The organism is Neotabrizicola shimadae, assembly GCF_019623905.1.
Taxonomy (GTDB): Bacteria; Pseudomonadota; Alphaproteobacteria; order Rhodobacterales; family Rhodobacteraceae; genus Neotabrizicola; species Neotabrizicola shimadae.
In genome coordinates this window covers 2,071,934-2,125,859 of sequence record NZ_CP069370.1, presented here as the reverse complement: position 1 = coordinate 2,125,859, position 53,926 = coordinate 2,071,934, and the positions used below count along the sequence as shown (strand labels likewise).

Annotated in this window: 60 protein-coding genes (1 of these 60 only partly in view); 44 read left to right on the top strand and 16 right to left on the bottom strand. The window is 68.4% G+C overall.

The window, feature by feature from the left end; all coding sequences use genetic code 11:
* Positions 1-247: 247 nt before the first annotated feature.
* From JO391_RS10265 to JO391_RS10250, 4 genes are all read left to right on the top strand, one after another.
* On the top strand, positions 248-1,387 hold the full coding sequence (locus JO391_RS10265; protein WP_220660403.1) for an aminodeoxychorismate synthase component I: 1,140 nt from the start codon (positions 248-250) through the stop codon (positions 1,385-1,387).
* Positions 1,345-1,968, top strand: a complete 624-nt coding sequence (locus JO391_RS10260) for an aminotransferase class IV (protein WP_375155658.1) — start codon at positions 1,345-1,347, stop codon at positions 1,966-1,968. The genes JO391_RS10265 and JO391_RS10260 overlap by 43 nt, the downstream gene beginning before the upstream one ends.
* A 158-nt stretch (positions 1,969-2,126) precedes the next feature.
* Positions 2,127-3,908 carry an aspartate--tRNA ligase gene (gene aspS, locus JO391_RS10255; RefSeq protein ID WP_220660401.1) on the top strand — a complete coding sequence of 594 codons (1,782 nt, stop codon included), beginning with the start codon at positions 2,127-2,129 and terminating at the stop codon, positions 3,906-3,908.
* Entirely contained in the window at positions 3,908-4,678 is a 771-nt protein-coding gene (locus JO391_RS10250; RefSeq protein ID WP_220660400.1) for a BglII/BstYI family type II restriction endonuclease, read from the top strand. Before aspS ends, JO391_RS10250 begins: the two co-directional genes overlap by 1 nt.
* Here the strand turns inward: JO391_RS10250 and JO391_RS10245 are convergent, their stop codons facing one another.
* Positions 4,679-5,311: an MT-A70 family methyltransferase gene (locus JO391_RS10245; RefSeq protein ID WP_220664522.1), complete on the bottom strand. Its 633-nt coding sequence runs from the start codon at positions 5,309-5,311 to the stop codon at positions 4,679-4,681. It abuts the gene before it with no gap.
* A gap of 69 nt (positions 5,312-5,380) precedes the next feature.
* On the opposite strand from JO391_RS10245, the gene JO391_RS10240 reads away from it, so the two are divergent.
* The 4 genes from JO391_RS10240 to JO391_RS10225 all read left to right on the top strand — a co-directional run bounded on the left by JO391_RS10240 (position 5,381) and on the right by JO391_RS10225 (position 9,324).
* A complete protein-coding gene (locus JO391_RS10240; protein WP_220660399.1) occupies positions 5,381-5,875 on the top strand; it encodes a DUF1993 family protein in 495 nt (164 codons plus the stop codon).
* 98 nt (positions 5,876-5,973) lie between these two features.
* Positions 5,974-7,335: a DUF1800 domain-containing protein gene (locus JO391_RS10235; RefSeq protein WP_220660398.1), complete on the top strand. Its 1,362-nt coding sequence runs from the start codon at positions 5,974-5,976 to the stop codon at positions 7,333-7,335.
* Between the two features lie 10 nt (positions 7,336-7,345).
* Complete coding sequence (locus JO391_RS10230; RefSeq protein WP_310795033.1) at positions 7,346-8,545, top strand: DUF1501 domain-containing protein; 1,200 nt, start codon at positions 7,346-7,348, stop codon at positions 8,543-8,545.
* A 53-nt stretch (positions 8,546-8,598) separates the two neighbouring features.
* Entirely contained in the window at positions 8,599-9,324 is a 726-nt protein-coding gene (locus JO391_RS10225; RefSeq protein ID WP_220660397.1) for a GNAT family N-acetyltransferase, read from the top strand.
* Here the strand turns inward: JO391_RS10225 and JO391_RS10220 are convergent.
* On the bottom strand, positions 9,298-10,050 hold the full coding sequence (locus JO391_RS10220) for a response regulator (RefSeq protein WP_259444664.1): 753 nt from the start codon (positions 10,048-10,050) through the stop codon (positions 9,298-9,300). The genes JO391_RS10225 and JO391_RS10220 overlap by 27 nt on opposite strands.
* A gap of 94 nt (positions 10,051-10,144) precedes the next feature.
* Here JO391_RS10220 and mce point away from each other — a divergent pair, with 94 nt between their 5' ends.
* Entirely contained in the window at positions 10,145-10,549 is a 405-nt protein-coding gene (gene mce / locus JO391_RS10215) for a methylmalonyl-CoA epimerase (protein ID WP_220660396.1), read from the top strand.
* Positions 10,546-10,836, top strand: coding sequence for a DUF1467 family protein (locus tag JO391_RS10210; RefSeq protein WP_220660395.1), 291 nt, complete (start codon positions 10,546-10,548; stop codon positions 10,834-10,836). Before mce ends, JO391_RS10210 begins: the two co-directional genes overlap by 4 nt.
* Here the strand turns inward: JO391_RS10210 and JO391_RS10205 are convergent.
* The 4 genes from JO391_RS10205 to hemN all read right to left on the bottom strand — a co-directional run bounded on the left by JO391_RS10205 (position 10,802) and on the right by hemN (position 14,768).
* The gene (locus JO391_RS10205; RefSeq protein ID WP_220660394.1) at positions 10,802-11,530 is read right to left on the bottom strand and encodes an EI24 domain-containing protein; all 729 of its coding nucleotides are present in this window, start codon (positions 11,528-11,530) and stop codon (positions 10,802-10,804) included. The two genes, JO391_RS10210 and JO391_RS10205, sit on opposite strands and share 35 nt — an antisense overlap.
* Complete coding sequence (locus JO391_RS10200; RefSeq protein WP_220660393.1) at positions 11,527-12,102, bottom strand: nitroreductase family protein; 576 nt, start codon at positions 12,100-12,102, stop codon at positions 11,527-11,529. Before JO391_RS10200 ends, JO391_RS10205 begins: the two co-directional genes overlap by 4 nt.
* A 125-nt stretch (positions 12,103-12,227) precedes the next feature.
* Positions 12,228-13,352, bottom strand: coding sequence for a histone deacetylase-like amidohydrolase (locus JO391_RS10195; RefSeq protein WP_220660392.1), 1,125 nt, complete (start codon positions 13,350-13,352; stop codon positions 12,228-12,230).
* A gap of 60 nt (positions 13,353-13,412) precedes the next feature.
* Positions 13,413-14,768 (bottom strand): oxygen-independent coproporphyrinogen III oxidase, encoded by a 1,356-nt coding sequence (gene hemN, locus JO391_RS10190; protein WP_220660391.1) that lies wholly within the window; start codon positions 14,766-14,768, stop codon positions 13,413-13,415.
* A gap of 89 nt (positions 14,769-14,857) precedes the next feature.
* Here hemN and fnrL point away from each other — a divergent pair, with 89 nt between their 5' ends.
* Positions 14,858-15,604, top strand: coding sequence for a transcriptional regulator FnrL (gene fnrL, locus JO391_RS10185; RefSeq protein ID WP_220660390.1), 747 nt, complete (start codon positions 14,858-14,860; stop codon positions 15,602-15,604).
* A gap of 561 nt (positions 15,605-16,165) precedes the next feature.
* On the opposite strand, the gene JO391_RS10180 is transcribed toward fnrL, so the two are convergent.
* A complete protein-coding gene (locus JO391_RS10180; RefSeq protein ID WP_220660389.1) occupies positions 16,166-17,014 on the bottom strand; it encodes a universal stress protein in 849 nt (282 codons plus the stop codon).
* A gap of 206 nt (positions 17,015-17,220) precedes the next feature.
* Between JO391_RS10180 and ccoN the strand changes: the two genes are divergently transcribed.
* Genes ccoN through ccoP form a run of 4 tightly spaced genes read left to right on the top strand, consistent with a single transcriptional unit; the run spans position 17,221 to position 20,681 of the window.
* Positions 17,221-18,819: a cytochrome-c oxidase, cbb3-type subunit I gene (ccoN, locus tag JO391_RS10175; protein WP_220660388.1), complete on the top strand. Its 1,599-nt coding sequence runs from the start codon at positions 17,221-17,223 to the stop codon at positions 18,817-18,819.
* 8 nt (positions 18,820-18,827) lie between these two features.
* Complete coding sequence (gene ccoO / locus JO391_RS10170) at positions 18,828-19,556, top strand: cytochrome-c oxidase, cbb3-type subunit II (protein ID WP_220660387.1); 729 nt, start codon at positions 18,828-18,830, stop codon at positions 19,554-19,556.
* Positions 19,557-19,566: 10 nt separating this feature from the next.
* On the top strand, positions 19,567-19,785 hold the full coding sequence (locus JO391_RS10165) for a cbb3-type cytochrome c oxidase subunit 3 (protein ID WP_220660386.1): 219 nt from the start codon (positions 19,567-19,569) through the stop codon (positions 19,783-19,785).
* A gap of 2 nt (positions 19,786-19,787) precedes the next feature.
* The gene (gene ccoP / locus JO391_RS10160; protein WP_220660385.1) at positions 19,788-20,681 is read left to right on the top strand and encodes a cytochrome-c oxidase, cbb3-type subunit III; all 894 of its coding nucleotides are present in this window, start codon (positions 19,788-19,790) and stop codon (positions 20,679-20,681) included.
* A gap of 50 nt (positions 20,682-20,731) precedes the next feature.
* On the opposite strand, the gene JO391_RS10155 is transcribed toward ccoP, so the two are convergent.
* Positions 20,732-21,673 carry a diacylglycerol/lipid kinase family protein gene (locus JO391_RS10155; RefSeq protein WP_220660384.1) on the bottom strand — a complete coding sequence of 314 codons (942 nt, stop codon included), beginning with the start codon at positions 21,671-21,673 and terminating at the stop codon, positions 20,732-20,734.
* A gap of 407 nt (positions 21,674-22,080) precedes the next feature.
* Between JO391_RS10155 and ccoG the strand changes: the two genes are divergently transcribed.
* The 6 genes from ccoG (at position 22,081) to JO391_RS10125 (ending at position 29,467) form a co-directional block, all read left to right on the top strand.
* Positions 22,081-23,514 (top strand): cytochrome c oxidase accessory protein CcoG, encoded by a 1,434-nt coding sequence (ccoG, locus tag JO391_RS10150; protein ID WP_220660383.1) that lies wholly within the window; start codon positions 22,081-22,083, stop codon positions 23,512-23,514.
* 1 nt (position 23,515) lies between these two features.
* Positions 23,516-23,974, top strand: coding sequence for a FixH family protein (locus JO391_RS10145; protein ID WP_220660382.1), 459 nt, complete (start codon positions 23,516-23,518; stop codon positions 23,972-23,974).
* Between the two features lie 2 nt (positions 23,975-23,976).
* Entirely contained in the window at positions 23,977-26,187 is a 2,211-nt protein-coding gene (locus JO391_RS10140) for a heavy metal translocating P-type ATPase (protein ID WP_220660381.1), read from the top strand.
* A 7-nt stretch (positions 26,188-26,194) separates the two neighbouring features.
* A complete protein-coding gene (gene ccoS / locus JO391_RS10135; RefSeq protein WP_220660380.1) occupies positions 26,195-26,353 on the top strand; it encodes a cbb3-type cytochrome oxidase assembly protein CcoS in 159 nt (52 codons plus the stop codon).
* A 63-nt stretch (positions 26,354-26,416) separates the two neighbouring features.
* On the top strand, positions 26,417-28,369 hold the full coding sequence (locus JO391_RS10130) for a caspase family protein (RefSeq protein ID WP_220660379.1): 1,953 nt from the start codon (positions 26,417-26,419) through the stop codon (positions 28,367-28,369).
* An 18-nt stretch (positions 28,370-28,387) separates the two neighbouring features.
* Positions 28,388-29,467 (top strand): serine protease, encoded by a 1,080-nt coding sequence (locus JO391_RS10125; protein WP_220660378.1) that lies wholly within the window; start codon positions 28,388-28,390, stop codon positions 29,465-29,467.
* Between the two features lie 60 nt (positions 29,468-29,527).
* On the opposite strand, the gene JO391_RS10120 is transcribed toward JO391_RS10125, so the two are convergent.
* The 4 genes from JO391_RS10120 to JO391_RS10105 all read right to left on the bottom strand — a co-directional run bounded on the left by JO391_RS10120 (position 29,528) and on the right by JO391_RS10105 (position 33,830).
* Positions 29,528-30,454: a DUF2950 domain-containing protein gene (locus JO391_RS10120; RefSeq protein ID WP_220660377.1), complete on the bottom strand. Its 927-nt coding sequence runs from the start codon at positions 30,452-30,454 to the stop codon at positions 29,528-29,530.
* A 1-nt stretch (position 30,455) separates the two neighbouring features.
* Complete coding sequence (locus JO391_RS21715) at positions 30,456-31,934, bottom strand: DUF3300 domain-containing protein (RefSeq protein ID WP_220660376.1); 1,479 nt, start codon at positions 31,932-31,934, stop codon at positions 30,456-30,458.
* A 136-nt stretch (positions 31,935-32,070) separates the two neighbouring features.
* The gene (locus JO391_RS10110; RefSeq protein ID WP_220664519.1) at positions 32,071-32,922 is read right to left on the bottom strand and encodes a DMT family transporter; all 852 of its coding nucleotides are present in this window, start codon (positions 32,920-32,922) and stop codon (positions 32,071-32,073) included.
* Positions 32,923-32,951: 29 nt separating this feature from the next.
* Positions 32,952-33,830, bottom strand: a complete 879-nt coding sequence (locus JO391_RS10105) for a LysR family transcriptional regulator (RefSeq protein ID WP_220664518.1) — start codon at positions 33,828-33,830, stop codon at positions 32,952-32,954.
* Positions 33,831-33,962: 132 nt separating this feature from the next.
* Between JO391_RS10105 and JO391_RS10100 the strand changes: the two genes are divergently transcribed.
* From JO391_RS10100 to JO391_RS10005, 20 genes are all read left to right on the top strand, one after another.
* Positions 33,963-35,612 (top strand): alpha/beta hydrolase, encoded by a 1,650-nt coding sequence (locus JO391_RS10100; RefSeq protein WP_220660375.1) that lies wholly within the window; start codon positions 33,963-33,965, stop codon positions 35,610-35,612.
* Positions 35,613-35,866: 254 nt separating this feature from the next.
* A complete protein-coding gene (ffh, locus tag JO391_RS10095; RefSeq protein ID WP_220660374.1) occupies positions 35,867-37,372 on the top strand; it encodes a signal recognition particle protein in 1,506 nt (501 codons plus the stop codon).
* Positions 37,369-37,896, top strand: a complete 528-nt coding sequence (locus tag JO391_RS10090; protein ID WP_220660373.1) for a GNAT family N-acetyltransferase — start codon at positions 37,369-37,371, stop codon at positions 37,894-37,896. The genes ffh and JO391_RS10090 overlap by 4 nt, the downstream gene beginning before the upstream one ends.
* Positions 37,893-38,429: a GNAT family N-acetyltransferase gene (locus JO391_RS10085; protein WP_220660372.1), complete on the top strand. Its 537-nt coding sequence runs from the start codon at positions 37,893-37,895 to the stop codon at positions 38,427-38,429. Before JO391_RS10090 ends, JO391_RS10085 begins: the two co-directional genes overlap by 4 nt.
* Complete coding sequence (locus JO391_RS10080; protein ID WP_220660371.1) at positions 38,426-38,929, top strand: GNAT family N-acetyltransferase; 504 nt, start codon at positions 38,426-38,428, stop codon at positions 38,927-38,929. The genes JO391_RS10085 and JO391_RS10080 overlap by 4 nt, the downstream gene beginning before the upstream one ends.
* Positions 38,926-39,438, top strand: coding sequence for a GNAT family N-acetyltransferase (locus JO391_RS10075; RefSeq protein ID WP_220660370.1), 513 nt, complete (start codon positions 38,926-38,928; stop codon positions 39,436-39,438). The genes JO391_RS10080 and JO391_RS10075 overlap by 4 nt, the downstream gene beginning before the upstream one ends.
* Positions 39,435-39,971: a GNAT family N-acetyltransferase gene (locus tag JO391_RS10070; RefSeq protein ID WP_220660369.1), complete on the top strand. Its 537-nt coding sequence runs from the start codon at positions 39,435-39,437 to the stop codon at positions 39,969-39,971. Before JO391_RS10075 ends, JO391_RS10070 begins: the two co-directional genes overlap by 4 nt.
* Positions 39,968-40,495 carry a GNAT family N-acetyltransferase gene (locus tag JO391_RS10065; RefSeq protein WP_220660368.1) on the top strand — a complete coding sequence of 176 codons (528 nt, stop codon included), beginning with the start codon at positions 39,968-39,970 and terminating at the stop codon, positions 40,493-40,495. Before JO391_RS10070 ends, JO391_RS10065 begins: the two co-directional genes overlap by 4 nt.
* Positions 40,492-41,070: a GNAT family N-acetyltransferase gene (locus JO391_RS10060; protein ID WP_220660367.1), complete on the top strand. Its 579-nt coding sequence runs from the start codon at positions 40,492-40,494 to the stop codon at positions 41,068-41,070. The genes JO391_RS10065 and JO391_RS10060 overlap by 4 nt, the downstream gene beginning before the upstream one ends.
* Positions 41,067-41,363 (top strand): chorismate mutase, encoded by a 297-nt coding sequence (locus tag JO391_RS10055; protein ID WP_220660366.1) that lies wholly within the window; start codon positions 41,067-41,069, stop codon positions 41,361-41,363. The genes JO391_RS10060 and JO391_RS10055 overlap by 4 nt, the downstream gene beginning before the upstream one ends.
* Before the next feature lie 42 nt (positions 41,364-41,405).
* The gene (rpsP, locus tag JO391_RS10050; protein WP_220660365.1) at positions 41,406-41,747 is read left to right on the top strand and encodes a 30S ribosomal protein S16; all 342 of its coding nucleotides are present in this window, start codon (positions 41,406-41,408) and stop codon (positions 41,745-41,747) included.
* Positions 41,748-41,861: 114 nt separating this feature from the next.
* Positions 41,862-42,365, top strand: coding sequence for a ribosome maturation factor RimM (rimM, locus tag JO391_RS10045; RefSeq protein WP_220660364.1), 504 nt, complete (start codon positions 41,862-41,864; stop codon positions 42,363-42,365).
* A 44-nt stretch (positions 42,366-42,409) separates the two neighbouring features.
* Positions 42,410-43,366, top strand: coding sequence for a hypothetical protein (locus JO391_RS10040; RefSeq protein ID WP_220660363.1), 957 nt, complete (start codon positions 42,410-42,412; stop codon positions 43,364-43,366).
* On the top strand, positions 43,363-44,178 hold the full coding sequence (trmD, locus tag JO391_RS10035; RefSeq protein WP_220660362.1) for a tRNA (guanosine(37)-N1)-methyltransferase TrmD: 816 nt from the start codon (positions 43,363-43,365) through the stop codon (positions 44,176-44,178). Before JO391_RS10040 ends, trmD begins: the two co-directional genes overlap by 4 nt.
* Before the next feature lie 154 nt (positions 44,179-44,332).
* Positions 44,333-45,124: a phytanoyl-CoA dioxygenase family protein gene (locus tag JO391_RS10030; RefSeq protein WP_259444662.1), complete on the top strand. Its 792-nt coding sequence runs from the start codon at positions 44,333-44,335 to the stop codon at positions 45,122-45,124.
* A gap of 254 nt (positions 45,125-45,378) precedes the next feature.
* Entirely contained in the window at positions 45,379-45,753 is a 375-nt protein-coding gene (rplS, locus tag JO391_RS10025) for a 50S ribosomal protein L19 (protein WP_220660361.1), read from the top strand.
* Between the two features lie 11 nt (positions 45,754-45,764).
* Positions 45,765-45,986, top strand: a complete 222-nt coding sequence (gene rpmE, locus JO391_RS10020; protein ID WP_220660360.1) for a 50S ribosomal protein L31 — start codon at positions 45,765-45,767, stop codon at positions 45,984-45,986.
* A gap of 128 nt (positions 45,987-46,114) precedes the next feature.
* Positions 46,115-46,288 (top strand): hypothetical protein, encoded by a 174-nt coding sequence (locus JO391_RS10015; RefSeq protein WP_220660359.1) that lies wholly within the window; start codon positions 46,115-46,117, stop codon positions 46,286-46,288.
* A gap of 39 nt (positions 46,289-46,327) precedes the next feature.
* Positions 46,328-46,747, top strand: a complete 420-nt coding sequence (locus JO391_RS10010) for a hypothetical protein (protein WP_220660358.1) — start codon at positions 46,328-46,330, stop codon at positions 46,745-46,747.
* 62 nt (positions 46,748-46,809) lie between these two features.
* Positions 46,810-47,619 (top strand): division plane positioning ATPase MipZ, encoded by an 810-nt coding sequence (locus tag JO391_RS10005; RefSeq protein ID WP_220660357.1) that lies wholly within the window; start codon positions 46,810-46,812, stop codon positions 47,617-47,619.
* Here the strand turns inward: JO391_RS10005 and JO391_RS10000 are convergent.
* Positions 47,603-47,740: a hypothetical protein gene (locus tag JO391_RS10000; RefSeq protein ID WP_220660356.1), complete on the bottom strand. Its 138-nt coding sequence runs from the start codon at positions 47,738-47,740 to the stop codon at positions 47,603-47,605. The genes JO391_RS10005 and JO391_RS10000 overlap by 17 nt on opposite strands.
* Positions 47,741-47,943: 203 nt before the next feature.
* Between JO391_RS10000 and JO391_RS09995 the strand changes: the two genes are divergently transcribed.
* A complete protein-coding gene (locus JO391_RS09995) occupies positions 47,944-49,455 on the top strand; it encodes a malonate--CoA ligase (RefSeq protein WP_220664383.1) in 1,512 nt (503 codons plus the stop codon).
* Here JO391_RS09995 and JO391_RS09990 read toward each other — a convergent pair.
* Positions 49,430-50,380: a DMT family transporter gene (locus JO391_RS09990; protein WP_220664382.1), complete on the bottom strand. Its 951-nt coding sequence runs from the start codon at positions 50,378-50,380 to the stop codon at positions 49,430-49,432. The genes JO391_RS09995 and JO391_RS09990 overlap by 26 nt on opposite strands.
* Before the next feature lie 97 nt (positions 50,381-50,477).
* Between JO391_RS09990 and JO391_RS09985 the strand changes: the two genes are divergently transcribed.
* Entirely contained in the window at positions 50,478-51,341 is an 864-nt protein-coding gene (locus JO391_RS09985) for a LysR family transcriptional regulator (RefSeq protein ID WP_220664381.1), read from the top strand.
* Between the two features lie 133 nt (positions 51,342-51,474).
* Here the strand turns inward: JO391_RS09985 and JO391_RS09980 are convergent, their stop codons facing one another.
* Complete coding sequence (locus JO391_RS09980; RefSeq protein WP_220664380.1) at positions 51,475-52,383, bottom strand: DMT family transporter; 909 nt, start codon at positions 52,381-52,383, stop codon at positions 51,475-51,477.
* Positions 52,384-52,480: 97 nt separating this feature from the next.
* On the opposite strand from JO391_RS09980, the gene JO391_RS09975 reads away from it, so the two are divergent.
* Positions 52,481-53,206, top strand: coding sequence for an MBL fold metallo-hydrolase (locus JO391_RS09975; RefSeq protein WP_220664379.1), 726 nt, complete (start codon positions 52,481-52,483; stop codon positions 53,204-53,206).
* On the opposite strand, the gene denD is transcribed toward JO391_RS09975, so the two are convergent.
* Positions 53,167-53,926, bottom strand: partial view of a D-erythronate dehydrogenase gene (denD, locus tag JO391_RS09970; protein ID WP_220664378.1) — the 3' portion only. It continues 215 nt past the right edge of the window; only the last 760 of its 975 coding nucleotides appear in the window; its start codon lies beyond the right edge, outside the window; it ends in the stop codon at positions 53,167-53,169. The two genes, JO391_RS09975 and denD, sit on opposite strands and share 40 nt — an antisense overlap.

The window sequence follows — 53,926 nt, the reverse complement described above, 5'->3', positions numbered from 1 at the left end:
ACGGGCGGGGCAGGGGGGCTTTCTGCCCCCCTCTGCGCCCCCGCGTCTTCACCCACCAAGGATGTTTGCGGACAGAAAATGGGCAGGTGACGCGGGCTGCGGGCCTTGGCGCCTTGCGGGGCGTGACCGGCCGGGCGCCGCAAGAAGCGGCGCGGGAGGGGTCGGTTTTTCGGGGGGAAGCGACTGGAACGGACTGGCGGGAGTGGCCGGGGCGGATTAGGTCGGGCGGAAGGAGAGGGAGCGGCGCGTGATCCTTGTCGAACATGGTCCCGGCGAGACCCCCGCGCTGTTCCGGCAGGCGCGCGGCCTTGTCGTGGCCGGGACGCCGGAAGAGGTGCGCCCGGCGCTGGAGCGGGCCGAGGCGGCGCGGCGGGCGGGGGCCTGGGTGGCGGGCTGGGTCGGCTATGAGACGGGCTACGCGCTTGAGCCGAAGCTGACGCGGCTGATGCCCGAGAGGCGGCGCGGACCGCTTCTGGTGCTGGGTCTGTTCGACGGGCCTGAGCCTGCGGGCGCGGCGCTGGAGCAGGCGGCGGCAGAGGGGCGCGGGTCGGCGATGACGGCGCCCGAGCCGATGGTGGCGCGGGCGGACTATGACGCGGCGATGGCGCGGGTCCTGGCCTATATTGCGGCGGGCGACTGCTATCAGGTGAACCTGACCTTCCCGATGGCGGCGCGGCTGGCCTCTGGCACGGCGCTAGGGCTTTATGGCGCGTTCCGGCGCACCGGAGCGGTGGGGCACGGCGCATTCGCCGACCTGGGGGTGGGGCCGGCGGTGGTGTCGCGCTCGCCCGAGCTGTTCTTCCGGCTGGAGGCGGGCGGGCGGATCGTGACGCGGCCGATGAAGGGCACGGCGCCGCGCGACCCGGACCCGGCGCGCGATGCGGCGCTGGCGGCGGCCTTGCAGGCCAGCGTGAAGGACCGGGCCGAGAATCTGATGATCGTGGACCTTCTGCGCAACGACATCTCGCGTCTGGCGCGGGTGGGCAGCGTGAAGGTGCCGGCTTTGTTTGCACTGGAACGCTATGCCACGGTGCATCAGATGACCTCGACCGTGGTGGGCGAACTTGCCGAAGCGCCGTCGCTGCCCGGCCTGATGGCGGCGCTGTTTCCCTGCGGGTCCGTGACCGGTGCGCCGAAGATCCGGGCGATGGAGATCATCCGGGAGGTGGAGCCCATGCCCCGCGGCGTCTATTGCGGGGCGGTGGGCTGGATGTCGCCGGATGGCACGGCCGATTTCTCGGTGGCGATCCGGACGCTTTCGATCTGGGACGACGAGATCGTGATGAACGTGGGTGGCGGGGTCGTGCATGGCTCGACGGCGCAAGGCGAATGGGAGGAGGCGCTGTGGAAGGCGCGCTTCGTGAAGGCGGCAGTGCGCCGGAGCTGAAGCTGATCGAGACGCTTCTGTGGGATGGCGCGCGGGCGGTCCGGGCGGACCGGCATGGCACGCGTATGGCGGCGGCAGCGACGGCGCTTGGCTGGGGGTTTGACGCGAGCCGGTTCGCGGCGCTGGCGCGAGGCGAGGCAGGGGTGCCGGCGCGGCTGCGGTTGACGCTGGATGGCGGCGGGCAGATGGCGGTGGAGCGGGGGGCAGTGCCGGCGCCTTTGGCTGTCTGGCGCGTGGGGATGGCGGGGGCGCGGCTGTCTTCGGGCGACCCCTGGCTGCGGGTGAAATCGACGCGGCGGGCGGTTTATGACGCGGCGCGGGCGGGGCTGGCGCCGGGGCTGGATGAGGTGGTGTTCCTGAACGAGCGGGGCGAGGTCTGCGACGGGACCATCACCACGCTCTTCTTCGACCGGGGGCAGGGGCTGCGGACGCCGCCCTTGTCCTCGGGCCTGTTGCCGGGGGTGCTGCGGGCCGGGATGGCGGTGCCGGAAGAGGTGCTGATGGCCGAAGACCTGGGCCGGGTGCGGCTGTGGCTGGGCAATTCGCTGCGCGGGCTGGCCCCGGCGGTTTGGGTGGGGTGAGCGCACCCGGTCCGGCGAGGCCCCGGCCTGCGCCGAGGCGAGACGAAGGTGGGTATTTGGGCAAAGAAGAAGCCGCAGGAGGGCGGCGCCCTTGACTTGGGGGCTGTGGCGCGGTGTATCGGCGCGGATCACTGATGCCGCGGCCCGAGGGGACCCAAATGCACGCCTATCGCAGCCATACCTGCGCCGGACTGAACAAGACCCATGTGGGAGAGACCGTGCGTCTTTCGGGCTGGGTGCATCGGGTGCGCGACCATGGCGGCGTGCTGTTCATCGACCTGCGCGACCATTACGGCATCACCCAGGTGCTGGCCGACAGCGACAGTGCGGCCTTTGCCGCGCTGGAAAGCGTGCGGTCGGAATGGGTGATCCGCATCGACGGCCGGGTGAAGGCGCGCGATGCCGCGCTGGTGAATCCGAAGATCCCCACGGGCGAGATCGAGGTCTATGCGCTGGAGATGGAAGTGCTGGGGCCGGTCGAGGGCGACCTGCCGGTGCCGGTGTTCGGCGATGTGGAATACCCCGAGGAAACCCGGCTGACCTACCGCTTCCTGGACCTGCGGCGCGACAGCATGCATCAGAACATGATGCTGCGGTCGAACGTGGTGCGCTGGCTGCGCGAGAAGATGTGGGCGCAGGGCTTCACCGAGTTCCAGACGCCGATCATCACGGCCTCGTCGCCCGAAGGGGCGCGGGACTTCCTGGTGCCGAGCCGCCTGCACCCGGGCAAGTTCTATGCGCTGCCGCAGGCGCCGCAGCAGTTCAAGCAGCTGATCCAGGTGGCGGGCTTCGACCGCTATTTCCAGATCGCGCCCTGCTTCCGCGACGAGGACCCGCGCGCTGACCGGTCGCCGACCGATTTCTATCAGTTGGACATCGAGATGTCCTTTGTCACGCAGGATGACGTGTTCGGTGCGGTGCAGCCGGTGCTGCAGGGGTTGTTCGAGCATTTTGGGCGTGGCCGGAAGGTCCATGCCGACTGGCCGCGGATTGCCTATCGCGATGCGCTGAAGTGGTACGGGTCGGACAAGCCGGACCTTCGCAACCCGATCAGGATGGCCGACGTCAGCGAGCATTTCCGCGGCTCGGGCTTTGGGATCTTTGCGAAGCTCCTGGAGACCGAGGGGAACGAGGTGCGGGCGATCCCGGCGCCGACCGGGGGCAGCCGCAAGTTCGCCGACCGGATGAACGCCTTTGCCCAGAAGGAAGGGCTGCCGGGGATGGGGTACATCTTCTGGCGGAAGGCCGAGGATGGCTCGACCGAGGCGGCCGGGCCGATTGCCAAGGCGATCGGGCATGAGCGGACCGAGGCGATCCGGGTGGAGCTGGGGCTGGCCGAGGGTGACGCCGTGTTCTTCCTGGGCGGCAAGCCTGAAGTGTTCGAGCCGGTGGCAGGGCGGGCGCGCAACGAGATCGGGCGGGAGTTGGGGCTGACGGAACAAGACTGCTTCCGCTTTGCCTGGATCGTCGACTTCCCGATGTACGAGAAGACCGACGAGGGGAAGATCGACTTTTCCCACAACCCCTTCTCGATGCCGCAGGGCGGGCTTGAGGCGCTGATGGGCGATCCCTTGCAGGTCTATGCCTATCAGTACGACCTCGCCTGCAACGGCTACGAGGTGATTTCGGGCGGTATCCGCAACCACAAGCCCGAGATCATGTACCGGGCCTTCGAGCTGGCGGGGTATCCGAACTCCGAGGTGGACAAGCGGTTTGGCGGGATGGTCAAGGCGTTCAAATATGGTGCGCCCCCCCACGGCGGCTGCGCGGCGGGCATCGACCGGCTGGTGATGCTGCTGGCCGATACCACCAATATCCGCGAGGTCATCATGTTCCCGATGAACCAGCGGGCCGAGGATCTGCTCATGGGCGCGCCGAGCGAGCCCCTGAACGAACAGCTGCGCGAACTGCGGCTGCGGGTGGTGCCGAAGGAGGCGTGATGCTGGAGGGCCTGCGCGCGGCCGGGTTCGACGTCGCCACGCGCAACCACGCCGAGGCGATCCTGGCCTTCGACTTTCCTGACGAGCTGGGCGGCCTGGTGGCCGCCCTTCTGACTTTCCGCATCGGCCTGGAAGAGGTGATCGGCGGAGGGGGTGGCGAAAGTGGCCAGACGCAGCGGCTGCGTCATGCGCTGGCCGAGGCCGGCTGGCGGAAACACAAGTTCAGCGTGCAGGTGATCGTGGACGGGCGCGAGCGCGAGGCGATCAGCCACGAGGTGGACCATGTGCGCTTTGCGCCGCAGGGCGGGTTGGCGCTGGAGATCGAGTGGAACAACAAGGATCCGTTCTTCGACCGGGACCTGGAGAATTTTCAGCGGCTTCACGCGATTTCGGCGATCAGCCTGGGGGTGATCGTGACGCGCGGCCGGTCCATGCAGGAGGCGCTGCTGCCGCGCATCCGCGGCTGGATGGAGTCGCGCGGGCTGGCATCCGAGGACGATCTGGACCGGCTGGGAATATCGGAGCGCACCGCAGCGCAGCGGCGGGCGGTGGCCGGGCAAGTGGCCCGAGGGGCAGGTTTCGCCGAGGCCTTTGCCCGCAAGTTCGTGGCCGACAAGTTTGGCGCGGCCACCACGCATTGGGCCAAGCTGGAGGAACGGATCAGCCGCGGCGTCGGCAATCCTTGCCCGCTCTTGCTGATCGGCCTGCCGGAAAGCGTGCTGGCCGATGCGATCCCGCGACCGGACCCTGTGCCGGACTTGTTCGGCTGATCACTCGGCCGCGAGGCCGGAATTATAGGAATAGGTTTTCCAGGTGGGCTTGTAATCCTCGTCCGCCTGGTTGCCCCAGACCGTCCAGCCCTCGCGCACGCCGCGACCGAAGAGTTCCAGATATGGCCCCCAGGAGCAGGATTCGATCAGCTCGTACTGTTCGTCCGGCTTGCGGGAGTGTTCGCGCTTGCGGGTGGACAGGAAATTCACCTGGCGCCGGCCGGGGGCGAGGGTGCGGGCATTCTTGCCGCGGGTGCCGAACAGGATGACCTCGGTCACGTTGCGGAAGTAGAAGCCCACGCCGCGCCCGTCGGAACCGCCGTCCTTGCGTTCCTTGTGCCAGATCAGGTTCGACTTGTAGTCGAATCCCCAGGCAGACAGCACGCGGAGACCATCGGGCAGAAGCGCGTTGGGCACCCAGAGGTAGCAGTGGGCCCGGTCTTCCAGATGATCGGCCACGGGCAGCGCGCAGATTTCGTCAAGCGTCAGCGTCGGATAGCGTGACAGGCGCTTGTGTTCCGGGGCAACCTTTCCCGTGCGGTTCTCGAATCGCCAGGGCGGATCGGCCAGCACGCAGCCGAACCGGTCAGAGCCGAGAAACCGTTGCAGGTCTTGTGCCGCGCTGTTGCCCATGTCCAACATGTTGCGTGTCCGGGGAAGGTGCATCAAGGTGAACAATGCCGGAACAGAAGTAAAGGCCCGATGAACTTGACCCCGCCGCTTTACACCGCCTCGGTGCCCGTGTTCCGCCATTACCTGGGGCGGATCACCGAGATCGTCGGGCGGGCAGGACCCGAGCTTCTGCGGGCGCGGGTGGGTGAAACCTTCCCCGCGGGGAAGCAGTTTGCCACGGCTGCGGGCTTTGCGGTTCGGGTCGCCTGCCCGCTGGCGGGGCGCGAGGTGCCGCATCTACCGGCGGCGCTGGCACCGCGGCTGGCGGTGGTGCGCGCACTTCTGGGGGCGATGCGGCCGGCCGAGTTCGAAGGGGCGGAGGAGCGGGTGATCCGGCACGAGGCGGGATTCGCAGTGCTGGAACAGGACGGGGCGAGCTTCCTGCACCTTTACGGGATCCCGAACTTCTTCTTTCACCTGACCATGGGCTACGCCGCCCTGCGCGAGGCGGGGATGGACCTCGGCAAGGCGGACTTTGACGGCTTTCACAGCTATCCGGCGGATTTCCGCCTCGATAGCGACTGAGACGCGAAAATCCGCGCGGATCACGGGGTTGCGATCCGCACCCTGTCGAACATCGAGCAGGGATCCCCTATATCTGCCAGCCTGTTGACCGGGAGACCATGATGCCCACCAACGAGACCCTGGTTGCCTTCCGTTTCGGATATGGCCTGCCGCTGCCCAAGGGAGCGCCCGTCACACCCGAGACGATGCTGGCGGCCCTGGCGGCGCCGGACCCGGGCCCGGCTCTGTGGCCGGGGCTGACGACCGAAGCCGCTGTGGAGCAGATGCAGTTCTTCGATGCCTCGCGGCGCCGTGGCAAGGAAAGCAAGGAAGCCTTCGACGCGAGTTCGAAGGAGATCGCCCGCCGCGTGCAGGAATTGCGCGACCGGAGCGTGAAGGTGGCCGTCGCGCGGGCTCTGGATTCTTCGGATGGCTTTCGCGAACGGCTGGTGGCCTTCTGGGCCGACCACTTCACTGTCGTGTCGACCAACCAGCGCACCCCGGCCATGCCGAGCGCCATGGTTGAAGACGCGATCCGCCCGCATCTTTCTGGCGCTTTCGCCGACATGCTGGTGGCGGTGACACTGCATCCGGCCATGCTGGTCTATCTGAATCAGGATCGTTCGATCGGCCCTGACTCTCCCATAGGTCAGCGCAACGGCCGCGGGCTGAACGAGAACCTTGCGCGCGAGGTGATGGAGCTTCACACGCTGGGTGTGGGCGGCGGCTACACGCAGGACGACGTGCGGCAGATGGCCGAGCTGCTGACCGGCCTGACCGTGACGACCGAGGACGGCTTTGCCTTTCGCGAGGCCTGGGTGGAACCCGGCGCGGAAACGGTTCTGGGCGTGACCTATGACGGCAAGGGCACGGAACCGATCATCCAGGCGCTGCGGGCCCTTGCGGCGCGCCCCGAGACGGCCGAACACATCTCGCGCAAGCTGGCCGTGCATTTCGTCAGCGACGATCCGGACCCCGATCTGGTGGCGGCCATGTCCAGCGCCTGGCGCAGCAGCGGGGGCGACCTGATGGCGGTCTATGGAGCCTTCCTGACCCATCCGGCCGCCTGGGCGCCGACCGCAGCCAAGGTGCGCCAGCCGGCCGAGTTCCTTGTGGCGGCTCTGCGCGGGCTGGGGGTGACCGGGGCCGATGTGATGGCGATGGATCAGAAGACGCTGGCGCGCACGGTGGTGCGGCCGATGCAGGCGATGGGGCAGCCCTGGCAGCAGGCGCCAGGACCGAACGGCTGGCCCGAACAGCCGGAGAAATGGATCAACCCGGCTCATCTGGCGACGCGCATCGCCTGGTCGATGGCGCTGCCGCAGCGGTTGGCCGATCCCTTGCCGGATCCGCGCGCGATGGCCGTCGAGGTCTTGGGCGACCGGGCGGGTGAGGCGATCACCCTGGCGGTATCGCGGGCGGAATCGGTGCGGGAGGGGGTCGGGCTGGTGCTCGCCTCGCCCGAGTTCAACCGGAGATAGGGGGCGGCAGATGATGAACCGGCGATTCTTCCTGCGCGGTGCGGCAGTGCTTGGCTGCTCGGTTGCGGCGCATCCGATGCTGACCACGCTGACGCTGGCCGCGGGGGAAAAGACCCTGGGCGAGAACCGGCTGGTCGTGATCATCCTGCGCGGCGCGATGGACGGGCTGGGCACGGTGATCCCGGTGGATGACCCGCTGTACGCGCAATATCGCCCCGGCCTGTCGGACCTGGGCGAGGCTCCTGGGGCGCTGACGGGTGGTTTCGCGCTGAACCCGGCGCTGTCGGGCTTGATGCCGCTGTGGCAGGCGGGTCAGCTGGGCTTTGTCCATGCGACCTCGACGCCTTACCGCGACAAGCGCAGCCATTTCGACGGGCAGGACATCCTGGAGGCGGGGACCGGCACCGATGTGGCGGTGAGCGCGGTGCGCGACGGCTGGCTGAACCGGATGCTGCAGGCGGTGCCGGGGCTTTCGGCGGAAACCGCCTATGCCGTGGGCCGCGACGCGCTGCCCCTGCTGGAGGGGCCGGCGCCGGCGCGGAACTGGGCGCCGGACCTGCGGCTGCGCATCACGCCCGCGACCGAGCGGCTCCTGGAGGTGGTCTATCACGACGATCCCTTGTTCCGCGATGCCTCGGAAGAGGCGATGACGCTGTCGGACGAGCTGGACGATGACCTGATGGCGGCGGCCCCCCTGGGGGCAAAGCGGCTGTCGAACAACGAGAAGCTGGCCGATTTCGCCGCCGAGCGGTTAAGGGGCGAATCTCGCATCGCGGCCTTTTCGCAGACCGGCTGGGATACCCATGCCAACCAGGCGGTTGGCCTTGCCGGCGCGCTGAAGGGGTTGCAGCAGACGATCCTGCGCCTGCGCGAGGGGCTGGGCGAGGAGATCTGGGGCAAGACCACGCTGATCACCATGACCGAGTTCGGTCGCACCGTGCGCGAGAATGGCACCAAGGGCACGGATCACGGCACCGGGGGGCTTTCGATCCTGGCGGGCGGGGCGATCCGGGGCGGGCAGATCTATGGCCCCTGGCCGGGCCTGAACGAAAGTGCGCTTTACGCCGGGCGCGACCTGATGCCGACGACCGACATCCGGTCCTGGGCGGCCTGGGCCATGGCGGGGATGTACGGCTTTGACCGGACGCTGCTGGAGACCTCGATCTTTCCGGGGTTGGACATGGGCAGCGACCCGCGCCTTCTGCTGTAGCCGTTGCCTGTTGCCCGCGCCCGCACCATAACGGGCGCAGGCAGGAGGCGCGCATGAACGACGCAGAACGGTTGGGTTTCGAGGTTCCGGGTTGGGTGCCGCCGCCGCGGCCTGACGGCTTGACGGTGCTGGAAGGGCGTCATGCCCGGCTGGAGCGGATGGACCCGGATGCCCATGCCGCCGATCTGCACCGCGCCTTCAGCCTGGACGATTCGATCTGGGATTACATGCCCTATGGCCCCTTCGGCTCGGCCGCGCGCTATCACCGTTGGGCCAAGGACACGGCGATGGGCGGCGATCCCGTGTTCTTTGCCATCCGCAACCAGGCGACGGGCCATTGTGGCGGGGTGGCAAGCTATCTGCGCATCACGCCCGAGGCCGGGACGATCGAGGTGGGGCATATCTGCCTGGCGCCCGAGTTGCAGCGCAGCGTCGTGGCGACCGAGGCGATGTTCCTGATGATGCAGTGGGCCTTCGAGGCGGGCTATCGCCGCTATGAGTGGAAATGCAATGCGCTGAACATGGCCTCGCGCCGGGCGGCGCAGAGGCTGGGCTTCAGCCATGAGGGCATCTTCCGGCAGGCGGCGGTGGTGAAGGGGCGCAATCGCGACACCGCCTGGTTCGCCTGCATCGACAGCGAATGGCCGGGATTGAAGGCGGCCTATGACGCCTGGCTGTCGCCGGCCAACTTCGACGCGCAGGGGCGGCAGAAGGAACGCCTGGCCGACCTGACCGGTCTGGTGCGTGCGGCGTCAGATCCGGCACTGGCCGGGCGCTGATGCAAAGGCGGGCGGGCCTTCGGCAATGCGCTGGCGGATGAGACGGCGCAGCCGGGCCTGGCCATGTGCGCTGGACAGGACGGGCAGGGCGGCGGCGAGCGCCGGATCATGCGCCTGACGCGCGAGGCCGGCAAGAAAGCCGGTCAGCCAGGGCTGTGGCAGGCCCTTGGCAAGATACCCCTCGGCGCGGCGCAGATCGTCGATCAGCGCGATGGGGTCGGGCGCGGCCGGGCTGTCCGTCCCGGCGGGAAAGGGCAGGCTTTCGGGCAGGCGGTCGAGCACCTGGGCCAGGAAATCGGCCATGCGTTCGATGGGTTTGGGCAGGAAGCCATCGGCCCCGGCCAGGCGCGCGGGCGCCTCGGCCGCGGGGTCGCCGCTGGTGGCCAGCAGGACCACGGGGCGGCGCTGGCTGTTTGCGATGTCGGCGATCAGGGCGGTGCCCTCGCCATCGGGCAGGCCGATGTCGACGATCGCCACATCGGGTCGATAGGTCGCCAGATGGGCACGGGCCGCGGCCAGGGTGTCAGCCCGGCGCAGCCGCGCGCCGGCACGCTGGCACATCAGGCGCAGGGCTTCGCAGGCAAAGCGGCTGTCTTCCACCGCCAGCACCGTCAGCCCCTGCAATGGCAGCAGGCCCCGCTGCGGTGGGCCGGGCAGGACGGGGATATAGGCGGGATCGGGCATGGCGGTGTCCTTGTCGATGCCCGACATGTGAACGTCATCCATGCTAAGATCGCGTTAACAGGTGCGGCGCCCGGACCCCTTGCCTCGGGCCGCCGGGCTGCGGATAAGCGGGCCGAGCCACGCATGGGAGAGACAGATGATCGGACGCCTGAACCATGTCGCCATCGCGGTGCCGGATCTGGCCGCCGCGGCCGCGCAGTACCGCGATACGCTTGGCGCCAAGGTCGGCGCGCCGCAGGACGAGCCGGACCATGGCGTGACGGTAATCTTCGTGGAGCTTCCGAACACGAAGATCGAGTTCCTGCATCCGCTTGGAGAGAACTCCCCCATCGCCGGCTTTCTGGAAAAGAACCCGGCGGGCGGCATCCACCACATCTGCTATGAGGTCGAAGATATCCTTGCGGCGCGCGACCGGCTGAAGGCCGCGGGTGCGCGGGTGCTGGGGTCGGGCGAGCCCAAGATCGGGGCGCATGGCAAGCCGGTGCTGTTCCTGCACCCGAAGGATTTCAACGGCTGCCTCGTGGAACTGGAGCAGGTATGACGATCACCGCCGCCATCGTCCTGTTCGCGGTCATCTGGTGGATGACCTTCTTCATCGTGCTGCCGCTGCGCTTTACCAGCCAGCGCGACGCAGGCGTGATCGTGCCCGGCACGCCGGCCAGCGCGCCGGCGGATTTTCAGGTCGCGCGCAAGGCCAAGATCACCACGGCGGTCGCCGTAGGGCTGTGGATCGTCTTTGCGGCGATCATCACCTCGGGCCTGATCTCGGTCGAGGATTTCGACATCAACGGCGTCATCCAGGAAAACCGGGACGCCCTGAAGCAGTGACCGGCCGCGCGCCGGTCAGCGCGTGGAAGATGTGGGTGAAGGTGGCAGCGCCCAGGACCGGCACCAGAAGGTTGACCAGCGGCACCGAAAGCGGTGCCGCCATCAGGATGCCGGCGCCCCAGATCATCCAGAAATTCTGCTTGCGCAGCGCCTTGGCCGCGGGGCGGCCGATGCGGCGCATGGCGGCGAGCGTGAAGTATTCACGCCCCAGGAGAAAGCCGTTCACCGCCCAGAACACCAGGGGCGCGAAGGGCCCGGCGAAGATGTAGAAGATCAGGCCCACGGCGTTCACTGCGATGATGAGGCCGAAGAAGTTGGCGTTGTCGATCAGCATGTCCATCAAACCCTGCCGCGGCACGGGGGGCAGGCCGGGGTAGTGGCGTTCCTCGACCGCCCGCGCCACGTCTTCCAGGAAGAAGCCCGAGAAGGCCGAAGCCACCGGCACCATCAGGAACACCGACAACACCATCATCACCAGCGCAGAGCCAAAGCCCAGAAGTGTGTGCACCCCGCCGACCGGGCCGATCCACGGCAGTTCCAGCGTTTCTGGCGTGAAGGTCTCGAGGCCCCAGAGGAACAGGGCATAGACCCCGAACAGGAGCGCGATGGTCAGCGCGATGCCCAGGAACAGCACGCGGCGAAAGCGCGGGTCGCCCATCTGGCCGACGGCGAGGGTGAAGCTGGACCAGATCATCGCGCCACGGTCGTCAGGCGCGCCACATCGGGGCGCGGGCGGTCGGGCACCGGCGCGCCCTCGCTGCCAAGGTAGATGAACCCCGCCACCCGCTCCTGCGGTGCCAAGCCAAGCGCGCGCTCGCACCAGACCGGGTCATGCGCGGGCCAGCCGGTGATCCAGTTCGCGGCCCAGCCCGCAGCCTCTGCCGCATTCAACAGGTTCTGGCAGAGCGCGCCCGCGGACAGAAGCTGTTCGATCTCGGGCGCCTTGTCGGATGTCTTGGGCGAGAAGATCACCGCCACGGCGATCAGCCCGCGGTCGAACTGGCCGCGGCCCTTGGCGACCTTTTCCTCGTCGCCCCCCAACTCGTGGGCCCGCGCCTCACCCAGATCGGCAAGCCGTGCCAGTGCGGGCTTTGTCAGCAGAACAAAGCGCCACGGTTCCAGCTTGCCATGGTCGGGCACGCGGGCGGCGATGGTCAACAGACCCATCACCTCCTCTTCGGAGGGCGCGGGCGGCACCATCGCCTTGGACGGATAGCTGCGACGCTGTGCAAGGAAGGCGAGGGCTTCGGGGTTCTTCTGCGGCATGGGGCACTCCTGTCCCGCCCCATCAAGGGATTGCGCAAGCCAAGGTCAAGGCCCGGCTTGTTGCCGGCTTCCCCTTTGTGAAAATCCGCCTCGCGGGTGCAGGGGGAAACCCCGCTTCCTACGGGTCAGCCTGGAAATGTCCCGTGGAACCGCGCAAGATCGTCGATCCAGCCGTTGGCAAAGGCGTCGAACCGCGCGTCGGGTTGGCGCTTGTCCAGAGTGGGGCCTAGCGGATCGGGCGCGCGGATCGCGCTGCCCGACAGCTCCTCGATGACGGCATGGCCGCAGAAGGGCAGATGCGCCTCGGAATAGCCGCCCTCGTGCACCAGCACGAGGCGCCCGCCGCACAGGTCGTCCGCCGCCTGCATCATGGACCGCGTCATCAGCCGGAAGGTCTCGGCGGTGCACAGCATCCGCCCAAGCGGGTCCATGGCAGAGGCGTCGAAGCCGCAGGCGACGACGATCAGGTCGGGACGGAAGCGTGACAGCGCGGGCAGGACGATGCGGTCCACCGCGGCCAGATAGCCGCGGTGGCCCAGGCCGGGGGGCAGAGGTATGTTGATGTTGGCGCCCAACCCCGCGCCTTCGCCCCGCAGCTCGGCAAAGCCCGTGTCCATCGGGTAGTTGCGGTCCTGGTGCAGGCTGATCGCCAGCACGTCGGGGTCAGCCAGAAATACCGCTTCGGTGCCGTTGCCGTGGTGCACGTCCCAGTCCACCACCGCCACGCGGGAGGTGCGGCCTTCGGCCTGCAGGGCGCGGATGCCGATGGCGATGTTGTTCAAGAGGCAGAAGCCGTTCGGAAAATCGGGCAGGCAGTGGTGCCCCGGCGGGCGGGTCAGCGCATAGGCATTGTGTGCCTCTCCCGTCGTGACCTTTCGCATCGCCTCGGTCGCCAGCCCCGCCGACAGGGCCGCAAGGTCATAGCCGCCCGACAGGAAGGGCGTGCGGATGCCGAGTTCGCCACCTGAAGCCGCCGACAGCCGCCGGAACTCGGACAGGTAGCTTTCCGGGTGCACGCGGCGCAGATCCTCGTCGCTGGCCGGATCGGCCGAACTGACGGCAAGCTGGCGCAGAAGCCCCGTCGCATCCAGCAGGTTCTTCATCCGCCGCTTGGTTTCGGGGTTCTCCGGCAGGCCGGTGGGCAGCGGCTGCACCAGCCCGCCCATCGGCCCGCCCACCGGCATGGTCAGCGCATAGGCGCCGCCGCCGTGCCAGAAGACCCGTTCGTCGGTGAGAAAGGCAGTGGTCATGGCGCAGCTCCGGGATTGATGCCCCTGCCTGCCGCGCCGGATCGCCTGTGTAAAGCCCGCTCAGATCGCCGCGGAATGCTGCGCCTTGGTCTGGTCATAGGCGTCGAAGGTTCGCGCGATCATCCGGGTCAGGGGCCGCGCCTTCAGGGGGATGGACAGGCCGTTGGCATCCAGTTCGACCATGCCGGGGAATTGCTCGGCTGTGGCGCGGAAGAGGCTGTCCAGCCGCTCGGGCGTCACCGGATGGTCGCGCAGCATCTCGGCCCGGCTGACGCGGAAATCGCACATCAGCGCCTCGATGATGCGGGCGCGCAGCACGTCCTCGCCGCTGAAGGCATGGCCGCGATGGGTAGAGAACTGCCCGGCGCGGATGGCCTTCGTGTGATCCGATGTGCCCGAGACGTTCTGCACATAGCCTTGTGGAAAGCGCGAGATGGACGAGGCGCCGAGCCCGATCAGCACCGGGGCGGTGTCGTCGGTGTAGCCCTGGAAGTTGCGCCGCAGCGTGCCCTGCCGCTGCGCCACCGCCATGCCATCCTCGGGCCGGGCGAAATGGTCGATGCCGATTTCGGCATAGCCGTCCCAGAGGAACAGCTCGCGCGCCGTCTCGAACAGACCCAGCCGTTCCTCGGGCGTGGGCATGGATTCCGAAGGGATCATCTGCTGGCGCCGGCTCATCCACGGCACATGGGCATAGCCGTAAAGCGCCACCCGGTCGGGCGACAGGGTCAGGAGCTTCTGGACCGAATCAGAGATGCGCGACCGGGTCTGGTGCGGCAGGCCGTAAAGGATATCCGCGTTCAGGCTTTTCACGCCGCGGACGCGGATGGCATCGGCGACCGATTTGGTCAGCTCATAACCCTGCTCGCGGCCGATGGTCTTCTGGATCTCGGGGTCGAAGTCCTGCACCCCGATCGAGGCGCGGTTCATCCCGGCCTCGGCCAACGCGTCAAGGCGCGCCTCGTCCACCTCGTTCGGGTCGATCTCGACCGAGAATTCCGCGCCCTCGGCCAACGGCACCGCATCATAGACGGCAGCTGCCAGCGCGCGGATGCTGTCGGGGGGCAGAAGCGTGGGCGTCCCGCCGCCCCAATGCAGGCGGCTGAGGCGTACGCCGGGGGCCAGGTGGCGCTTCAGCAGCGCGATCTCGGCGATCAGGGTCTTGGCATAGGCCAGAACGGGCAGGTCGGACGACGTGCCCTGCGTCCGGCAGGCGCAGAACCAGCAGAGCCTGCGGCAGAAGGGCACATGCAGGTACAGCGAGATGTCCGACCCGGCGGGGATGGATTCGATCCAGTGGACGAATTCTCCCGGTCCCACGCCCCCCGCGAACTGCGGGGCGGTCGGATAGCTCGTGTACCTTGGCACACGCGCGTCGAAGAGCCCGAAGCGGGCAAGTTGCGGATCGGAAGACATTCACCTAACTTGATGTGACACCCGGGCTGCCTGTCATGATAGGCGCGATGCGGCCCTCGACCTTGACGCAGATCAATCGGAAGGCGGGAATGGCCCATCACGATCCCCAGATGTCGGCGCATGATTGCGGCGATTGCCCGATCCGGCACCGCGCGGTCTGTGCCCGCTGCGAAACGGACGAACTCCTCCGGCTGGAGCAGATGAAATACTACCGCAGCTACCAGGCGGGGCAGACGGTCATCTGGTCGGGCGACCGGATGGACTTCGTGGCCTCGGTGGTCTCGGGCATCGCCACGCTGACCCAGACGATGGAGGATGGCCGCCGGCAGATGGTGGGCCTTCTGCTGCCGTCGGATTTCGTGGGCCGTCCCGGCCGGCAGGTCGCGGCCTATGACGTGACGGCCACCACCGACCTGGTGATGTGCTGCTTCCGCAAGAAGCCGTTCGAGGAGATGATGTCCTCGACCCCGCATATTGCCCAGCGGCTCCTGGAGATGACGTTGGACGAGCTGGATGCGGCGCGGGAGTGGATGCTGCTTCTGGGCCGCAAGACCGCGCGGGAGAAGATCGCCTCGCTTCTGGCGATCATCGCGCGGCGGGACGCGAGCCTCAAGCTGCGCTCGGCCAAGGGGAAGCTGGCGTTCGATCTGCCGCTGACCCGCGAGGAGATGGCCGATTACCTGGGCCTGACGCTGGAGACGGTCAGCCGGCAGATCAGTGCCCTGAAGAAGGACGGGGTGATCGAGCTGGAGGGCAAGCGCCACATCCAGGTGCCGAACTTCGACCTGCTCCTGGAGGAGACGGGCGACGACAGCGACGGGGGCTTCCTCGTCTGACCCGCCGGGCCGCAAGGGCATCCGGGGGGCATCCGGGGGCGTCCGAGCTCGGACGCTTGGGTGAGTCCAATGATTCCAATGGGTTGTCCGGGCGGATTAACTTGGACTTAAGGATTGTCCTGGGGGGTGGTGCGTGCGAGCACGCACCCTACGGCGGGATTGGCAGGCCGGTGGGGCGCGGCTAACCTGTGCGTAGCCGTGGCGGTGACAGGCTGCGGTCGTGGAGCGCGAGAAGGCGCAGACCGGGGTTTTGCTGACGCTGGAAGAGCCGACCGGGCCGATGAAGGCCGAGGCGGCGGGCGCGGTTTCCGGTCCAGCCGTTCGGCAGGATCATGGGTGCCATGGCGGCGGCGCTGGTCGGGGTGATCGGCGTGCTGGGGCCGTGGGCGCTAGGGGGATCGAGGCCCCGGCTTTCGCCGGGGCGGGGGCTGTTGGGGCTTGCGTTGGGGGAAAGCCCCCCTCCCCATCCCTCCCCACGAGGGGGAGGGAAGCGTGTGCCGGGGTGTGGGCGCTTCGCGGCGGCGGAGGCCCCGGCTTTCGCCGGGGCGGGAGCGCGCGGGGTCAGTGCGCCATCAGGACCGGGACTTTCGCCTGTTCCAGCATGTTGCGCGTGGTGCCGCCGAGGATGGCTTCGCGGAAGCGGGAATGGCCGTAGGCGCCCATCACCAGGAGGTCGGCGGCCTGGTCCTCGACATGCCGGGCCAGGACGTCGGAGGTGCGGGGCAGGGTCTTGGCGAGCACCGAGACTTCGGCCTTCACGCCGTGGCGCACCAGCATCTGGCAGAGGAGCCCGCCGGGATCGGAGCGTTCCGGGCCGTGGGTCGGCGGGTCGATGACGGCGATGTTCACGACATCGGCGTCGATCAGGAAGGGCAGGGCCAGGCGGACGGCGCGCATCGCCTCGCGGCCCTGATTCCAGGCGATGACGACGCGGCGCGGCGAGACGCGGTCGCCAAGGCCGCCCTCGGGCAGCACGAGAACCGGCGACTGGCCTTCGAACATCGCGGCTTCCACCACGGCCTCGGCCTCGGCGCCCTGGTCCTTGCCATAGGGGCGGGGCTGCACGATGAGATCGGCGAAGCGGGCGCGCTGGGCGACGATCTCGGTCAGCGAGCCGATCTGGGCCACGGCGGTATCGGTGCCGTAGCGCAGCTCGGGTCCCTGCTGATCGAGCGCGGCCTTCACCGCCTTTTCGATGTCGCGGGCGTCGGTTTCGGCGCGTTCCATCGCGGCTTCGATCATCACGGCGCCGGTGCCGACATAGGAGTATCCGACCTGCGTGCGGTCGATTCCCAGCGAGAGCACATCGAGATGGGCATCATGCGCGGTGCAGAGCCGGGCGGCATCGGCAATGGCGGCCTGAACCTTTTCGGGGTTCGTGGCAACGGTGAGGATGGTTTTGTAGCCCATGGCGGTCTCCTTCCTGAGCGATGCCGGCAATCTAGCTGCGGCAGGGTGACGCGACCTTGACCCGAGTCAACACGCGGCGCAAGAAAGGTTGATATGGATCAAGGTGTCTGGCCCCGCCTGCCGCGACAAGCGGACCAGTCGAAAAGTGCGCAGCGATCCCTAGAATCGGACTGGGACGACTGCGCCACAAGACGAAGGGACGCAACATGTGGGATTACCTGAAGCTGGTCGCGCTTGGCCTGATCGCGCTTCTTGCAGCGATCGCGGCCAACTATGCGCGCGATCTGGCCTATATGGTGAACGCGCTGACCGTCATGCTGGCCGCCGGCATCACATTCGTGGTGGTGCTGCGGGGCATCGGTGATGCGAAGAGCGTGAACCAGAACGAATATTTCGACTCGGTCGTGCGGGCCGGGGCGATTGCCACCGCCTTCTGGGGTGTGGTGGGCTTTCTGGTGGGGGTGGTCATCGCCTTCCAGATGGCCTTTCCGGCGCTGAATTTCGAATGGGCGCAGGGCTACCTGAACTTCGGACGGCTTCGCCCGCTGCACACGAGTGCGGTGATCTTCGCCTTTGGCGGCAACGCACTGATCATGAGCGCGTTCTACATCGTGCAGCGCACCTGCGCGACGCGGCTGTGGGGCGGTTCGCTGGGCTGGTTCGTGTTCTGGGGCTGGCAGCTGGTGATCGTGCTGGCGGCTTCGGGCTATGTGCTGGGCGCGACCCAGGGCAAGGAATATGCCGAGCCGGTGTGGTACGTGGACATCCTGATCACCGTGGTCTGGGTGGCGTTCCTTCTGGTGTTCATGGGCACGCTGATGAAGCGCAAGGAACCCCACATCTATGTGGCGAACTGGTTCCTTCTGTCGATGATCCTGACCGTGGCGATGCTGCACCTGGGCAACAACCTGGCGCTGCCGGTTTCGGTCTTTGGGTCGGCGCAGGTCCAGCTGTTCTCGGGCGTGCAGGATGCGATGATCCAGTGGTGGTATGGCCACAACGCGGTGGGCTTCTTCCTGACCGCGGGCTTCCTGGGCATGATGTACTATTTCGTGCCGAAGCAGGCCGAGCGTCCGGTCTACAGCTACAAGCTGTCGATCATCCACTTCTGGGCGCTGATCTTCCTGTACATCTGGGCCGGTCCGCACCACCTGCATTACACCGCGCTGCCCGACTGGGCGCAGACGCTGGGCATGGTGTTCTCGATCATGCTGTGGATGCCTTCGTGGGGCGGCATGATCAACGGCCTGATGACGCTTTCGGGCGCTTGGGACAAGCTGCGCACGGACCCGATCATCCGCATGATGGTGGTGTCGGTGGGCTTTTACGGCATGTCCACCTTCGAAGGCCCGATGATGTCGATCAAGGCGGTGAACTCGCTGTCGCATTACACCGACTGGACCATCGGCCACGTGCATTCCGGTGCGCTGGGCTGGAACGGCATGATCACCTTCGGCGCGCTCTACTTCCTGGTGCCGCGCCTGTGGAACCGCGAGCGGCTGTACTCGCTGACGCTGGTCAGCTGGCACTTCTGGCTCGCCACCATCGGCATCGTGCTGTACGCCTCGTCCATGTGGGTTGCCGGCATCATGCAGGGCCTGATGTGGCGTGAAGTGGACGCGAACGGCTTCCTCGTGAACGCCTTTGCCGACACCGTGGCGGCCATGCACCCGATGTATGTGGTGCGGGGGCTGGGGGGCGTGATGTTCCTGACCGGCGCCCTGATCATGGCCTACAACCTTTGGATGACCGTGCGTGCGCAGCCTGCCAAGGCTTCGTCCCATGCGTTCGTTCCGGCCGAGTGAGGTGACACATGGCTATTCTTGAAAAGCACAAGGCCATCGAGACGCATGCCACGCTGCTGGCGGTGCTGTCCTTGCTGGTCGTCACCATCGGCGGGGCGGTACAGATCATCCCGCTGTTCTATCTGGAGAACGTGATCGAGGATGTGGAAGGGGTGCGCCCCTACACGCCGCTGGAACTGGCGGGGCGGCAGATTTACGTCCGCGAGGGCTGTTATGTCTGCCACAGCCAGATGATCCGTCCGATGCGGGACGAGGTCGAACGCTATGGGCATTACTCGCTGGCGGCGGAGTCGAAATACGACCATCCGTTCCAGTGGGGGTCCAAGCGCACCGGGCCGGACCTGGCCCGCGTGGGCGGGCGCTATTCGGACGCCTGGCATGTCGACCACCTGACCAACCCGGAAGCGGTGGTGCCGGAATCGATCATGCCGAAGTACGGCTTCCTGTCGGACCGCGTGATGGATGCCAGCTTTGCGGCTGACCTCGTCTCGACCAACGCGCTGGTGGGCGTGCCCTATACCAGCGAGATGATCGAGGCGGCGAAGGCCGACTTTGCGGCGCAGGCAGACCCGAATGCCGACACGACCGCCTTGCTGGAGCGCTATGGCGAGACGGTGAACGTGTCCAACTTCGACGGCCAGGCCGAACTGACCGAGATGGACGCGTTGATCGCCTATCTGCAGGTCCTGGGCACAATGGTCGACTTCTCGACCTTCCAGCCCGATCCGGCGCGGTAAGGGGGACGGCATGGATACCTATACGCTTCTCCGCCACTTTGCCGACAGCTGGGCGCTTGTCGCCCTGACGGCGATCTTCGTGGGCATCATCATCTGGGTCTTCCGACCCGGTGCTAAGCAGATCCACGACGACGCGGCAAACGTGATCTTCCGCAACGAGACCAAACCTGCTTCCGAGCCGGTGCGCGGCGATGACCGCGCATCTGGCCGGGGCGCCAAGGAGGCGTGATCATGTGCGCCAAGCAAGTCACGAAAAAAGCCCCCGGCGAGGTCGCGACCACCGGCCACAGCTGGGATGGCATCGAGGAACTGAACAACCCGCTGCCGCGCTGGTGGGTCTGGGTGTTCTGGGCCACGATCGTCTGGTCGCTGGGCTATGTCATCGCCTATCCGGCCTGGCCGCTGGTTTCGGGCGCGACCCAGGGGATCCTGGGCAAGGACGCGGCAGGCGACTCGCGCCTGGCGCTGGACAAGGACATCGCCATGTTCAACGAGGCCAATGCCGCCGTGCAGAAGGCTCTGGTGGACACGCCGCTGGACGCGATTCCCGCGAACCAGGATCTGATGAACTATGCCATTCCGGCCGGGGCGGCGGTGTTCCGCACCTATTGCGCGCAGTGCCACCAGTCCGAAGGGGCGGGCCTTGCGGGCAAGGGTTATCCGTCGCTGAAGGACAACGACTGGCTGTGGGGCGGCACGCTGGATGACATCTATGCCACCGTGCAGCATGGCATCCGGAACACCACCGATGCGGATGCGCGGTATTCGCAGATGCCGGCCTTTGGTACGGACGAGCTGCTGGACGCGACGCAGATCGGCGATGTGGTGCAGTATGTGCTGCAGATCTCGGGCCAGGAGCATGACGCGGCGATGGCCACGGCGGGCGCCACGGTCTTTGCCGAGAACTGCGTGGCCTGCCACGGCGAGGCCGGCATGGGCGACCGTGCGCAGGGCGCGCCGAACCTGACCGATGCGATCTGGCTGTATGGCGGCGATGTTGCCTCGTTGACCAACACCGTCACCTATGCGCGGTTCGGCGTCATGCCGGCCTGGGGCGGGCGGCTGTCGGAGGACGAGATCCGCGCGGTGGCGCTGTATGTGCACTCGCTGGGTGGCGGCGAGTAACCCGTCGATCCCGACAAGCGGCGGGGCCCCCTAGGGGGCCCCGTTGCGTTTCAGGCGGGCGGCAGGCGGGGCAGCGCCACGCGCAGCGCGCCGGGCTGGCAGGTAAGCCGGGCGGGCAGGACACCCATCAACTCGCCATCGGCATCAAGGGGCAGGGCACTGCCGTCGGCCGCCCTGATCTCCAGCGAGGCTGTGCGGAGAAGCGAGGCCGCCGGATGATCGAGGATGCGGCCGGAGTAGAGGAGCCGCAGGTCCCAGGGCCGGATGCGCCGGTCTTCGCGGATCAGCATGACATCGAAGAGCCCGTCATCGGGGCGGGCCTGGGGCGCGATGCACATGCCGGCGGCGAAGTGGCGGCCGTTGGCGACAGAGACCAGCAGCAGGGTCGAGCGGATCTCTTTCCCGGTTGCGGTTCGCAGCACGAGGTCGAAGCCGCGTTCCCGCAGCAGTTGCCGCAGAGCATATGGCACATAGGCGAGCTTCGGCCCGAGAAGGGCGGGCAGGGGCGAGCCCTGCATGGATTGCACGATGCCGGCCGAAAGGCCGGCATTGGCAACTGACAGGAACCAGCGGGTGACGGGTTGGCCCTGTGCTCCGGTGAGGTCGATCCGGCCGAGGTCGATGGGGAGGAGCTGACCGTTGGCGAGCGCACGGGCGCTGGCGAGGTCGCCGGGCGGCAGGCCGAGCGTGCGGCAGAAATCGCCACCGGAACCGGCATTGACCAGCGCCAGCGACGGCACGGGGGCGCCTTCGTCCAGCGCGGGGCCGATGCCGCCCACCGCGGCATTCAGCGTGCCGTCGCCGCCGACCAGCACCAGCGCACGGCCCGAGCGCGTCGCGGCGCCTGCGGCCGCCGCCGTCTCGGCCGCGCAGGTGGCAAGCACGGTATCGAGGGGGCCGAGGAGGCCGCGCAGGGCAGTGAGGAGAGCAGGCCATCGGCGGGCCGCGCGGCCACTGCCGGCTTGCGGGTTGCAGATCACCAGGGGCGGCATCCGTTCCTGTCCTTGCCCTGCGGCGCCTGAGACGGGCCGTCTGACGGGCCGTCTGTCCAGCCTGTCGGAGAACCGGCTTCGGGTAAAGCGGCGGCTTGATTCAGGTCAAGGCGGGGCGGGGCACGGGGTGCTAGCCGTGAGCCAAGCGCCAGGGGAGACCATGGGCGCGGCACCGGTGCCCCATCCTGTTCGCGCGTTTCCTGGGGGCGCCGGTGCCTTTTTTCATTTTTGCGGCATGGATCGGTACGGACGGGTGCTATCATGGCCCGGCCTGCAGTTGCCTCCGCGACCCGGTGCCGCAGTGGCTGGTCATTGATGTATCCTCGGGCCAAGATTGATGCAGGTCAAGGAGGCTGCCGGGCACGCGCACTAGGCAGGCCGAGAGACCGAACCGATCGGAAAGTGTCGTGAGCCAGACAGACCAGCCAGAATCGCTTTACGCCGCACGGGAGCCGGTATTCCCGCGGCGCGTGAAGGGAGAGTTCCGCACGCTCAAGTGGTGGATCATGTTCATCACGCTGGGCATTTATTACGCAACGCCCTGGATCCGCTGGGACCGCGGCGCGAACCTGCCCGACCAGGCGGTGCTGATCGACCTGGGCGGGCGGCGGTTCTTCTTCTTCATGATCGAGATCTGGCCGCACGAGTTCTATTTCGTCGCGGGCCTGCTGATCATGGCGGGGCTGGGGCTGTTCCTGTTCACCTCGGCCGCGGGGCGGGTCTGGTGCGGCTATGCCTGCCCGCAGACGGTGTGGACCGACCTGTTCATCCTGGTGGAACGCTTTGTCGAGGGCGACCGGAACGCGCGGCTGCGCCTGCACCGCCAGCCGTGGAACGCCGAGAAGATCCGCAAGAGCGCGGTGAAATGGGCGGCCTGGCTGGCCATTGCGCTGGCCACCGGCGGGGCCTGGGTGTTCTATTTCGCGGATGCGCCGACCCTGTTCTACAAGCTGGTGACGTTCGAGGCGCCGATGGTGGCTTATGGTACGGTGGCGGTGCTGACGCTGACGACCTTTGCTTTCGGCGGCTTTGCGCGTGAGCAGATCTGCATCTATGCCTGCCCCTGGCCGCGTATCCAGGCGGCGATGATGGACGAGGACACGCTGACCATCGCCTATCGCGAATGGCGCGGCGAGCCGCGGGGCAAGCTGGGCACGGAAGGCGCGGGGGATTGCATCGACTGCAAGGCCTGCGTGAACGTCTGCCCGATGGGCATCGACATCCGCAATGGCCAGCAACTGGCCTGCATCACCTGCGGCCTGTGCATCGACGCCTGCAACGACATGATGGACAAGGTCGGCAAGCCACGCCACCTGATCGGCTACATGGCGCTGACCGACGAGATCCGCGAGAAGGCGGGCGAGGCGCCGAAATCGGTGTGGAAGCACGTGTTCCGGCCGCGGACCATCCTGTATTTCACGCTGTGGTCGGGCATCGGCGTGGCGCTGATCGTGGCGCTGTTCCTGCGGTCCACCATCGACGTGAACGTGACGCCGATCCGCAACCCGCTGTATGTGCAACTGTCGGACGGGTCGGTGCGCAACGACTATGTGCTGCGCCTGCGCAACAAGCATGGCGAGCCGCGCGAGTTCTTCATCACGGTGAAGTCGCCCGCGCCGCTGATCGTGGCGCTGGAGGGCGAACAGGGCCTGTCGGTCGTGGTGCCGGCGAACGAGACCAAGACGCAGAAGGTCTATCTGACCGCGCCCAAGGGCACGATCGGCGCGACCACCGAACGCACGGACATCCGGTTCTGGATCGAGGATATTTCGGAACAGACCCCGGACAGCATCGAGCGGGTGTTCAAGGACAGCGTCTTCTTCGGCAAGGGAGCAAAATGAGATGGGCCAGTTGAACGGACGGCATGTCCTGGCGATTTCGGTCGGCTTCTTCGGGGTCATCATCGCCGTGAACATGGTTCTGGCGGTGCAGGCGGTTTCCACCTTTCCGGGGCTGGAGGTCGAGAACTCTTATGTGGCCAGCCAGACCTTTGATGTCGAGCGCGAAGGGATGAAGGCACTCGGCTGGACGCTGGTGAAGGAATACGATCCGGACCGGGGCGAGTTGCGGCTGACCTTCACCGATCCGCAGGGCTTTGCCGCGCCGGTGCGGGATCTGTCCGTGCTCGTGGGCCGTCCGACCGAGGCAGAGCAGGACATGCGGCCGGTCTTCGCCGAGGTTTCGGGCAGCTTCGTCGCCCCGGTGCAACTGGCCAAGGGCAAGTGGATGATGCATGTCGAAGCCTATGCGCCCGACGGGACGCTGTTTCGCCAAAGGCTTGACATGGTGGTGGGGGGCTGAGCGTGGCCATCGCCGAACGGATCGACGCGCCGGTTGAATCGGTCCAGGTCTCGGCCTGCCCGGCCTGCGTGGCGGCGCCCGCGGCCGAGGCCCTGGCGCGCGCCACGGCGGAGAAGGACGCGCGGCTGATGTTCTCGCTGCCGGCGGCGCATTGCGCGGCCTGCATCTCGACCGTCGAACAGGCGGTGGAGAAGGTGCCGGGCGTGCGCTCGGCCCGTCTGAACCTGACGCAGAAGCGGCTGTCGGTGGATGCCGACCCCGGCGTGACGGCGGCGGAGCTGATCGGGGTGATGGGCGGCGCGGGCTATGAGGCGCACGAGCTGGACCCCGGCCTTCTGTCGGTGACGGAGACAGACCGGCAGGGCCGCGACCTGCTGATGCGGCTGGGCGTGGCCTTCTTCAGCATGATGAACGTCATGCTTCTGTCGGTGGCGGTCTGGTCGGGGGCGGAAAGCGCCACGCGCGACCTGTTCCACTGGATTTCCGCCGCTATCGCCCTGCCGACCGTGGTGTTTTCGGGCCAGCCCTTCTTTCGGTCGGCCTGGGCGTCGCTGAAGGCGGGGCGGCTGGGCATGGATGTGCCGATCAGCCTGGCGCTGATTCTGGCTTCGTCGATCTCGCTGTTCGAGACCGCCCATTCCGGGCATCACGCCTATTTCGATGCGGCGGTGATGCTGTGCTTCTTCCTGCTTCTGGGCCGCTACCTGGACCATCGCACCCGCGCCGTGGCGCGGTCGGCGGCGGAAGAGCTGGCGGCGCTGGAAGTGCCGCGCGCGACCGTGGTGAAAGACGGCGCGGAAGTGGTGATGTCGATCTCGGAAATCGCGCCGGGCGATGTGGTGCGGGTGCGTCCCGGCGGGCGGATGCCGGTGGACGGCGTGGTGATCGAGGGGGCGTCGGAAGTGGACCGGTCGCTTCTGACCGGCGAAAGCCTGCCGGTCTGGGCGGGCGAGGGCACGGTGGTCAGCGCGGGCGAGGTGAACCTGACCGGGCCCCTCCTGCTGCGCGTGACGGCGGCGGGGCGCGACAGCTCGCTGCACCGGATGGCCGATCTTGTGGCGGTCGCGGAACATGCGAAGACGCGCTACACCTCGATCGCGGACCGGGCGGCGCGGCTCTATTCGCCGCTTGTACATATCCTGTCCTTTTCGGCCTTCGGCTTCTGGATGTGGAAGACCGGGGGCGACCTGCGCTATGCCATCAACATCTCGGCCGCGGTGCTGATCATCACCTGCCCCTGCGCGCTTGGGCTGGCGGTGCCGGCGGTGGTGACCTCGGCCTCGGGGCGGCTGTTCCGCAAGGGCCTGCTCATCAAGCATGGCACGGCGCTGGAGCGGCTGGCGGATGTGGACACGGTGGTCTTCGACAAGACCGGCACGCTGACTATGGGTGCGCCGGAATTGACCAACCTGGGCGAGCATCCGCGGCAGGCGCAGGAGGTGGCGGCGGCGCTGGCCGCGGCTTCCTCGCATCCGCTGGCGCTGTCGCTGGTCGAGGCGGCGCGGGCGGCGGGCGTGCAGCCTGCGGTGGTGGACGACCTGCGCGAGGTGCCGGGCTATGGTGTCGAGGGCCGCTGGCGTGGCACGCGCGTGCGGCTTGGCCGCGCCGAATGGTGCGGTGGCGAGAGCCTGGCCGTGACGGCGACCTATCTGTGCACGGGCGAGGGCGCCCCGCGCGCCCTCACCTTTGCCGACCGGCTGCGCCCCGGCGCGGCCGAGGTGGTGGCGGGTCTGAAGGCGCAAGGGCTGCGCATCCTTCTGGTGTCGGGCGACAGCACGGGGGCGGTGGCCTCTTTCGCCGGGCGGCTGGGGCTGGATGAATGGATCGCGGGCGCGCTGCCGGCCGAGAAGGCCGCCAAGGTGGCCGAACTGACGGCAGAGGGCGCGCGCGTGCTGATGGTGGGCGACGGGCTGAACGACACCGCAGCACTGGCCGGGGCGCATGTGTCCATCTCTCCCGCGACGGCGCTGGATGCGGCGCGGGTCGCGTCGGACATGGTGCTGCTGGGGCAGGACATGGGGCCGGTGGCCGATGCGGTGCGCATCGGGCGTCAGGCGGTGCGGCGGATGCGCGAGAACCTGGTGATCTCGGGCGTGTACAACGTGGTGGCGGTGCCGCTGGCGCTGGTGGGGATGGCGACGCCGCTGGCGGCGGCGCTGGCGATGTCCTTGTCGTCGATCACCGTCTCGCTGAACGCGCTGCGGCTGAAATAGGGCTGACATGAACATCCTGACCTTCCTGATCCCCGTATCCTTGTTCCTGGCCGGTATCGGCCTTGTCGCCTTCTTCTGGGCGATCCGGCACAGGCAGTTCGACGATCCGCAGGGTTCGGCCGAGCGCATCCTGATGAAGGACTGGGACGACCATCCCAAGCCGTGACAAATGCCGTCATGCGGCGGGCGGGGGCTTGCCCCTGCCAGAGCGCATGGGCAGGTTGGCGGCATGGGACATCGCGCATCATGGCGGATCGGCTTGGGGGCGGCGCTGGCGGGCCTGACCGCCGGGGCGGCGCAGGCCGCGACCCTGGCCGTTCTGGTGGCGGCGGGGGATTACCGTGATCTGGACGCCGACCTGAAGGGGCCGCCGAACGATGTGCGGCTGATGGCCGGGGTTCTGGCGGCGCGCGGTGTGGCGGGGGCAGACATGCTGGCGCTGACCGATGCGCCGGAGGGCCTGCCCGAAGGGGCTGCCGTGGGTGTGCCCGATCTGGCGGGCATCCGGGCGGCGCTGGCCGATGTGGCGGCGCGGGCAGTGGCGGGCGATACGGTTGTCTTCTACTTTTCGGGCCATGGCACGCAGGCGCCGGATGGCAATGGTGACGAGGGCGGCGGCGCGGATGAGGTGCTGTTGCCGGTGGATGCGCTTGGCTGGGACGGGACAGGCTTGCGCAACGTGCTGGTGGATGACGAGCTAGGCGCCTGGGCGCAGACACTGCTGGCGCGGGGCGTGAAGGTGGTGGGGCTGATCGACGCCTGCCATTCCGACACGGGCTTTCGCGCGATGACCGGGGCGGTGGCGCGCGGCCTGCCGCCGACGGCGCTTGGTGTGCCCGAGGATGCGGCGGGGATGGGCGAGCCTGTGAATGGCGAGGGGCTGAGCGGCGAGTTCGCGTTCCTATATTCCTCGCAGGCCGACCAGCGGTCTTTCGAGTTTCCGCTGGGCGAGGGCCAGGAGTGGCACGGCGCCTTTACCGCCGCGCTGGCGGGCGTGCTGGGCGAGCCGGGCAACCCAAGCTGGGGGCAGGTGCTGGCCGCCGCCTCGGACCGGATGGCCCGCGGCGAGGCGGCGCAACTGCCCGATGGCGAGGGGCCGCTGCTTTCGGCGCCCGTGTTTGGCTCGGGCCGGGTCGAGGCGCGCTGGCGGGTCGAGGGGGCGAAGCTGGAGGCCGGGCTGCTGCAGGGGCTGGGAGAGGGCGACCGCGTTGCGTTCTTTGCCGAAGCCGCGGGGGGTGAGCCCCTGGGCGAAGCGCTCGTTGTGAAACCGGCGGCGGGTTCCGCGCGGCTTGATCCTGCGCCCCCCCAAGGCACTGCCTGGGCCGAGCTGGTGGCGGCGGCGCCTCCGCCGCCCCTGCGGCTGGCGGCACCGGTGCAGGCGGACGGGCTGGATTATGCCGCCTGGCTGGCAGCGCTGCCGGCGCCTGCGGCGGGCAAGGCCGACCTGGTGCCGGTGCTGGTGGCGGGCGGGCTGGCGCTGGCCGGGCCGGATGGCGCGCTGGACCCGGCGGGGCCGGGCTCCACCCCGCGCGTGGTGCCGGAGGAGGGTGAGGCAGAGACGCTGGCGCTGCAACGAGCGCTGGATGCGGCGGGCCATGCGCTGCGACTGAAGGCGGCGCTGATCGGCGCGGCCGGGCGCAGCCTGACGGGCGGGCCGGCGCTGGAGGTGGCGGTCGAGGTGAAGCCGGGCAGCCGCGACGGCGCGGGTTGCGGCGCGCCAGGGCAGGGGGTGGCGGCCGATCCGGCGAAGGGCGTGGCGCCCTGCGACCAGATGTGGCTGACGGTCACGAACCGGTCGGGCCAGCCGCAGGATCTGACGGCGCTGTATTTCGCGGCGGATTTCTCGGTCACGCCGGTCTGGCCGCGGTCGGGTCTGTCGAACCGGCTGGCGCCGGGCGAGGCGGCGCGGATCGGGCTGTTGATCGACCCGGCCAGCCCGCCCGCGCTGGAGGACCTGCTTCTGGTGGCGGTGCCCGCCAGCGAGGACGGGCCGCGCACCGATCTGTCGGTGCTGGCCTCGCCGCAGATGACACGGTCCACGGCCGGGGCGGATGACGGCCTGTCGCTCTGGATCGACGTGCAATTGACCGAAGACGATGCCGTGGCGCGGGGCTTTGCCGCGCGGCCGCCGGCCTTTACGCTGATCCGGCAACCTGTCCGCATCCGGGCAGGGACCGAATGACCTGACGGGAGGATGACGATGAGACTTGCCCCGATCCTTGCGCTGGCCCTGGCTTTTGCCGTGCCCGCCCTGACTGTTGACGCCCTGGCCCAGGAGGCCCCTGCGCTGCCGAAGGAGGCACCGCCTGCGGCAAAGGCCTCGCCCTTTGCCTGGGCGAAGAGCGGCGACAAGGCGAGCCACGAGAAAGCGGCGCGCGAGAAGGCCGAGGCCGGCGGCGGCAAGGTGATTGGCGGCACGCTGGCCGGCCAGGGCGCCTGGCCCTGGCAGGTGGCCCTGATGGTGGCGGGCGAGCCGGTGTCGGCCGATGCGCAGTTCTGCGGTGGCTCGATGGTGCTGGACACCTGGGTGCTGACCGCGGCGCATTGCGTGCACATGGCGGATGATGCGGGCAACTGGGGCGACCTGCCGCCGCAGGCGATCCAGGTCTTTGTCGGGTCGAACGAGCTGGCGCCGGGCAAGGGCGACCTGGTGCCGGTGCAGGCGATCTATCGCCATCCCGACTATGTGGGCTGGGAGTTCGACCACGACATCGCGCTGATCCACCTGGCGCGCGCCCCGCGCGCGGCCTATCAGACGATCACCGTCCCCGACCAGGAGTTCGGCGACTATCTGGACCAGCCGGGCGTCACCACCATCGTCACCGGCTGGGGCCTGACCGAGGGTGGCGAGCATCCCGAGGCGCTGCACCAGACCGAGATCCAGATGATGGACCGCGAGCTGTGCAACCAGACCCTGATTGAGGCCAGGGCGAACGAGGCGATCGAGGGCTTTGGCTATGCCGTCAACGTCTTCGGCCTGTCGGACGACGATGCCTATGCGCTGTGGGACGAGATGGTGTCCCGCGCGCCGGTGCCGATGAGCGGCAACATGCTGTGTTCGGGCAGCTTCGAGGGCGGTAAGACCGCCTGTTCGGGCGACAGCGGCGGGCCGCTGGTGGTGCCGCTGGAGGACGGCAGCTTTGTTCAGGCGGGCATCGTCAGCTGGGGCCTGTCGGCCGCGAATGGCCAGGGCTGCGAGGAGACCGCGATGTTCTCGGCCTATACCCGCATCTCGAACTTCCTGCCGTGGCTCGAAAGCGTGGTGAACGGCCAGCCCTGAACCGGCTTCAGCCCCAAAGTGAAGCGCCCCGGACCGATGGTCCGGGGCGCTGTCGTTTTATCACTGGCCTGCGAGCGGCTTCCAGCCCTGGGCGGGATCGGGATCGAAGGCTTCGATCTTGCCGGCGATGTCCAGCGTGTTCTCGCCCAGATCGGCCTCGTAGATCACGCCGTTCTCGCCCATCATGAAGGTCATCACGCCCGTTTCTTCCGGTTCGGCCGGATAGGCGAGCAGAGCGTAACCCGCCAGCATGTGGCCGCCCACCATGTAGTCATAGGCGCCGCCCGGCGCGGCGGGACCCTGTTTGGTGAGGATGCGATAGTAATAGCCGAAATAGGGCTCCGGCGGCTGGTCCACGCCATCCAGCGAGATGCCGTCCGCCGCCGCCTGGGCGATGAAGGGGCCGATGGGGCTTTGGGGCGCGCCCGGCTCGTCGGGCCAGTAAAGCCCGTCGCGGGTGCCGGGGTCGGACAGGATGGAGGAGGCGAACTCCATCACCCCGTCGCCGTCGTAATCGACCTGGCGGTAGGCGGCCTGCACGCCGCGCGCCCTTTGCAGCAGCGCGATCACGTCCAGTTCGTTCGCGCCGATGCGGCGGTCGAGGATTTCCTCGCGCGCCGCCGCCGGATCGAAGCGCCAGCCGCCGTCCACCGCAACCAGGGTCACGGGGAAGGGCCAGCGGGTGCGGCCGACCTGAAGCTCCTTGCGGCCCTCGCCGTCATCGACGATCTGGGCGATCTCCTGATAGTCGGCGAGGAACTGCGCGCGCGCCTTGGCATCTTCGCGCGGGTTGCCGGAGGAAATCAGGTCCTCGGACTCCGGGCCGAACACGGTGAGCAGCGCCGCCTGGTCCTGCGCGTTCAGCGCATCGACGAAGGCCGCGACAGCGGCTTCGGGCGTGGCATAGGTCGCCGGATCGGCCAGCGCGGTGCCGGCGGTCAGGCACAGAAGGCAGGCGGCGCCCTTCAGCATGGTGATCGTCTTCATCTCAGCGTCTCCCCCCGCGGCTGGATTTCCCGCGCGATGACGCGGCCTTGGCCCGCGATCCGCTGGACGGCTTGTAGGACGGCTGCCGCTTTGGCGCGGCGGCGCGGTTGGCCGCAGACGGGCGCGACGAAACCTTCGGCTTGTTGACCTTGGGCGAGGCCGCCGAGGGGCGGTTCTGCACCTTGGCCCGCGCCTCGGGCGAGGTCAGTTGCGGCCGGTCGGCCGTGGCCGGGCGCGCCGCGGCCTTGCCCACCCGGTCACCCTTGCCGGTGGCCGCGGGCAGGGTGGCAAGGCTGCCGCCGCCGGCCTTGTGACTGGCGATCTTTTCGCGCGCCGCGTCGCGGCTTGCGTCGGTCGGGCGGAAGTTGCCGTCGCGGGCGTTCTGGATGCGGTCGGCATCGACCGAGCCCAGGCGGTCGGCCGGCAGGGTCGTGGGCCGGTTCAGCGCCCCGCCCGCGATGCCCCCGGCGATGCCTCCGGCAACCGCACCGCCGAAATTGCCATCGCCCAGGTTGCCGTTTCCGATGCCATCGCCATTGCCAAGGCCCGGACGGTTGCCGATGCCGTTGCCGATCCCGTCACCGTTGCCGATGCCGGGGCGGTTGCCGATTCCATTGCCGATGCCGTTTCCGATGTTGATGCCGTTGTCGATGTTGACGTCACCGTCCCAGTCGATGTGGTTGCCGTTGCCGGACCCGCCGCCGTGCCAGTAATCGCCCCAGTCGTCATCCCAATGGTCGTTGTCGAAGATCTCGTCGATCAGGATCGCGCCGCCCCAGACGATGGCTCCGGTGGCCAGCCAGTCGTCCCAGTCGTCGTCATCCGTGACATAGACCGGGGTGGCGGGGGCAGGCGTGGTATAGACCGTCTCGGTGTATTGCGGGACATAGACCACTTCGGGATTGGCGGACGAGATCGAGATGCTGCCCGTGTCGGCATCTTCCTCGACATTCATCGCGGCATTGTCTTCGAGATAGCCGTTCAGCTTGGCCTGGGCGCGCAGGCGTTGCAGCGAGGCAAGGCAATCGTCGGTCTGCGCGATCAGCGCATCGCCCGCCATCTCGGTCCAGTCGATGTGCTCGACCATGCGGCCCAGCAGATCGGGGAAGCCGGCCGCCAGCCCCTTCACCGGATCGGGCCAGTCCTGCGCGGCGACCAGGTCGGACATTTCCTGAGCGGACTTGCCTTCGTTCTTTGTCAGGAACTGGTTGGCCTTCACCACATCCAGCGGATAGGTCGCGGCCAGCAGCACCTGCGCGAGAAGCGCATCGGGATAGAGCGCGACGGGCGCGAACAACTGATCCAGCTCATCTTCGGACAGCAAGCCCTGGGAGGGCTCACCCGTGCTGTCGGTGGCCTCCGTCACCGTCGGCTCGACCGCCGTCGTGGTCGCGGTTTCCTGCGCCAACAGCTTCGGGGCGGTCAATGCCGTCGCCCCCAGAAGCGCGACGATCAGTCCCGCGGTTCGCATGAATGTCATGGCTTGCATCCCCTCCTTCCGGCGATCCATCGGACCCGCCGCTGGTTCAGGTTGAACCTGCCCGGCAATCATATCAAGCGCGGCTGTCGCGAATGTGCAAAAGCAGCCAATTCGGCGGGAGATAACGGGAAACGGGTCAACCGTCGTCGCGCAGCAGGAGGCCAAGCGCGGCAAGGGTGGCCAGGATGCCAAGCGCGATGCGGGCGGGGGGCAGGGCGCCGTGCAGCACGATTTCCCATCCGATGACCCAGGCCGGGACAAGGTAGGTGTAGGCCATCACCTTGGCCGAGGGCAGACGCAGGCTGGCATATTGCAGAAGAACGAAACTCGCCGCGCTGGCGGCGACGGCAATATAGGCCAGCGTGATCCAGACAACGGGGGGCAGGGCGGCCCAGTCGGTGGCGCGCACATCCTGCCAGCCGGCCAGGCCAAGCAGAACCGCGCCCGCGGACATGGTGAGGAAGGTGAACACCACCGCCGGCTCGCCGCGGTTGAGCCGGCGCACCATGGGCGTATACAGCGCATGCGCGATGCAGCCGGCGAAATAGATCGCCTCGCCCTTGCCGATTTCCAGCGCCACGAGGGCGCCGACATCGCCGCGAAAGATCACCCACAGCGCCCCGGCCCCGCCAAGCGCCAGTGCCAGCGCGATGCGGGGCGTGAGGCGCTGGCGCAGAAGCAGCCAGCCGAAGCCTGCGGCCATGACCGGCGTGAGGGTGAAGACGGCGGCGGCCGAGACGGGGGGCGCGGTCTTCAGGCCCTGGAACATCAGGACGAAATAGATCGAGAGCAGGCCGCCCAGTACGGCATATCGCCACGGCGCGGCCAGCGCGGCCCGCGCGATGCCGGGGCCAAGCGCGGCAAAGGCGCCGACCAGCGCCGCGGCAAGCACGAAGCGCACCGCCGTCAGCGCAAAGGGCGAGATCAGCGGTGCCGCCAGCACGCCCAGCGAGAAACTGCCGGCGATCAGCGCCGAGAAGGCCAGCATGGCAAAGTGGCCGCGCAGCTGCGCGGGGCTCACGCCGCCCAGTCCTTCGCCGCCGTCTTCAGCGCGTTCAGGAAGGCCTGCACCTTGCGCGTGCGGTGCAGGTCCACATGGGTCACCAGCCAAAGATGCGAGTCCCAGTCGGGATTGTGCGGCAGAACCTCGACCAGATCGCGCATCAGGGCCGCGCGATGGGAGGCGATGAAGCCGATACCCGCCCCGGATTCCACCGCCATCTCCAGCGCCGCCAGTTCGCTGGCGCGAAACGTGATCGCCTCGGGCGGGGCATGGTCGCGCAGCCAGCGGTAGAAAGGCGCGCGGCTGGCGGAATCGTCGGGGCCGACAAGGCGGTGCTGGCTCAGGTCTGCCGCCGAGCCGGGCATCCCATGCGCCTCGACATAGGATCGCGCGGCGTACAGTCCGGTGCGCAGGCGGGTCAGGGGCTGCACGACGTTATCGGGTTCTTCCGGCGCCGCGCCGGCGCGGATTGCCACATGCGCCTCGCCGTAATCCAGCCGGAACACCCGCATGTCGGTCAGGTATCGCACCATCACGGCGGGGTGTTCGGTCTGGAACCGGGCGAGGACCGGCATCAGCAGGTCGGACATGCCGGCGATGGATGTCACCACCAGCTCGCCCGCCACCGTCTCGCCCTGGCCCTTGATGCGGCTGGACAGTTGGGCGAACTGCTCTTCGGTGGTCTGGGCCACGGCCAGAAGGTCGCGCCCGGCCTCTGTCGGCGTGTAGCCGCGGGCGTGGCGCTGGAACAGCCGCGCGCCAAGCTGCTTTTCCAGCGCGTCGATGTGGCGGATCACCGTGGCGTGGTGCACCCCCAGAACCTCGGCCGCGCCCGAGACGGTGCCAAGGCGGGCAACCTGGAAGGCGGTGCGGATCTCGTCCCAGTTTTCCATCATGCTCTCCCGGTCAGGAACATCCATTCGAGGCAATCGCCGCGCGATGTTCAAGAGGGGATGCGCCCCTGAACCGGTTGCATGGCGCGGGCGGCCCCGGCACAGTGGCCGCGAAAGCCCCGGAGTGACGCGATGACGACCAAGCCGTTCACCGACCTGCCGTTCTTCGCGCGGCCCTCGGCCCTGGGCATCCTGTTCGGGGCGCTGGCCTTCACCGCGGCGCTGACGCCTTCGCTGATCCCGCGCACCGGGCCGTTGCAGGGCGCCGTGGCAGGGGCGGCCTTCGCGCTGGTCTATGCGCTGGCGGTGGCGGTGGTGGTGCTCTGGCGCTGGCTTGGCCTGCCCGTGCCGCGCTCACCCTGGCCGGGCCGCGCCGCGCTGGCTGTGGCGGCGGCGGTCATGGCCTGGGGCCTGTCGCAGGCGACCGGCTGGCAGAACCAGATCCACGCCGTGATGGGGATGGAGCCGGTGGAAACCGCGCGGCCCCTTATCATCGCCGCCACCTCGCTGGTGGTGGTGCTGGTGCTGATGGCCATCGGGCGGCTCTTTCGCCGCGCCGCAGTGATCCTGGCCAATTGGGCGGCGCGTTTCGTGCCGGTGCGCGTAGCGATGGTGCTGGGCATCCTGGTCGCCTCGGTCCTGTTCTGGTCCATCGGCTCGGGTGTGCTGATGGACGGGGCACTGACCGCGATGGACAACACCTATCGCCGCATCGACGCGCTGATCCCCGCCGATGTCGCCCCGCCGACCGATCCGCTGAAATCCGGCAGCCCCGAGTCGCTGGTGGGCTGGCAGGGCCTGGGCGCGCAGGGCCGCAACCGCGTGGTGGCCTTTCCCGATGCCGCCACCATCGAACAGGTCACCGGCCAGCCGGCGATGGAGCCCCTGCGCGTCTATGTCGGGCTGAACAACGCCGAGGAGGTGGACGAAAGGGCCGATCTCGCGCTGGCCGAGCTGATCCGCATCGGCGGCTTTGACCGCAAGCTTCTGGTCATTGCCACGCCCACCGGCACCGGATGGATCGACCCCGCCTCTATGACTCCGCTGGAGTTCCTGTGGGGCGGCGACATCGCCTCGGTCTCGGTGCAGTATTCCTACCTTCCCTCGTGGCTCAGCCTGATCGTGCAGCCGGAATACGGCGAGGAAACCGCCCGCGCCGTGTTTCGCCGGGTCTATGACCACTGGCGCAAGCTGCCGAAGGACAGCCGCCCGCGGCTTTACCTGCACGGTCTCAGCCTCGGTTCGCTGAACTCGGACCTGTCGCTGGACATCTTTGACATCGTGGGCGATCCGCCGCAGGGGGCCTTCTGGGTTGGGCCGCCCTTCGCCAGCCGGCTCTGGCCCGAGATCACCGCGGCGCGCAACGCCGGCACACCAGCCTGGTCGCCCGAGTTCCGCGACGGATCCTTAGTGCGCTTCACCACGCAGACCGACACGACCGAGGTCGCCACCGCGCCCTGGGGCGACATGCGGATCGTCTACCTGCAATACCCCTCGGACGCGATCGTCTTCTTCGAACCCGACAGCGTCTACCGCGCGCCCGACTGGATGGCCAAGCCGCGCGGCCCCGATGTCTCGCCGGGGTTGAACTGGATTCCCGTCGTGACCTTCCTGCAGCTTCTGACCGACATGATGACCGCCACGCTGACCCCCACGGGCCACGGCCATGTCTATGCCGCGCGGCACTACATGGAGGGCTGGGTGGCGGTGACCTCGCCGCCCCTGGCGGATGCGGCGACGCTGGAGAAGCTGCGGGCTTGGTTTGCCGAGCAAGGGATCTGAGAGACGCGGAGGCCCCGGCCTTCGCCGGGGCAGGGCGTCTTCATCACGCCCTGACGTCACGCAGACTTGACTCAGCCCCCCCGCAAGCGTAGGGCTGCCCCAATTCCCCGGAAGCCCGAAGCTTCCGGTCCCTTGGCACATGCCGGGATCGCCACCTGCCAGCGCGTTGCGCCCGCAGGTGCCGTTCTGCATTGGCCCTTGGGTCCAGCCCCGCCCGACCCCATCTGGGGCACGGGTCCACGAAGGAGACGGTCATGTTCGAAAGCCTTTCCGAACGCCTTGGCGGCGTCTTCGACCGCCTGACCAAGGCCGGCGCGCTGAGCGAGGCCGATGTCGTCTCGGCGCTGCGCGAGGTGCGCACCGCGCTGCTGGAGGCCGACGTCTCGCTGCCGGTGGTGCGCGATTTCGTGAAGCGGGTGCAGGACAAGGCCACGGGCTCGGCGGTGACGAAGTCGGTCACGCCCGGCCAGATGGTGGTGAAGATCGTCCATGACGAGCTGATCCGCGTGCTGGCGGGCGAGGGCGAGCCGGATGCGCTGAAGATCGACAATCCGCCGGCGACCATCCTGATGGTGGGCCTTCAGGGCTCGGGCAAGACCACGACCACGGCCAAGCTCGCCAAGCGGCTGAAGGAAAAGAACGGCAAGCGGGTGCTGATGGCCTCGCTGGACACCAACCGCCCGGCGGCCATGGAACAGCTGGGCATCCTCGGCACCCAGATCGGCGTGGACACCCTGCCCATCGTCAAGGGCGAGACCGCGGTCCAGATCGCCAGGCGCGCCAAGACCCAGGCGGCGATGGGCGGCTATGACGTGTTGTTCCTCGATACCGCGGGCCGGCTGCACATCGACGAAGTGCTGATGGACGAGGTGCAAGCGGTGCGCGACCTCGCCGCCCCGCGCGAGACGCTTCTGGTGGTGGACGGTCTCACCGGCCAGGACGCGGTGAACGTCGCGCGCGAATTCGACGGCAAGGTCGGCATCTCGGGCGTGGTGCTGACGCGGATGGACGGCGACGGCCGCGGCGGCGCGGCGCTGTCGATGCGGGCGATCACCGGCAAGCCGATCCGCTTTGTCGGCCTTGGCGAGAAGATGGACGCCATCTACAGCTTCGATGCCGAACGCGTCGCGGGCCGCATCCTGGGCATGGGCGACATCGTGGCGCTCGTGCAGAAGGCGCAGGAGACGTTCGAGGCCGAGCAGGCCGAACGCATGATGAAGCGGTTCCAGAAGGGTCTGTTCAACATGAACGACCTGAAGATGCAGTTGGAACAGATGATGAAGATGGGCGGCATGCAGGGCCTGATGGGCATGTTGCCGGGCATGGGCAACATGGCCAAGAAGGCCGAGGAAGCCGGCCTGAACGACCAGATGCTGCGCCGCCAGGTCGCGCTGATCAACTCGATGACCAAGAAGGAACGGGCGAACCCCGACCTTCTGCAAGCCAGCCGCAAGCGCCGCATCGCCGCCGGGGCGGGGCTGGAGGTGGCCGAGCTGAACAAGCTTCTGAAGCAGCATCGCCAGATGGCCGATGTGATGAAGAAGATGGGCAAGGGCGGCGCCATGAAGCAGGCGATCCGCCAGATGATGGGCCGCGGTGGCGCGCCGGGCGGCATGCCCGACCCGTCGAAGATGACGCCCGAGGAACTGGAAGCCGCGGCCAAGGGCATGCGCGAAAGCATGGGGCAGGGCGGCTTCCCCGGAATGCCGCGCGGCATGTCGCTGCCCTCGGGCCTGTCGGGGCTGATGAAGAAGAAATGATCGCCTCGCCCGTCCTGCCGGTGATCGAGACCGAACGGTTGCGCCTCGTGCAGCCGGCGGCCTCGCATATCCCGGCGATGACGGCGTTCCATGGCTCCGACCGCGCGGCGGCGCTGGACTGGCAGTTGATGCCGCACGAGGCCTGGCGGCATTTCGCCTTCGTGCTGGGCCACCACGCCCTGCGCGGCTTCGGCCCCTTCGTGGCCGAGGCGAAGGAGGATGGCCGGGCGGTGGGCCTGTTCGGTCCGTGGCACCCGGAAGGCCAGCCCGAACAGGAAATCAAGTGGACGGTCTGGTCCGCCGCGGACGAGGGCAGGGGCTATGCCTTCGAGGCGGCGCGGGCCATGCTGGGCTACGCCTTCGGCACGCTCGGCTGGACCACGGCGGTCAGCTACATCCGCCCGGCCAACACCCGCTCCGCGGCGCTCGCGCGTAGGCTGGGCGCGCGCGAGCATGGCACCTGGACCACCCCGCGCGGCACCGAGGTGCGCGTGTTCCGCCACCATCCGGGGGGCGCCGCATGATCGCCCGTCCGGCCACCATCGCCTTCCCCTCGGCGCCTGAAATCCTGACCGACCGGCTGCGCCTGCGGATGCCGGTCCATGGCGATTTCGCGCATCGCCAAGCGTTCTACGCCGATGCGCGGTCGGTCTGGGAAGGCGGGCCGTTCACCGCCGAACAGGCCTGGCGCATCTTCGCCTCCGAGGTCGGGCAGTGGCCTCTGATGGGCTTTGGCCCCTTCTCGATGGAGGATCGCGCCAGCGGCGAATATCTGGGCGAGGTGGGCATCTACCAGCCAGAGGGTTATCCCGAGCCCGAGCTTGGCTGGTTTGTCACGGCCGGGGCCGAGGGCCGCGGCATCGCCGCCGAAGGTGCGCGCGCCGTCATGGCCTGGGCGCGGGCCAGCTTCGGTTGGGACCATATCGACAACTACATCGACCCCGGTAATGCCCGCTCCATCGCGCTTGGCCTGCGCCTGGGCGGCGTGATCGTCGATGCGCCCGGCGCCGATCCGACCGATGTGGTCATCCGCCACGACCTCCGGGGGCTGGCATGATCCCCCCCGTCCTGCACACGGAACGCCTGACGCTCCGCGCCCCGGTGATGGCGGATTTCGCGGCCTATTGCGCCTTCGTCACTTCGGATCGCGCCCGGTTCATGGGCGGCCCACATTCCGAAGGCACCGCCTGGTCCTGGTTCTGCAACGATGTGGCGCAATGGGCCCTTCTGGACATGGGCGGGCTGATCCTGGACCTGCCCGAGGGCGGCCCGGTCGGGCAGGTTTCGCTGACCCACGGCCCGCAGTTCCCCGAACCTGAACTGGGCTGGTTCCTGTTCGACGGCGCCGAAGGGCAGGGCTATGCCACCGAGGCCGCCGCGGCGTTGCGCGACTGGGCGCTTGGTCCTCGCGGGCTCGACACCATCGTCAGCTACATCGACCCGGACAACACGGCCTCTGCGGCGGTGGCACGGCGCCTCGGCGCGACCATCGACCCGAACGGCGCCACCCCCGGTAACGCGCCGACGCAGGTCTGGCGCTATCGGAGGGCGGCATGACCGGCCCCGTGATCGTCACCGACCGCCTGGTCCTGCGCGTGCCCTCAGATCGCGACATTGCGCCGGGCTGCGCCTTCTGGGCGTCAGAGCGGTCTCACATGATGGGCGGGCCCTGGACCGAGGCGAAATGCCGGGAGGAGTTCCAGGGGCTCTGGGACCAATGGGCGAAGCACGGCTTCTCGCTCTTCACCGTCACGCTGAAAGGCTCGGATCAGGGCATCGGCGGCATCGGGCCGTTCTTTCCCGACAGCCACCCCGAACCCGAACTGGGCTGGAGCCTTTGGTCGGCCGAACACGAAGGGAAGGGCCTGGCCTTCGAGGCCGCCAGCGCCGCGCGCGACTGGTTCTTTGCGAACACCGCCTTCGACAGCGCCGTCAGCTACACCGACCCCGACAACCACCGCTCGCACCGCCTGTGCGAACGGATGGGCGCCGTGGTCGACCTGGAAGCGCCCTATCCCTACGAGGATGGCCCCGTCGTGATCTACCGCCACCGGAGGCCCGCATGACCGCGCTGTCCGGAACCCCTGTAATCGAGACCGAACGCCTGGTCCTGCGCGCGCCCCGCAGCGGCGACTGGCCGCATTGGGAGGCCGCCGCCTTGGCCGACGACGGCCGCTTCGACCACATCGGCGGGCCGTTCGACGGGCTGTCGGCCTGGCGCGCGCTGTGCCACCTGACCGGGCACTGGGTCTATCGTGGCTTCGGCATGTTCATCTGGCAGGCCAAGGGCGACGACACGCCGCTTGGCATGACCGGGCCTTGGGCGCCGGAATCCTGGCCCGAGCCGGAAATCGGCTGGACCGTCTGGAATGCCCGTGCCGAAGGCAAGGGCTTTGCGCACGAGGCCGCCGTTGCGGCCCGCGCCTTTGCCTATCGAACCCTCGGCTGGACCACCGTCGTCAGCTACATCGCGCCCTCCAACACCCGCTCGATCCGTCTGGCGGAACGCTTGGGCTGTGTGCTGGACAACTCCGCCCCCGGCTTGCCGGTCAAGGAAACGCAGGTCTGGCGCCACCCCGCACCGGAGGCGCTGGCATGACTGGCGCCTTCATTCCCGGCCCCGTGATCACCACCGACCGCCTGGTCCTGCGGATGCCCTCCATGGCCGACTGGGAGGCTTTCGCTGCCTTCCGCTCTGGCCCACGCGCCGAAGCCCTCGGCGGGGCCGTGTCGCGCGCCGATGCCTGGCGCACCTTCTGCAACCGGGTCGGCCATTGGGCCCTGCGCGGCTATGGCATGTTCTTCTTCGCGCCCCCCGGCGTGCCGGTTGCCATCGGCATGGCCGGCCCGCAGCTGACCGAGGGCTGGCCCGAGGGCGAGATCGCCTGGGCGATCTTCGACGGCGCGTCCGAGGGCCGGGGTTATGCGCGCGAGGCGGCCGAGGCCACCCGCGCCTGGGCCGCGCGCGAACTGGGCTGGCGCCGCCCGGTCAGCTATATCGCGCCGGGCAACGCGCGCTCCGAGGCGCTGGCCACCCGCCTGGGCGCGGTCATCGACCCCATGGCGGAAGAACCCTCGGACGGGCCCTGGAATGTCTGGCGCCACCCGGAGGCGCTGGCATGATCCGCCCTTGGCTCACCCCGCCCTCCGGCCCGGCCGCCGCGCTGGTCGAACAGATCGCCGCCGCCGTGCCCGTGATCGAGACCGAACGCCTGCTCCTGCGCGCCCCGCGCATGGCCGACTGGCCGGCCTACGAGGCCGTCTTCACAACGGACCGCGCGCGCTTCATGGGCGGCCCCTTCACCGCCGAAGAGGCGTTCAACGATTTTGCCCAGGCGGTCTCCAGCTGGCTCCTGCGCGGCAGCGGCATGTGGACGATCACCGCGAAGGGCTCGGACGACGCGCTCGGCTGGCTCTACCTCTGGCAGGAATGGGGCGACCCCGAGCCCGAGATGGGCTGGGTTCTGGTCGAGTCCGCCGAAGGCAAGGGTTTTGCCGGGGAAGCCGCCCGCGCCGTCCTGCCCCATGCCCTGCGCCTGCATGGCCCCGGCGGTTTCGTCAGCTACATCGACGAAGGCAACGGTGCCTCGGTGCGGCTGGCCGAAAAGCTGGGCGCCCGCCGGGACGAGGCCGCCGAGGCAGCGCTCGGCGAGCCGGGGCTGATGATCTATCGCCATATGGGAACGAGGGACGCATGAACGACGTGACCACGCGCGCCGCTGAAGTGCTGAAGGAGCACCGCGCTTCGATCGACCGGCTTGATGCGATCCTCGTCTACACGCTGGCCGAACGCTTCAAGCACACCCAGGCGGTGGGCCGACTGAAGGCCGAACACGATCTTCCGCCCTCGGACCCGGCGCGCGAGGCGCGCCAGATCGAGCGGCTGGAGCTTCTGGCAAAGGAAGCCGATCTCGACCCCGAATTTGCCAAGAAATTCCTGAACTTCATCATCGGCGAAGTGATCAGGCACCACGAGAAACTGCAGAAATGACCGGGATGTCCCGGTCCCCACGCCATCAAAGGAGAAACTGACATGGCAACGAAGATCCGTCTGGCGCGCGGCGGCACCAAGAAGCGTCCGCACTATTCCATCGTCCTGTCCGACTCGCGCATGCCGCGCGACGGCCGCTTCCTGGAAAAGCTCGGCACCTATGACCCGATGCTGGCCAAGGACGACGAAAAGCGCGTCGTGATGAACCTCGACCGCGTGAAGGAACTGCTGGCGCTTGGCGCCCAGCCGACCGACCGCATCGCGCGCTTCCTGGAATCGGCCGGCGTCCTGCCGAAGAAGGCCCGCTCCAACCCCAAGGCCGCCGTGCCGGGCAAGGCCATGGCCGAGCGCGCCGCGAAGAAGGCCGCGAAGGCCGCCGAGTAATCGGCCGTCGCCGCCGCGGAGAGGCCGGGGGTTTCGTACCCCCGGCCCCCCGTGGGATCGTTTCCAGACAGAAAATGGACATGACCGCCTGGGCCGGTCATGCAGGAGGGCAAGATGTCCGGACCTGACCGCATCTGCGTGGGCGCCATCGCCGGTGCCTTCGGCGTGCAGGGCGAGGTGCGGCTGAAAAGCTTCTGCACCGAGCCGGCCGACATCGCCTCTTACGGCCCGCTTTACGACGAAGCCGGCACGCGCCGCTTCAGCGTCAAGCTGACCCGGCCGATCTCCGGCGGCCTCGGTGCCCGGATCGCCGGCGTCACCACCAAGGAAGAAGCCGATGCCCTGAAGGGCACCCAGCTTTATGCCGACCGCGACCGGCTGCCCCGGCTGCCGGACGACGAATTCTACCACGCCGACCTCATCGGCCTTGAAGTGCGCGACACCGGCGGCGCCCTGCTGGGCCGGGTGCGCGCCGTTCAGAACCACGGCGCCGGCGACATCCTGGAAGTGTCAACTCCCAAGGGCGAGATGCTGATCCCCTTCACCCTGGCCGCGGTTCCCACGGTGGACATCGCAGCTGGCCGCATCGTTGCCGACCTGCCCGAAGGGCTGGACTAGGCCCCGGCGCAGGGGCAGTGTGCCGCCCGGAAAAGGGGGGCGGAATGCAAGGCAAGATCAGGCTCGCGATGGGCGCCACGGCGCTTTTGTACCTCGGCCCCCTTCTGGCCGGGCTCGCGGGGCAGGCCTGGGCTGCCGTGCCCGTCTTCATCCTGACCTTTCTCCTGTGGTCCATCGTCATGCGTCCCGCGGCCTTCCCGCGTGCGGCCTCCGCCTGGACCCAGCCGCGCATCTGGATCGGCGCGCTGGTGCAACTGGCCGTGCAGGCGCTGCTTGTGCTTCTGCTTTTCGGCCTCGGTCGCGGCATCGGCGGCGTCGCGGGCTTCCTGCCCGTGATCCACCCGGCGCTGCCCGTGGCACTCTCGGCCCTGTCGATCCCTCTCACCCGGCTGATCTGGGATCCGGTCAAGGCGGAAAAGCTCGATGCGCTGCTGGACGATGCCCTGGCGCAGATCAACGGGCTTGCCCTGCAAGGGCAGCGCGCGCGGGAAGAGGACGACCGCCGCAAGGCCGAACTCGATGCCGAGGTCGCGCGCATCCGCGCGCGGCTGGAGGCGGGCGAGACCGACCTGCGCGCCCTTCATGGTCGCGCTCCGGCCTGGCAGCTCTTGCGTGCTGTATGCGACGTGAAGGTCAACCAGGGCCTGACACCGGCCTTGTCCACCGCGCTGGTGGATTTCGCCACTGACCCGGCCTTGTCGATGGAATTGCAGGGGCAAGAGGCGCCCTGCACCGCCTTCATGCTGGTGCGCGACGATCCGGTGGCCACCGCCCGGTTTGCCGAACGCTATGCCGCCCTGCTCGAGGCCGATCCCGAGGCCTACTGGGACGGGCCGAGCAATGTCTTCCTGCGCCATGCCGAACGCGCCCATGCCGGCACGCCGGCCGAAGCTGCGCTGCACGCGCTGCGCGTGGCGCAGTACCGCATGACCCGCGCGCGCCGGGACCGCGCGCGCGCGCTTGCGGGCGAAGAGGAATGGACCGATAACCCCGCGCCATGACCGATACGCCCGACCGCCCGAAAAGCCATGGCCGCTTCTCCATCCAGGCGAGCCTGAAACCCCGCGACCTGATGGAGGAAACGCGCGTGGTGCGCGGCGCCTGGGAGGCGCGGATCATCACGCTCTTCCCCGAGGCCTTCCCCGGCACGCTTGGCCTGTCACTCACCGGCAAGGCGCTGGAGATGGGGCTTTGGGCGCTGAAGACCTTCCCCTTGCGCGAGTTCGGCGAGGGCAAGCACCGCAACGTCGATGACACGCCGGCAGGCGGCGGCGCCGGCATGGTGCTGCGCGCCGACGTGGTGGACCGCGCGCTGACCGCCGCCGCCACTGCCCTGCCGCGCGACCGCTGGCCGGTGATCTACCTCTCGCCCCGTGGCCGCCCCTTCACGCAAGCCACCGCCCGGCGGCTGGCCGATTGCGACGGCATCACGCTTCTCTGCGGCCGGTTCGAGGGCGTGGACGAGCGCGTGCTGGAAGCCCGCAAGATCGAAGAGATCTCCTTGGGCGATTTCGTCCTGACCGGCGGCGAGATCGCCGCGCAGGCGATGATCGACGCCGTGGTGCGGCTCAGGCCCGGGGTCCTGGGCAACCAGGCCTCGACCGAGGAGGAAAGTTTCTCGGAAGGCCTCCTGGAACACCCGCAATACACCCGCCCCGCCGTCTGGGAAGGCCACGAAATCCCGCCCGTGCTGACCGGCGGCAACCATGCCGAGGTGGCAAAATGGCGCCGGGCCGAGGCGGAACGGATCACGAAGGAACGGCGGCCGGATTTGTGGTCGACCTGGCTGCGCCGGCAAGGCCGGTCGGGTTGAGGCCCTTGCCTGCCGCGACTTCCGGGCCTAGTCTGGACGCATGATGTTCATGTCCACCTTCTTCCCTCTGGCCTGACCCTCGAAGGGTTGCGCGTGCCCAAGGGCGCGTCCTCAGGCAATGCCGGCGCCCTGTGCTGTCGGCGAAAACAGGATCATGAACATGAATTCCGCGTCTTCCGCCGGCCTTGGGCCGGACCACATCGACCAATTCATACGCCAGGGCTATGTCGCGCTTGAAGGCGCCTTCGACCCTGCCGATGCCGCCGAAGGCCGGGCGCTGCTTTGGCAGGCCATGGGGCTTGCCCCCGACAATGCCGCGGGCTGGACCCGCCCCGTACTGCGGGTTGGCTTCCGCACTGACCCGCCCTTTGTCCGGGCGGCCAACACCCCGCGGCTCCATGCGGCCTTTAACCAGCTGGCCGGGGCAGGGCGCTGGCTGCCCCCGCCCGGACTTGGCACATTCCCCGTGCGCTTCCCGGTCGCGGGCGATCCCGGTGATCTCGGCTGGCACGTCGATCCGTCGTTCGGCACCGAGGACCCGGATTTCCTGCGCTGGCGGGTGAATGTGAAAAGCCGCGGGCGGGCGCTTCTGATGCTCTTCCTGCTCTCAGACACTGGCCCGCAGGATGGCCCGACGCGGCTGCGCGCCGGATCGCATCAGCACATCGCGCGTCAGCTGCTGCCGCGAGGTGAGGAGGGCATGACCCTGGGCGAACTGGCCACCGACGATTTCGCGACAACCGCCAGCTGCGCCGAGGTTCAGGCCACCGGCCCGGCCGGCACCGTCTTCCTGTGCCATCCCTTCCTGGTCCATGCGGCGCAGCCGGTCCGGGGGCCTCAGCCCCGCTTCCTTGCTCAGCCGGCGCTCTTGCCGCGCTTCGGCTTCGATCCGGCGCTGCCGCCCTCGCCGGTACAGATCGCCATCCGGCAGGCCTGCGGGCTGTAGCCGATCAACCGCCGCTTGACCCCCGGCCTGCGCGCGCCTATACGCGCCCGGTCCGGGGCTTCGCCCATCGGACCCGATTCCCTTTGCCCTGTCCCGGGGTTCTTCGTCCGGGTGCCGGCAAGGGGGCGGCCTAAACAAGTCAGGCGCCAACTCCGGCGGGCTCGCCCATCCAGGCGGGGACCCGAACGAAGACCGGGAGCTCTGGGTCGGCATCACCTCTGCGGAACACCGCAGGCAAATGGAGACTGAAGCGCATGAACCTCATCGCGCAGCTTGAGGCGGAACAGATCGCCGCGCTCAACAAGACGATCCCGGACTTCAAGGCCGGCGACACCATCCGTGTCGGCTACAAGGTGACGGAAGGCTCGCGGTCGCGGGTGCAGGCCTATGAAGGCGTCTGCATCGGCCGCAAGGGCGGCGCCACCATCGCGGCCTCGTTCACCGTCCGCAAGATTTCCTTCGGCGAAGGCGTGGAACGCGTCTTCCCGCTCTACTCGACCAACATCGACTCGATCGAGGTCGTGCGCCGCGGCAAGGTCCGCCGCGCCAAGCTCTACTACCTCCGCACGCGCCGCGGCAAATCCGCCCGCATCGCGGAAGTGGCCAACTACAAAGAAAAGTCGGAATAAGGAGCGCCGCGATGAAAGAGGGCATCCACCCCGAATACCACACCATCGAGGTCAAGATGACCGATGGCACCACCTTCCGCACCAAGACCACCTGGGGCAAGGAAGGCGACACCATGTCGCTCGACATCGACCCGCTGTCGCACCCGGCCTGGACCGGCCAGCAGGCCAAACTGATGGACACCGGCGGTCGCGTGTCGAAGTTCAAGAACAAGTACGCGGGCCTCGGCTTCTGAGCCATCCGCGAGGGACAGTAGAAGGGCGCGCCGCAATCGGCGCGCCATTTTCTTTTCCGCACTCTGCCGCGACGGAAACCGCCCGCGCCGCCGTTTCCCTCTCACCGGATCAAGGAAGGAGAGCGCGAATGGCCACAGCCTGCGGATTCTGGATCACCTGCCTGACGGGAGGCCTCGACGCCTGGTCGCGCGACGCCACCCAGGCCCCCCTGGGCTGCAACGGGCCGCTGGCCTTGTCCCCGGTCCCGCCGCCCTGTCCGCGCCGCCCGGCAGCCGAACCGGCGCCAGAGCCGCGCAGCTGACCCCTTCCGCGTCGCCCGAAGCTGCGCCATGCTCGCGCCATGCGACGCGCGGCGCTCACAGCCTTGCTTGCCCTCTGTGCCGCCCCCGCCGCGGCGCAATCGGTCTTTGACCGCGCTGCGGGGCTTTACGGCGATGCGAAAGACCCGGCGCTGTCCTGCACGGCCAACCCGCACCGGCTCAGCTTCATCGACAGCCCGCCCCATGCCTTCTTCACCTGGGCCGAACCCACGCCCGATGCGCAGGGCCGGATGCGCAGCGTGGACCGCTACGACCTGGAAGGCGCGACCGACACCACCCTGCTTCTGGAACTGGAAGGCAGCCCCGAACGCTCCGCCGAAGGCCAGCGCCCGGTCTGGATCCTGCGCCTGAGCACCGACGGCTATTGCTGGGGCCGGCAGGATTGGCCGCTCATCCGCTGCGAGCGTCCGCAAGTCCGCTGCGACCAGCCCGTGTCGTGACGGCTTCCCCTTGCGCCCGGCGCTGCGTATAGGTCTCTCCCGCATCCGGGCAGAGGTCGGTCATGGCGCATATCATCGTGGTGGGCAACGAAAAGGGCGGGTCGGGCAAATCCACGACCTGCATGCATGTCGCCACGGCCCTGGCGCGCCTCGGCCACCGCGTGGGCGCGCTGGATCTCGACCTGCGCCAGAAGAGCTTCGGCCGCTACATCGAGAACCGCCGCGCCTGGCTTGCGCTCTCGGGCCTCGACCTGCCCACGCCCGATTACCGCGACCTGCCCGACATCGACCCCGGCGTGCTGCCCGAAGGCGAAAACCCCTATGACGCCCGCCTGTCCGCCGCGGTCGAGGCGCTGGAGCCGGTCTCGGATTTCGTGGTCATCGACTGCCCCGGCAGCCACACCCGCCTCAGCCAGGTGGCCCATTCGCTGGCCGACACGCTGGTCACACCCTTGAACGACAGCTTCGTGGATTTCGACCTGCTCGCCCATATCGACGCGGAATCGGGTCGCGTCACCGGGCCGTCGATCTATTCGGAAATGGTCTGGTCCGCGCGCCAGTTGCGGGCGCAGGCCGGGCTGAAGCCCATCGACTGGATCGTGCTGCGCAACCGCCTCGGCGCCCAGCAGATGCACAACAAGCGCAAGGTGGGCGCGGCGCTGGAAGATCTCTCACGCCGCATCGGCTTCCGCGTGGCCCCCGGCTTTGCCGAGCGCGTGATCTTCCGCGAATTGTTCCCCAGGGGCCTGACGCTCCTGGACCTGAAGGACACAGGTGTCGATCACCTGAACATGTCCCATGTCGCGGCCCGGCAAGAGGTGCGCGACCTGATCTCGGCGCTTCGGCTGCCGGGCGTCACGCCATCATTCTGAAGACCGACTTGCCGGTCGCCGGCAGGCGGCTCGGCACCCGGGCCGACAGAAGCCCAAGGCGGCGGTCGAACATGTCCGGCGAGGCGCTGGCGCGGCGGAACCGGGCGAAGAAGGCTTTCATGACTTGGGTCCTTTCTGGGCGCGTGTCATTGTCGCTTGGGGTGATCTGACCGGCCAAGCGGGGCAGCAATGGGGCACAACCGGGACGGGCGCGGTGTATTTTCGTGCCTGCTTTCCGCGCGAGTTGCCCCCGGCCCGCGGCCATCGCGGTTGAGCCCCGGCGCGGCCCGTGGCAATCAGGCCCTGCCGCAAGGGAGAACCGCCATGCCCAACCCGATGTTCGATGCGCTCTTCGCCCCGCTCGCAGGCCGCGCCAGCCCGCTTCTCATCCTCGCCGACGGGCGCACGATCTCGGGCGATGCCTTCCTGGCCATGGTCGCGCGCTTCGCCCATGCGCTCCGGGCCGAAGGCGTGGGGCCGGGCGACCGGCTGGCCGTCCAGGTGGCAAAGTCGCCCGAGGCATTCGCCGTCTACGGCGCCGCCGTGGCGCTTGGCGCGGTGTTCCTGCCGCTCAACACCGCCTATACCCCGGCGGAAGTCGCCTATTTCCTGGGGGATGCCGAACCGCGCGTCTTCCTGTGCGATCCCGCCCGTCAGGCCGATCTCGCCCAGGTCGCGGGCAGCGCGCGCGTGCTCACCCTGGCGGCCGATGGCACCGGCACCCTGGCCGACCGCGCAGCGGGCCAGCCCGGCACCATCACCCCGGCCGACCGGGGCGAGGATGACCTGGCCGCGCTTCTCTACACGTCCGGAACGACCGGCCGCTCCAAGGGGGCGATGCTCAGCCAGCGCAACCTTCTGTCCAACGCCCGTGTCCTCGCCGATCTCTGGCGCTTCACCGACCGCGACATCCTGCTCAACGCCCTGCCGATCTTCCACACGCACGGGTTGTTCGTGGCCGGCAACACCGTGCTTCTCAGCGGGGCGTCGATGATCTTCCTGCCCGGCTTCGACCAGGAAGCGATGATCCACTGGCTGCCGCAGGCCACCGCCATGATGGGCGTGCCCACCTTCTACACCCGGCTTCTGGACGATCCCCGCTTCACCCGCGATCTCGTCGCTGGCATCCGGCTCTTCGTCTCGGGCTCCGCGCCGCTTCTTGCCGAAACCCACCGCGCCTTCGAAGACCGGACCGGCCACCGCATCCTCGAACGCTACGGCATGACCGAAACCAACATGAACACCTCCAACCCCTACGAGGGCGAACGGCGGGCCGGCACGGTGGGCTTTCCCCTGCCGGGGGTGGACCTGCGCATCATGGCCGATGGCCGCGAACTGCCCCCGGGCGAAGTCGGCGTGATCGAGGTGCGCGGCCCCAACGTGTTTCAGGGCTATTGGCGGATGCCGGAAAAGACGGCCGAGGAACTGCGCCCCGATGGCTGGTTCATCACCGGCGATGTGGGCGTCGTGGATGACCGGGGCTATGTCACCATTGTTGGGCGCGCGAAGGACCTCATCATCTCGGGCGGCTTCAACGTCTATCCCAAGGAGGTCGAGCTTCTGCTCGACGAGGTGCCGGGCGTGAAGGAAAGCGCCGTGATCGGCCTGCCGCACCCCGATTTCGGCGAGGCGGTCTTTGCCGTCCTGTCCGGTGGGGCAGGGCTGGACGGTGCGGCGGCGGTCGATGCCATCCGCGACCGCCTCGCCAGGTTCAAGCAGCCCAAGGCCGCCGTGGTGGTGCCCGACCTGCCGCGCAACGCCATGGGCAAGGTCCAGAAGGCCGAACTGCGCGCCCGCTACAAGGACTGGTTCACCGCCCCGGACAAGCCGGCCTGATGCGATTGCCCCAGGACCGGTCACCCTGCGGCTCGGCCCGGCTGGAAAGCCAGACCCCGAAGATCGCCACCGCCACGCCCAGTGCCTGCGACCAGTCCGGCATCCGCCCGAACCCCGTAGCCACGACCAGCGCGGAAACCGGAACAAGATTGAACAGCACCGAAGTCGCCGCCGCGCCACGCTCGGCAATACCGGTCTGCCAGAACACATAGGCCAGAACCGTGCCGATCAGCGCCATGTGCAGGCTGGCCAGCCAGAAGACCGGCGATGCCCCGGCAAGCACGCGGAAAGGTTCCTCCTGCTCAAAGGCGATCACCATCAGTGCCAGCGCGCCGAAGATCATCGTCCAGACGGCGGTGTCGATCGGCGCGGCCTTCACCACCCAGCGACGGCACCCGATGGTATAAAGCGCCCAGGCAAGGCTTCCCCCGGCGATCATCAGATCACCCGCTGCCAGATGTGTGCCCCGGAACGCGCCCACCGTCAGAGCAAGGCCGATCAGGCTGATCCCCATGCCGGCCAGAACCCGCCCGCCCACCCGGTGGCGGCGCATCGCGGCTTCCAGAAGATGTGTCGTCAACGGGGTTGTGCCCATGATCAGGGCTGCGGTGACCGGGCTGGAACTCTTCATCCCCAGGAACAGCGCCGCATTGAAGCCGGCGATGCCGATCAGCCCAAGCATCGCAAAGGCCAGCGCATTGCGCCGCAGCACCGTGAAATCCAGCCCGCTTGTCATCGCCAGCCAGCAAAGCGCGGCAAGCGCGGCAAGACCAAACCGCAGCGCCGCGGCTGTCCAGGGCGTCGCCTCGGACAGAACGATCCGCGTCGCCTCGAAATTCGTGCCCCAGAACACCGCGGCCAACCCGCTCAGGATCAAGGCGTTTCTCTCAAGGTTCTGGCGGGGGATCATGGATATGTCGGTCATCGGCAACCCTCTGCTTTGGATGCCCGTGACAATCTGCTTCCTCGGATCGCCCGAATATGGAAAATAGCAAAAATCCGTTTTCCGATATCGGAACATCATGACACCAAACTGGGATGATCTGCGCGTTTTCCTCGCGCTCACGCGAGAGGGCAGCCTGACCGGCGCGGCCCAACGCCTGCGCGCCGGCGTGGCCACGGTGTCCCGGCGCATTGAACGGTTCGAACAGGCCCTTGGCGTGCCGCTCTTTCTGCGTCACCAAAGCGGCTATGTCCTGACCGATCAGGGCAAGGCCCTGTTGCCGCGCGCCGAAGCCGCCGAAGAGGCGCTGGCCGGCCTTCTGCACGCGGCGGACGAACAGGACCGCATCCGCGGCAATGTCCGCGTCGCCAGCATCGAAAGCCTGATCACGCCGCTTCTTGTGCCCGCCCTGGCGCCTCTGCTGGCGGCGCATCCCGGCCTCGACGTGGAAATCCTGTTCAGCACCCAGACGGTGAACCTGCACCGCCACGACGCGGACCTCGCATTGCGAATGGTGCACCCGGATCATGGCAACCTTCTGGTGCGGCAGGTGGTGGTGATGGGCTTTGGCCTCTACGGCCCGCCTACGGGGGCCGCGCCCGCGCGTCATGTGTCCTGGCCCGATCATGTCAGTCTCGGCACGGTGCTCGCCTGGTCGCGGGCCTTCGCCGGCCCCGACACGCCCCGGCTTTCCGTCAACACGCTCGAGGCGCAGGTTCAGGCCGTGCGGCAGGGGCTGGGGCTGGCTGTCCTCCCGCATTTCCTGGCCCGGCCCGCGCAACTGCGCCTGATCGCGGACCGCCTGCCCGACGGCGGTGCGATGGAACGCCCCGTCTATCTGGTCACCCAGGCGGACCTTGCGGCCTCGCGCCGCGTTTCGGCGGTGTCCGGCGCCATCGTCGATGCCATCGCCGCGCGGCGGGCCGAGTTCGGCCCCGATTGACCGGGACTTGGTCGGGCCATGGGCGTGCGGGTCAGGCGCAGCCTCGGACAAATGTTAAGTCCAAGTTAATCCGCGTCCGCAACCCATTGATTTTCCGCGATCCACCCAAGCGTCCGAGCTCGGACGCCCCCGGTCAGGGCGTCTCGATCGCCTCGGGCGGCGCCTCCAGCCGCCCCTTCGCCTGCCTCTCCCGGACCGAGATATAGACCGCGCAGCCGATCAGGATCGCCACCCCAAGGAAGGTCCATCCATCCGGCAGGTCGCCAAAGACCCACCACCCCAGCAGGGTCGAGGTCACCATCTCGGTATAGGCCAAGGGCGCCAGCAGCGAGGCCTCCGCATGGTCATAGGCCCGCACGATCAGATAGTGCCCGAAGGTCGCGATGGCCCCCAGCGCCGCGAACATCGCCCACTCCCCCGCCGTGGGCGCCTGCCACACCGCCCAGACCCCGACCGAGGTGATCAGCGTCCCCATCGCATTGGTCTGGAAGGTCGTGACTATGGCATGGGCACTGCCCGAGATGGAGCGGGTCATCACGAAATAGATCGCCAGGCAAGTCCCCGCGCCCAGGGCATACAGGCTGCCGGGGTTCCACACCGCGAGCCCCGGCCGGATGATGATCAGCGTCCCCACGAACCCGATCGCCACCGCCGTCCACCGCCGCGGCCCCACCTCCTCGCGCAGGACAAGGGCCGACAGGACCGTCACGATCAATGGCTGGACGAAGAAGATCGCCAGCGCATCGGCAATGGGCAGGGTCTTCAGCGAGGTGAAGAACAGGAAGGTGGCCGCGATCAGGAACCCCGCGCGGAACAGGTGATAGACCGGCCGGTCGGGTAGCAACCCCGCCCGCCCCCCGATCTTCAGCGCGAAGGGCAGGGTCAGCAGCGCCCCGAACGCCACGCGGGCCCAGACGATCTGCAGGATCGCCAGACCCCCCTGTCCCAGAAGCTTGGCGATCACGTCGATCCCCGGCAGGATCGCCATGGCCGCCAGCATGAAGGCCACCCCGATCAGGGGTCGGTGGGGGGGAAGGGTCATTCTGGCCTGCCTCGGTTTCCGATCAGGCTGGACCGCCCGCGACCGCCATGCTTGGCTGATTGCGACCGGGGCAGGGGATTTCCGCAAGGTGACGGACATGGGGTGGTTTCAGACGCATGAGGTCGAACCGGGCCTGTTCCTGACCGTCGAGCCCCATGTCGACCCGATGTTCCGCGCCAACCTCTACACCCTCCTCGGCCGCGATGCCGACCTGCAGCTCGACTTCGGGGTGGGCGTAACTCCCCTTCGGCCCGCCCTGCCGCCGACGGGCAAACCGGTGATCGCCGTGGCAAGCCACGGCCATGTGGACCACGTCGGCGGCTTCCACGAATTCGCCAGCCGGTGGGGGCCGGAGCCCGAGGCACATGTCTTCGCCGACATGGCTGAACCGGGCACCCTGCAAGGCGTGTTCCGCGGCTGGCCCGACGCCCTGACGGCGCAGCCTGAGCCCGGGTTCCGGCTGGATCAGTGGCGCCTCGCGCCCGCGCCCCTGACTCATTCCTTGCGCGAAGGCGACCGCATCGAGCTGGGCGACCGGCAGTTCACCGTCCTGATCCTGCCGGGCCATTCGCCGGGTTGCCTGGCCCTTCTGGACGAGCGCGACGGGCTCTTCCTGACCGGCGATGCCATCTACGACGACGAACTGGTGGACGACATTCCCGGTGCCTCGGTTGCCGAATACCGCCAGACGATGGCGCGGTTGATGGAGATCGACTTCCGCATCGGCCACGGCGGCCACGGGCCGGCCTTCACCCCGGCCCGCCTGCGCCAGATTGCCCTGGCCTATCTGGCGGAGACGGACGGGGCGTCCTCGGTCAGGTAGATCTGCAGGATCTCGTCAAACCGCGTTTCGGCCTGGAAGCCGAGCGCACGCGCCCGGTCGGCGGCAAACGCCTGAGGCCAGCCGTCCACGATGCGGGCGATGACGGGATCGGGCTCGCGCCGGATCAGGTCCACCGCTGCCTGCCCGGCGACAGAGCGAAGCGCCTCGATCTCTTCGGCCACGGTGGCGGCAAGGCCCGGCATGGTGAGCGCGCGGTTGGCCCCAAGGGCTGCCGTATCCAGCGTCGCGGCGTGAAGGAAGAAACCCACGGCGGCGCGTGGGCTGGCAAACCAGTGCTTCACCGTATCGGCCACGGGCAGCACCGCCGGCAGGCCAGCAAGAGGTTCCCTCAGGATACCCGAGAAAAAGCCCGAAGCCGCCTTGTTCGGCGCGCCGGGGCGGATGCAGATCGTGGGAAGACGGATCGACAGCCCGTCGATCATGCCGCGCCGGCTCAGGTCGTTGACCAGAAGCTCGGTGATCAGTTTCTGCGTTCCATAGCTTGTCAGCGGCTGCGGCGCGAAGTCGTCGGGGATCACCTCCGGGAAGGGGCGACCGAAGACGGCGATGGACGAGGCGAAGACGAAGCGCGGCCGATAGCCGGGCGTCATCCGGATCGCGTCCAGAAGCCGCCGGGTGGCATCCAGGTTCACCGCATAGCCACGGTCGAAATCGGCCTCGGCCTCGCCCGAGACGATGGCGGCAAGGTGGAAGATGATC

What these genes read in the sequence shown, in the direction of transcription:
- aspS (WP_220660401.1), top strand. Translation starts at nt 2,127, where the DNA reads ATGCACGCCTATCGCAGCCATACCTGCGCCGGACTGAACAAGACCCAT.
- JO391_RS10250 (WP_220660400.1), top strand. Translation starts at nt 3,908, where the DNA reads ATGCTGGAGGGCCTGCGCGCGGCCGGGTTCGACGTCGCCACGCGCAAC.
- JO391_RS10245 (WP_220664522.1), bottom strand. Translation starts at nt 5,311, where the DNA reads ATGGGCAACAGCGCGGCACAAGACCTGCAACGGTTTCTCGGCTCTGAC.
- JO391_RS10240 (WP_220660399.1), top strand. Translation starts at nt 5,381, where the DNA reads ATGAACTTGACCCCGCCGCTTTACACCGCCTCGGTGCCCGTGTTCCGC.
- JO391_RS10235 (WP_220660398.1), top strand. Translation starts at nt 5,974, where the DNA reads ATGATGCCCACCAACGAGACCCTGGTTGCCTTCCGTTTCGGATATGGC.
- JO391_RS10230 (WP_310795033.1), top strand. Translation starts at nt 7,346, where the DNA reads ATGATGAACCGGCGATTCTTCCTGCGCGGTGCGGCAGTGCTTGGCTGC.
- JO391_RS10225 (WP_220660397.1), top strand. Translation starts at nt 8,599, where the DNA reads ATGAACGACGCAGAACGGTTGGGTTTCGAGGTTCCGGGTTGGGTGCCG.
- JO391_RS10220 (WP_259444664.1), bottom strand. Translation starts at nt 10,050, where the DNA reads ATGGATGACGTTCACATGTCGGGCATCGACAAGGACACCGCCATGCCC.
- mce (WP_220660396.1), top strand. Translation starts at nt 10,145, where the DNA reads ATGATCGGACGCCTGAACCATGTCGCCATCGCGGTGCCGGATCTGGCC.
- JO391_RS10210 (WP_220660395.1), top strand. Translation starts at nt 10,546, where the DNA reads ATGACGATCACCGCCGCCATCGTCCTGTTCGCGGTCATCTGGTGGATG.
- JO391_RS10205 (WP_220660394.1), bottom strand. Translation starts at nt 11,530, where the DNA reads ATGATCTGGTCCAGCTTCACCCTCGCCGTCGGCCAGATGGGCGACCCG.
- JO391_RS10200 (WP_220660393.1), bottom strand. Translation starts at nt 12,102, where the DNA reads ATGCCGCAGAAGAACCCCGAAGCCCTCGCCTTCCTTGCACAGCGTCGC.
- JO391_RS10195 (WP_220660392.1), bottom strand. Translation starts at nt 13,352, where the DNA reads ATGACCACTGCCTTTCTCACCGACGAACGGGTCTTCTGGCACGGCGGC.
- hemN (WP_220660391.1), bottom strand. Translation starts at nt 14,768, where the DNA reads ATGTCTTCCGATCCGCAACTTGCCCGCTTCGGGCTCTTCGACGCGCGT.
- fnrL (WP_220660390.1), top strand. Translation starts at nt 14,858, where the DNA reads ATGGCCCATCACGATCCCCAGATGTCGGCGCATGATTGCGGCGATTGC.
- JO391_RS10180 (WP_220660389.1), bottom strand. Translation starts at nt 17,014, where the DNA reads ATGGGCTACAAAACCATCCTCACCGTTGCCACGAACCCCGAAAAGGTT.
- ccoN (WP_220660388.1), top strand. Translation starts at nt 17,221, where the DNA reads ATGTGGGATTACCTGAAGCTGGTCGCGCTTGGCCTGATCGCGCTTCTT.
- ccoO (WP_220660387.1), top strand. Translation starts at nt 18,828, where the DNA reads ATGGCTATTCTTGAAAAGCACAAGGCCATCGAGACGCATGCCACGCTG.
- JO391_RS10165 (WP_220660386.1), top strand. Translation starts at nt 19,567, where the DNA reads ATGGATACCTATACGCTTCTCCGCCACTTTGCCGACAGCTGGGCGCTT.
- ccoP (WP_220660385.1), top strand. Translation starts at nt 19,788, where the DNA reads ATGTGCGCCAAGCAAGTCACGAAAAAAGCCCCCGGCGAGGTCGCGACC.
- JO391_RS10155 (WP_220660384.1), bottom strand. Translation starts at nt 21,673, where the DNA reads ATGCCGCCCCTGGTGATCTGCAACCCGCAAGCCGGCAGTGGCCGCGCG.
- JO391_RS10145 (WP_220660382.1), top strand. Translation starts at nt 23,516, where the DNA reads ATGGGCCAGTTGAACGGACGGCATGTCCTGGCGATTTCGGTCGGCTTC.
- ccoS (WP_220660380.1), top strand. Translation starts at nt 26,195, where the DNA reads ATGAACATCCTGACCTTCCTGATCCCCGTATCCTTGTTCCTGGCCGGT.
- JO391_RS10130 (WP_220660379.1), top strand. Translation starts at nt 26,417, where the DNA reads ATGGGACATCGCGCATCATGGCGGATCGGCTTGGGGGCGGCGCTGGCG.
- JO391_RS10125 (WP_220660378.1), top strand. Translation starts at nt 28,388, where the DNA reads ATGAGACTTGCCCCGATCCTTGCGCTGGCCCTGGCTTTTGCCGTGCCC.
- JO391_RS10120 (WP_220660377.1), bottom strand. Translation starts at nt 30,454, where the DNA reads ATGAAGACGATCACCATGCTGAAGGGCGCCGCCTGCCTTCTGTGCCTG.
- JO391_RS21715 (WP_220660376.1), bottom strand. Translation starts at nt 31,934, where the DNA reads ATGACATTCATGCGAACCGCGGGACTGATCGTCGCGCTTCTGGGGGCG.
- JO391_RS10110 (WP_220664519.1), bottom strand. Translation starts at nt 32,922, where the DNA reads ATGCTGGCCTTCTCGGCGCTGATCGCCGGCAGTTTCTCGCTGGGCGTG.
- JO391_RS10105 (WP_220664518.1), bottom strand. Translation starts at nt 33,830, where the DNA reads ATGGAAAACTGGGACGAGATCCGCACCGCCTTCCAGGTTGCCCGCCTT.
- JO391_RS10100 (WP_220660375.1), top strand. Translation starts at nt 33,963, where the DNA reads ATGACGACCAAGCCGTTCACCGACCTGCCGTTCTTCGCGCGGCCCTCG.
- ffh (WP_220660374.1), top strand. Translation starts at nt 35,867, where the DNA reads ATGTTCGAAAGCCTTTCCGAACGCCTTGGCGGCGTCTTCGACCGCCTG.
- JO391_RS10090 (WP_220660373.1), top strand. Translation starts at nt 37,369, where the DNA reads ATGATCGCCTCGCCCGTCCTGCCGGTGATCGAGACCGAACGGTTGCGC.
- JO391_RS10085 (WP_220660372.1), top strand. Translation starts at nt 37,893, where the DNA reads ATGATCGCCCGTCCGGCCACCATCGCCTTCCCCTCGGCGCCTGAAATC.
- JO391_RS10080 (WP_220660371.1), top strand. Translation starts at nt 38,426, where the DNA reads ATGATCCCCCCCGTCCTGCACACGGAACGCCTGACGCTCCGCGCCCCG.
- JO391_RS10075 (WP_220660370.1), top strand. Translation starts at nt 38,926, where the DNA reads ATGACCGGCCCCGTGATCGTCACCGACCGCCTGGTCCTGCGCGTGCCC.
- JO391_RS10070 (WP_220660369.1), top strand. Translation starts at nt 39,435, where the DNA reads ATGACCGCGCTGTCCGGAACCCCTGTAATCGAGACCGAACGCCTGGTC.
- JO391_RS10065 (WP_220660368.1), top strand. Translation starts at nt 39,968, where the DNA reads ATGACTGGCGCCTTCATTCCCGGCCCCGTGATCACCACCGACCGCCTG.
- JO391_RS10060 (WP_220660367.1), top strand. Translation starts at nt 40,492, where the DNA reads ATGATCCGCCCTTGGCTCACCCCGCCCTCCGGCCCGGCCGCCGCGCTG.
- JO391_RS10055 (WP_220660366.1), top strand. Translation starts at nt 41,067, where the DNA reads ATGAACGACGTGACCACGCGCGCCGCTGAAGTGCTGAAGGAGCACCGC.
- rpsP (WP_220660365.1), top strand. Translation starts at nt 41,406, where the DNA reads ATGGCAACGAAGATCCGTCTGGCGCGCGGCGGCACCAAGAAGCGTCCG.
- rimM (WP_220660364.1), top strand. Translation starts at nt 41,862, where the DNA reads ATGTCCGGACCTGACCGCATCTGCGTGGGCGCCATCGCCGGTGCCTTC.
- JO391_RS10040 (WP_220660363.1), top strand. Translation starts at nt 42,410, where the DNA reads ATGCAAGGCAAGATCAGGCTCGCGATGGGCGCCACGGCGCTTTTGTAC.
- trmD (WP_220660362.1), top strand. Translation starts at nt 43,363, where the DNA reads ATGACCGATACGCCCGACCGCCCGAAAAGCCATGGCCGCTTCTCCATC.
- JO391_RS10030 (WP_259444662.1), top strand. Translation starts at nt 44,333, where the DNA reads ATGAACATGAATTCCGCGTCTTCCGCCGGCCTTGGGCCGGACCACATC.
- rplS (WP_220660361.1), top strand. Translation starts at nt 45,379, where the DNA reads ATGAACCTCATCGCGCAGCTTGAGGCGGAACAGATCGCCGCGCTCAAC.
- rpmE (WP_220660360.1), top strand. Translation starts at nt 45,765, where the DNA reads ATGAAAGAGGGCATCCACCCCGAATACCACACCATCGAGGTCAAGATG.
- JO391_RS10015 (WP_220660359.1), top strand. Translation starts at nt 46,115, where the DNA reads ATGGCCACAGCCTGCGGATTCTGGATCACCTGCCTGACGGGAGGCCTC.
- JO391_RS10010 (WP_220660358.1), top strand. Translation starts at nt 46,328, where the DNA reads ATGCGACGCGCGGCGCTCACAGCCTTGCTTGCCCTCTGTGCCGCCCCC.
- JO391_RS10005 (WP_220660357.1), top strand. Translation starts at nt 46,810, where the DNA reads ATGGCGCATATCATCGTGGTGGGCAACGAAAAGGGCGGGTCGGGCAAA.
- JO391_RS10000 (WP_220660356.1), bottom strand. Translation starts at nt 47,740, where the DNA reads ATGAAAGCCTTCTTCGCCCGGTTCCGCCGCGCCAGCGCCTCGCCGGAC.
- JO391_RS09995 (WP_220664383.1), top strand. Translation starts at nt 47,944, where the DNA reads ATGCCCAACCCGATGTTCGATGCGCTCTTCGCCCCGCTCGCAGGCCGC.
- JO391_RS09990 (WP_220664382.1), bottom strand. Translation starts at nt 50,380, where the DNA reads ATGACCGACATATCCATGATCCCCCGCCAGAACCTTGAGAGAAACGCC.
- JO391_RS09985 (WP_220664381.1), top strand. Translation starts at nt 50,478, where the DNA reads ATGACACCAAACTGGGATGATCTGCGCGTTTTCCTCGCGCTCACGCGA.
- JO391_RS09980 (WP_220664380.1), bottom strand. Translation starts at nt 52,383, where the DNA reads ATGACCCTTCCCCCCCACCGACCCCTGATCGGGGTGGCCTTCATGCTG.
- JO391_RS09975 (WP_220664379.1), top strand. Translation starts at nt 52,481, where the DNA reads ATGGGGTGGTTTCAGACGCATGAGGTCGAACCGGGCCTGTTCCTGACC.